General features: G+C 41.0%; 53 protein-coding genes (2 of these 53 cut by a window edge). 12 read left to right on the top strand and 41 right to left on the bottom strand.

The genetic code is table 11. The features are described from left to right. From G6W43_RS02560 to galE, 30 genes are all read right to left on the bottom strand, one after another. A protein-coding gene (locus G6W43_RS02560; RefSeq protein ID WP_194169067.1) for an FAD-dependent oxidoreductase crosses the window boundary here: on the bottom strand, window positions 1–1,302 show its 5' portion. Its footprint begins 45 nt before the window's first position; only the first 1,302 of its 1,347 coding nucleotides appear in the window; it begins with the start codon at window positions 1,300–1,302; its stop codon lies off the left edge, out of view. A 128-nt stretch (window positions 1,303–1,430) separates the two neighbouring features. After that, window positions 1,431–3,059 (bottom strand): TonB-dependent receptor domain-containing protein, encoded by a 1,629-nt coding sequence (locus tag G6W43_RS02555; RefSeq protein WP_242047604.1) that lies wholly within the window; start codon window positions 3,057–3,059, stop codon window positions 1,431–1,433. Continuing rightward, window positions 3,022–3,438 (bottom strand): TonB-dependent receptor plug domain-containing protein, encoded by a 417-nt coding sequence (locus tag G6W43_RS10580; RefSeq protein ID WP_242047603.1) that lies wholly within the window; start codon window positions 3,436–3,438, stop codon window positions 3,022–3,024. The genes G6W43_RS02555 and G6W43_RS10580 overlap by 38 nt, the downstream gene beginning before the upstream one ends. 232 nt (window positions 3,439–3,670) lie before the next feature. Beyond that, the gene (locus G6W43_RS02550) at window positions 3,671–4,693 is read right to left on the bottom strand and encodes an NADH:flavin oxidoreductase/NADH oxidase (RefSeq protein ID WP_149712115.1); all 1,023 of its coding nucleotides are present in this window, start codon (window positions 4,691–4,693) and stop codon (window positions 3,671–3,673) included. Window positions 4,694–5,314: 621 nt separating this feature from the next. After that, entirely contained in the window at window positions 5,315–6,829 is a 1,515-nt protein-coding gene (locus G6W43_RS02545; protein WP_149712114.1) for a 2-isopropylmalate synthase, read from the bottom strand. A 140-nt stretch (window positions 6,830–6,969) separates the two neighbouring features. Continuing rightward, window positions 6,970–7,701: a CDP-diacylglycerol--serine O-phosphatidyltransferase gene (pssA, locus tag G6W43_RS02540; protein WP_149712113.1), complete on the bottom strand. Its 732-nt coding sequence runs from the start codon at window positions 7,699–7,701 to the stop codon at window positions 6,970–6,972. 1 nt (window position 7,702) lies between these two features. Then, the gene (locus tag G6W43_RS02535; protein WP_149712112.1) at window positions 7,703–8,320 is read right to left on the bottom strand and encodes a phosphatidylserine decarboxylase; all 618 of its coding nucleotides are present in this window, start codon (window positions 8,318–8,320) and stop codon (window positions 7,703–7,705) included. Window positions 8,321–8,322: 2 nt separating this feature from the next. Further along, window positions 8,323–10,248, bottom strand: coding sequence for an ATP-dependent zinc metalloprotease FtsH (gene ftsH, locus G6W43_RS02530; RefSeq protein WP_021087314.1), 1,926 nt, complete (start codon window positions 10,246–10,248; stop codon window positions 8,323–8,325). Continuing rightward, window positions 10,241–11,074 carry a 50S ribosomal protein L11 methyltransferase gene (locus G6W43_RS02525; RefSeq protein ID WP_103618098.1) on the bottom strand — a complete coding sequence of 278 codons (834 nt, stop codon included), beginning with the start codon at window positions 11,072–11,074 and terminating at the stop codon, window positions 10,241–10,243. The genes ftsH and G6W43_RS02525 overlap by 8 nt, the downstream gene beginning before the upstream one ends. Then, the gene (locus tag G6W43_RS02520) at window positions 11,074–11,439 is read right to left on the bottom strand and encodes a chemotaxis response regulator CheY (protein WP_002939933.1); all 366 of its coding nucleotides are present in this window, start codon (window positions 11,437–11,439) and stop codon (window positions 11,074–11,076) included. Before G6W43_RS02520 ends, G6W43_RS02525 begins: the two co-directional genes overlap by 1 nt. Before the next feature lie 63 nt (window positions 11,440–11,502). Next, window positions 11,503–12,213, bottom strand: coding sequence for a 1-(5-phosphoribosyl)-5-[(5-phosphoribosylamino)methylideneamino]imidazole-4-carboxamide isomerase (gene hisA / locus G6W43_RS02515; protein WP_103618099.1), 711 nt, complete (start codon window positions 12,211–12,213; stop codon window positions 11,503–11,505). Further along, window positions 12,213–12,824, bottom strand: a complete 612-nt coding sequence (gene hisH, locus G6W43_RS02510; RefSeq protein ID WP_103618100.1) for an imidazole glycerol phosphate synthase subunit HisH — start codon at window positions 12,822–12,824, stop codon at window positions 12,213–12,215. The genes hisA and hisH overlap by 1 nt, the downstream gene beginning before the upstream one ends. After that, window positions 12,821–13,717 carry a PDC sensor domain-containing protein gene (locus tag G6W43_RS02505; RefSeq protein WP_009294679.1) on the bottom strand — a complete coding sequence of 299 codons (897 nt, stop codon included), beginning with the start codon at window positions 13,715–13,717 and terminating at the stop codon, window positions 12,821–12,823. Before G6W43_RS02505 ends, hisH begins: the two co-directional genes overlap by 4 nt. A 2-nt stretch (window positions 13,718–13,719) precedes the next feature. After that, a complete protein-coding gene (pglF, locus tag G6W43_RS02500) occupies window positions 13,720–15,501 on the bottom strand; it encodes a UDP-N-acetylglucosamine 4,6-dehydratase (configuration-retaining) (RefSeq protein ID WP_103608276.1) in 1,782 nt (593 codons plus the stop codon). Next, on the bottom strand, window positions 15,502–16,593 hold the full coding sequence (pglE, locus tag G6W43_RS02495) for a UDP-N-acetylbacillosamine transaminase (protein ID WP_103570226.1): 1,092 nt from the start codon (window positions 16,591–16,593) through the stop codon (window positions 15,502–15,504). It abuts the gene before it with no gap. Between the two features lie 49 nt (window positions 16,594–16,642). After that, window positions 16,643–17,233, bottom strand: coding sequence for a UDP-N-acetylbacillosamine N-acetyltransferase (gene pglD / locus G6W43_RS02490; protein WP_149712111.1), 591 nt, complete (start codon window positions 17,231–17,233; stop codon window positions 16,643–16,645). Beyond that, window positions 17,220–17,825 (bottom strand): undecaprenyl phosphate N,N'-diacetylbacillosamine 1-phosphate transferase, encoded by a 606-nt coding sequence (gene pglC / locus G6W43_RS02485; RefSeq protein ID WP_148806340.1) that lies wholly within the window; start codon window positions 17,823–17,825, stop codon window positions 17,220–17,222. The genes pglD and pglC overlap by 14 nt, the downstream gene beginning before the upstream one ends. Then, on the bottom strand, window positions 17,818–18,933 hold the full coding sequence (gene pglA / locus G6W43_RS02480) for a N,N'-diacetylbacillosaminyl-diphospho-undecaprenol alpha-1,3-N-acetylgalactosaminyltransferase (protein WP_149712110.1): 1,116 nt from the start codon (window positions 18,931–18,933) through the stop codon (window positions 17,818–17,820). Before pglA ends, pglC begins: the two co-directional genes overlap by 8 nt. 2 nt (window positions 18,934–18,935) lie before the next feature. Further along, a complete protein-coding gene (locus G6W43_RS02475) occupies window positions 18,936–21,035 on the bottom strand; it encodes an STT3 domain-containing protein (RefSeq protein ID WP_149712109.1) in 2,100 nt (699 codons plus the stop codon). Continuing rightward, window positions 21,028–22,152: an N-acetylgalactosamine-N,N'-diacetylbacillosaminyl-diphospho-undecaprenol 4-alpha-N-acetylgalactosaminyltransferase gene (gene pglJ / locus G6W43_RS02470; RefSeq protein ID WP_194169066.1), complete on the bottom strand. Its 1,125-nt coding sequence runs from the start codon at window positions 22,150–22,152 to the stop codon at window positions 21,028–21,030. Before pglJ ends, G6W43_RS02475 begins: the two co-directional genes overlap by 8 nt. Further along, complete coding sequence (locus G6W43_RS02465; RefSeq protein WP_194169065.1) at window positions 22,149–23,192, bottom strand: glycosyltransferase; 1,044 nt, start codon at window positions 23,190–23,192, stop codon at window positions 22,149–22,151. Before G6W43_RS02465 ends, pglJ begins: the two co-directional genes overlap by 4 nt. Beyond that, window positions 23,189–24,247 carry a glycosyltransferase gene (locus tag G6W43_RS02460; protein ID WP_194169064.1) on the bottom strand — a complete coding sequence of 353 codons (1,059 nt, stop codon included), beginning with the start codon at window positions 24,245–24,247 and terminating at the stop codon, window positions 23,189–23,191. Before G6W43_RS02460 ends, G6W43_RS02465 begins: the two co-directional genes overlap by 4 nt. Beyond that, entirely contained in the window at window positions 24,244–25,176 is a 933-nt protein-coding gene (locus tag G6W43_RS02455; RefSeq protein ID WP_194169063.1) for a glycosyltransferase family 2 protein, read from the bottom strand. The genes G6W43_RS02460 and G6W43_RS02455 overlap by 4 nt, the downstream gene beginning before the upstream one ends. Next, window positions 25,177–25,938, bottom strand: a complete 762-nt coding sequence (locus G6W43_RS02450; protein ID WP_194169062.1) for a glycosyltransferase family 25 protein — start codon at window positions 25,936–25,938, stop codon at window positions 25,177–25,179. After that, window positions 25,939–27,456, bottom strand: coding sequence for an MATE family efflux transporter (locus G6W43_RS02445; protein WP_194169061.1), 1,518 nt, complete (start codon window positions 27,454–27,456; stop codon window positions 25,939–25,941). It abuts the gene before it with no gap. Beyond that, window positions 27,456–29,585, bottom strand: a complete 2,130-nt coding sequence (locus G6W43_RS02440; protein WP_194169060.1) for an STT3 domain-containing protein — start codon at window positions 29,583–29,585, stop codon at window positions 27,456–27,458. The genes G6W43_RS02445 and G6W43_RS02440 overlap by 1 nt, the downstream gene beginning before the upstream one ends. Before the next feature lie 8 nt (window positions 29,586–29,593). Beyond that, window positions 29,594–30,826 (bottom strand): nucleotide sugar dehydrogenase, encoded by a 1,233-nt coding sequence (locus G6W43_RS02435; RefSeq protein ID WP_002939912.1) that lies wholly within the window; start codon window positions 30,824–30,826, stop codon window positions 29,594–29,596. Further along, window positions 30,823–31,266 (bottom strand): ecotin, encoded by a 444-nt coding sequence (locus G6W43_RS02430; protein ID WP_194169059.1) that lies wholly within the window; start codon window positions 31,264–31,266, stop codon window positions 30,823–30,825. Before G6W43_RS02430 ends, G6W43_RS02435 begins: the two co-directional genes overlap by 4 nt. After that, a complete protein-coding gene (locus G6W43_RS02425; protein ID WP_103617188.1) occupies window positions 31,263–32,585 on the bottom strand; it encodes a UDP-glucose dehydrogenase family protein in 1,323 nt (440 codons plus the stop codon). The genes G6W43_RS02430 and G6W43_RS02425 overlap by 4 nt, the downstream gene beginning before the upstream one ends. Window positions 32,586–32,593: 8 nt before the next feature. Continuing rightward, complete coding sequence (gene galE / locus G6W43_RS02420) at window positions 32,594–33,577, bottom strand: UDP-glucose 4-epimerase GalE (RefSeq protein ID WP_194169058.1); 984 nt, start codon at window positions 33,575–33,577, stop codon at window positions 32,594–32,596. 188 nt (window positions 33,578–33,765) lie between these two features. Between galE and G6W43_RS02415 the strand changes: the two genes are divergently transcribed. Next, entirely contained in the window at window positions 33,766–34,806 is a 1,041-nt protein-coding gene (locus G6W43_RS02415) for an LLM class flavin-dependent oxidoreductase (protein WP_194169057.1), read from the top strand. On the opposite strand, the gene G6W43_RS02410 is transcribed toward G6W43_RS02415, so the two are convergent. The 4 genes from G6W43_RS02410 to G6W43_RS02395 are packed head-to-tail and all read right to left on the bottom strand — an operon-like array spanning window position 34,803 to window position 38,319. Then, the gene (locus tag G6W43_RS02410; RefSeq protein ID WP_194169083.1) at window positions 34,803–35,651 is read right to left on the bottom strand and encodes a DNA ligase; all 849 of its coding nucleotides are present in this window, start codon (window positions 35,649–35,651) and stop codon (window positions 34,803–34,805) included. The genes G6W43_RS02415 and G6W43_RS02410 overlap by 4 nt on opposite strands. Then, window positions 35,651–36,229, bottom strand: coding sequence for a DNA-3-methyladenine glycosylase I (locus G6W43_RS02405; RefSeq protein WP_103617191.1), 579 nt, complete (start codon window positions 36,227–36,229; stop codon window positions 35,651–35,653). Before G6W43_RS02405 ends, G6W43_RS02410 begins: the two co-directional genes overlap by 1 nt. Continuing rightward, a complete protein-coding gene (locus G6W43_RS02400; RefSeq protein WP_194169056.1) occupies window positions 36,230–37,288 on the bottom strand; it encodes an NAD-dependent epimerase in 1,059 nt (352 codons plus the stop codon). Between the two features lie 20 nt (window positions 37,289–37,308). Continuing rightward, window positions 37,309–38,319, bottom strand: coding sequence for a 3'-5' exonuclease (locus tag G6W43_RS02395; RefSeq protein ID WP_107796985.1), 1,011 nt, complete (start codon window positions 38,317–38,319; stop codon window positions 37,309–37,311). A 63-nt stretch (window positions 38,320–38,382) separates the two neighbouring features. Here G6W43_RS02395 and waaC point away from each other — a divergent pair, with 63 nt between their 5' ends. Genes waaC through G6W43_RS02365 form a run of 6 tightly spaced genes read left to right on the top strand, consistent with a single transcriptional unit; the run spans window position 38,383 to window position 43,872 of the window. Further along, window positions 38,383–39,357, top strand: a complete 975-nt coding sequence (gene waaC, locus G6W43_RS02390) for a lipopolysaccharide heptosyltransferase I (protein WP_107970051.1) — start codon at window positions 38,383–38,385, stop codon at window positions 39,355–39,357. Continuing rightward, on the top strand, window positions 39,350–40,243 hold the full coding sequence (locus G6W43_RS02385) for a lipid A biosynthesis lauroyl acyltransferase (RefSeq protein WP_194169055.1): 894 nt from the start codon (window positions 39,350–39,352) through the stop codon (window positions 40,241–40,243). Before waaC ends, G6W43_RS02385 begins: the two co-directional genes overlap by 8 nt. Next, a complete protein-coding gene (locus tag G6W43_RS02380) occupies window positions 40,237–40,941 on the top strand; it encodes a glycosyltransferase family 2 protein (RefSeq protein WP_107936358.1) in 705 nt (234 codons plus the stop codon). The genes G6W43_RS02385 and G6W43_RS02380 overlap by 7 nt, the downstream gene beginning before the upstream one ends. Beyond that, window positions 40,938–42,008, top strand: a complete 1,071-nt coding sequence (gene rfaQ / locus G6W43_RS02375) for a putative lipopolysaccharide heptosyltransferase III (RefSeq protein ID WP_012140205.1) — start codon at window positions 40,938–40,940, stop codon at window positions 42,006–42,008. Before G6W43_RS02380 ends, rfaQ begins: the two co-directional genes overlap by 4 nt. After that, on the top strand, window positions 42,005–43,078 hold the full coding sequence (locus tag G6W43_RS02370; protein WP_194169054.1) for a glycosyltransferase family 4 protein: 1,074 nt from the start codon (window positions 42,005–42,007) through the stop codon (window positions 43,076–43,078). Before rfaQ ends, G6W43_RS02370 begins: the two co-directional genes overlap by 4 nt. Next, entirely contained in the window at window positions 43,075–43,872 is a 798-nt protein-coding gene (locus tag G6W43_RS02365) for a polysaccharide deacetylase family protein (protein ID WP_194169053.1), read from the top strand. The genes G6W43_RS02370 and G6W43_RS02365 overlap by 4 nt, the downstream gene beginning before the upstream one ends. Before the next feature lie 9 nt (window positions 43,873–43,881). On the opposite strand, the gene G6W43_RS02360 is transcribed toward G6W43_RS02365, so the two are convergent. After that, window positions 43,882–44,652 (bottom strand): polysaccharide deacetylase family protein, encoded by a 771-nt coding sequence (locus G6W43_RS02360; RefSeq protein WP_194169052.1) that lies wholly within the window; start codon window positions 44,650–44,652, stop codon window positions 43,882–43,884. After that, window positions 44,649–45,698 (bottom strand): glycosyltransferase family 4 protein, encoded by a 1,050-nt coding sequence (locus G6W43_RS02355; RefSeq protein WP_103575622.1) that lies wholly within the window; start codon window positions 45,696–45,698, stop codon window positions 44,649–44,651. Before G6W43_RS02355 ends, G6W43_RS02360 begins: the two co-directional genes overlap by 4 nt. Before the next feature lie 189 nt (window positions 45,699–45,887). On the opposite strand from G6W43_RS02355, the gene G6W43_RS02350 reads away from it, so the two are divergent. Further along, window positions 45,888–46,919 (top strand): glycosyltransferase family 4 protein, encoded by a 1,032-nt coding sequence (locus tag G6W43_RS02350; protein ID WP_194169051.1) that lies wholly within the window; start codon window positions 45,888–45,890, stop codon window positions 46,917–46,919. After that, complete coding sequence (gene waaF / locus G6W43_RS02345; RefSeq protein ID WP_194169050.1) at window positions 46,916–47,869, top strand: lipopolysaccharide heptosyltransferase II; 954 nt, start codon at window positions 46,916–46,918, stop codon at window positions 47,867–47,869. Before G6W43_RS02350 ends, waaF begins: the two co-directional genes overlap by 4 nt. A gap of 43 nt (window positions 47,870–47,912) precedes the next feature. Here the strand turns inward: waaF and G6W43_RS10740 are convergent, their stop codons facing one another. Beyond that, window positions 47,913–48,170: a SelT/SelW/SelH family (seleno)protein gene (locus tag G6W43_RS10740; protein ID WP_257639680.1), complete on the bottom strand. Its 258-nt coding sequence runs from the start codon at window positions 48,168–48,170 to the stop codon at window positions 47,913–47,915. Window positions 48,171–48,251: 81 nt separating this feature from the next. On the opposite strand from G6W43_RS10740, the gene G6W43_RS02335 reads away from it, so the two are divergent. The 3 genes from G6W43_RS02335 to G6W43_RS02325 all read left to right on the top strand — a co-directional run bounded on the left by G6W43_RS02335 (window position 48,252) and on the right by G6W43_RS02325 (window position 50,144). Further along, window positions 48,252–48,803 carry a DJ-1 family glyoxalase III gene (locus tag G6W43_RS02335; RefSeq protein ID WP_002939714.1) on the top strand — a complete coding sequence of 184 codons (552 nt, stop codon included), beginning with the start codon at window positions 48,252–48,254 and terminating at the stop codon, window positions 48,801–48,803. Window positions 48,804–49,027: 224 nt separating this feature from the next. Continuing rightward, the gene (locus G6W43_RS02330) at window positions 49,028–49,273 is read left to right on the top strand and encodes an RNA recognition motif domain-containing protein (protein ID WP_009294719.1); all 246 of its coding nucleotides are present in this window, start codon (window positions 49,028–49,030) and stop codon (window positions 49,271–49,273) included. Beyond that, window positions 49,251–50,144: a glutamate--tRNA ligase family protein gene (locus tag G6W43_RS02325; protein WP_149702955.1), complete on the top strand. Its 894-nt coding sequence runs from the start codon at window positions 49,251–49,253 to the stop codon at window positions 50,142–50,144. Before G6W43_RS02330 ends, G6W43_RS02325 begins: the two co-directional genes overlap by 23 nt. Here G6W43_RS02325 and G6W43_RS02320 read toward each other — a convergent pair. The 4 genes from G6W43_RS02320 to G6W43_RS02305 form a co-directional block, all read right to left on the bottom strand. Then, window positions 50,130–50,837: a DUF6882 domain-containing protein gene (locus G6W43_RS02320; RefSeq protein ID WP_194169049.1), complete on the bottom strand. Its 708-nt coding sequence runs from the start codon at window positions 50,835–50,837 to the stop codon at window positions 50,130–50,132. The genes G6W43_RS02325 and G6W43_RS02320 overlap by 15 nt on opposite strands. Before the next feature lie 15 nt (window positions 50,838–50,852). Next, window positions 50,853–54,464, bottom strand: coding sequence for a DNA polymerase III subunit alpha (dnaE, locus tag G6W43_RS02315; protein ID WP_194169048.1), 3,612 nt, complete (start codon window positions 54,462–54,464; stop codon window positions 50,853–50,855). A 632-nt stretch (window positions 54,465–55,096) separates the two neighbouring features. Next, window positions 55,097–55,948 carry a universal stress protein gene (locus tag G6W43_RS02310; RefSeq protein WP_149720532.1) on the bottom strand — a complete coding sequence of 284 codons (852 nt, stop codon included), beginning with the start codon at window positions 55,946–55,948 and terminating at the stop codon, window positions 55,097–55,099. Between the two features lie 18 nt (window positions 55,949–55,966). After that, on the bottom strand, window positions 55,967–57,671 hold the 3' portion of the coding sequence (locus G6W43_RS02305; RefSeq protein WP_194169047.1) for a polyribonucleotide nucleotidyltransferase. It continues 494 nt past the right edge of the window; 1,705 of the gene's 2,199 nt are visible here — the last part of the coding sequence; its start codon lies off the right edge, out of view; the stop codon is at window positions 55,967–55,969.

Raw genomic sequence — 57,671 nt, 5'->3', positions numbered from 1 at the left:
ACCCAAAAATTTGCAAATTTCCTCCATATCAGCCCTCGCCGTTTCAAAACAGCTAGTTGCCCCAGGGCTTGGCGTCATGTTAAAGCTTATGCCCTCGCCTGTGCTGATCTTGCCCTCACCAAGCTCTAGCCTTTTTTTATTGCGGTCTATCACCTGTGGCCTTACGCCACCAAAATTTACAGCGTAGCTTAGGTCGTTTTCGCTTAGGCTTGGTACGATCTTTCTGGCGTCTTTAACAAATTCTTTTTTGTTGATAAATGGCACTTCAAACAAGAAATTTCTTAGTATATATGACCTTATGTCCCCATCTTTTAGTAAATTTGTAAAGACTTCAAGGACGTTTTTGTCAAATTTTAAGCACTTTAAGAAGTCAAAAAAGCTAGAACAGCCGTGAAATCTCTCAAGCTTTGGTATGACAAGGGCAGTTGGCCCAAAGCGAGTGTTGCCATTAGCTAGGATGTCTGGATCGCCGTGAAGTGCGGCAAATGGTAGCTTGTCATTTTGCACCATATAGACTTTGCCGTTTAGTAGGCGCTTGTTAGCAAAGTAAAAGCTTCCAGCAACTGGCAGCGTGCTAAGATGCAACCCATAACCCATCTTGTGAGCTAAAAATAGCGAGTGCGCTCCAGCATCGACTACGACGTAGTTTGCTGTGATCACTTCGCCGTCATTTATCTTGATGTGAAAGGTATCGCCCACCTTTTTCATATCGGTCACTTCTGAACTTAGGCTGATCTCATAGCCATCTCCGCCCAAATTTAGCGCATTTTGAACGAGCGAATTTGCCACGCCACCAAAGTCCATCGTAGTGTACTGCCCATTTTGCGCGCCTATTGCGATGATATTTTCTGGGCGCTCATTGCCATTTGCGTCAAAAACGACGTTTGGTTCGATCTGTTTTAACTTCTCTTTGTCATAAATTTCAAGATAAGCAAACAGCTCTTTAAAGCTCTCATATCGCTCCTTGATGCGCTCTACTTCGGCATCTCCGATGGCTAGCGTCATCTTTTGATGAGCAAACATATATTTGCCCTCTAAGTTGTATTTTAGGGCATATCTTACTGGCATATTTGCCACTTGTGAGACCTTTTTTGCCTTTTCTAGCGTGTAGTTTGTCTCGATATCGCCGCAGTGGATGGTCTGTGAGTTGCCCTTGCCGCTTGAATTTAGCGTCGCTACGCCGTCATATTTTTCTAAAAGCGCGACCTTTTTTATATCGCTAAATGCAGCCAACTCGTAAAAGAGTGCCGTCCCGCTAATGCCCGCTCCAACAATTGCCACTTCAAAGTGCTTTTGTCTCATTTTTTCCCCTGAAAGTTTAGTCGCACAAATGATACTATATTAAATTTAAATCAAACAGCAAAAAGCAGGGCATGAAAAATAGGCTGTGTAAAAGTGAAATTTGGCAAGGCTCTCACCTTGCCATAAAGCTAAAATTTATAAGAGACATTTACCTTGAAATTTCTACCTGGCTCCCAGTCTACGTAGTCTGGATTGCCTGTATAATCAGCCGTTCTTTGAGACTGCGAAGCGTATGCCTTGTTAAAGAGGTTGTAAATTCCAGCATTTATCTCTAGCCCTTTAAATTTACCGCTGCTTGGCGCATATGTAGCGTAGATGTCGCTAACTGCATAGCTTGGTATCTTGACATTTTCATTATCGCCAGCTGAGATGGTGTTTTTTGATGCAAAGTAGATTAGGTTGTAGCCTATTAGCGTATCGATCCTTGAAAACGCGTACTCTGCGTTAAATGTGTATTTATCGCCTTGATCGCGGTAGCCGATAACGTTTGAGGTGTAGTAGGTGCCATTTGGTTTAGCGACCCTATCTTTATATTTTACCTTTTGGTGAGTGTAGCTAGCAGCTAGGCTTAGTGCGTCTAAATTTAGTCTTGCAAGTAGTTCAACGCCACTTATATCAGCCCCACCAGCGTTTATCCTGACTAGAGTTTGATTTACACCACCACCTGCTGCGTTGTTATCGACTATTAAATTTTTATATTTTGTCATGAAGTATTTTGCAGATAGGCTATATGAGCTAGCTTCACTTATGTCGCCATGGTATTTAAGACCGGTTTCGTAGCTATTGCCAGTTGTTGCTTTTAGATCTTTATTTGCCGCCCAGTTTAAAGCCCTGCCCCTACTACTTCCACTTGCCATCATCGACTCCATGACGTCAGGTCCTCTAAAGACCCTCGCATAGCTTGCAAATGCGTTAAGCCCTTTAATGATCTCATAATCAAGCGCAAGCGCTGGGGTAAATTCATTAAATTTATAGGTGTAGCTTTTTACATTTCCAGCTCTGCCATCATAGCTTTTTAGCTCGTGATGAGTGTATCTGATGCCAGGTGTAACGGTTAGCGAGCTAAAATTTAGCGCATCTTCTGCGTAGATAGAGTAGTTATTTACCTTTTCTGGGTAGTGATTGTCTGGTTTGTTGAAATTTTTACTTTGATAAAACTCAGCACCATATCTAAATGTCTGCGTCAAAGCGCCGCTCTCTACTACACTTTTAGCCTTTGCATTTATGCCGTTCGTCTCTACGCCCCATTTTGAATCATCAACCCTTTGGTGTCTTGTGTTGTAAGCTGTCACATCTAAATTTAAAAGATCGCTAGGCTTATACTCATATTTTAGCGTTGTTGTGTCGCGCTCATACTTGCGGTTATCGACACTATTTGAGCCGCTATACCAGCTACCAAATTCTGCTCTAAATGGATAAATGCCTTTAAATTCATTATGCTCTCTTGAGATGGAAATTCTATGCGCATCAAGGAAGCTATAACCAAGCTTTAAAAGATAGCTAAGGTCGTTGCCATCGCCACCTATTTTATTGCCATTGCCACTTTTGCCGTAGTCATAGCCTTTGTGATTAATAGCTGCTATAAAGTCAAGCCCTTCAATTGGGGCAGTAAAAAGCATAAGGCCTTGAGAAAATTCGCTGTTATTTGAGGCGTATCCAGTCTTTATCTTTGCGCCGATCTTCTCGCCGCTTTCTAGCAAGTCTTTTGCATCGACCGTTTTAAAGGCGACTGAGCCCACCAAGCGCGCCAGAGCCATTTACGACCGATCTTGAGCCAACCTCGACGTCTATTGCCTTTATGAGATCAGGATCGATCAGCAAGTCGGCGTTATGGTGAAAAGTATTTCCATTTTGTTTCGCGCCATCTATCGTGATATTTAGACCGCGGTCACTTACGCCTCTCATATAAATTTTTTGATTCATGCCGTTTGTGCCGCCCACATAGACGCCAGGGATGTCCCTCATCACGTCTTTTGCTAGGCCAGCGTTTCTAGTTGAAATTTTGATATCATCAACTCCGTATCCACCGCTGCTACTTGTCACCTCAACACCGCTTAGCACGCTCTCGTCTGCTGCGTTTGCACAAACTGCCACGCTTGCTGCAAGAGAGAGCTTAAATAAGCCCTTAAACTTCATCTCTCCTCCTAGTTTGATTATTAAAATTACTATTTTAGTTTATAATCTTATTTTGAGATTGAATATTATAATTTTAAATATAAATTTTAGGTAAAAATTTAAAATATATGCGATTTTATAGCTATAAATATAGAAATTTTGATTTGTTGTGTAGAAAAAATAGCAAGTAAATTTTGGATATTTTGTTTAAGAAAAGCGAGATTTGGCAAGGCTCTCACCTTGCCATGAAAATTTAGTAAGCCCTTTTGTAGGCGTTTTCTATTTTGTCATTTTCGCCAAATTCTTTCATGGCACCAAAAGCAAAATAAGGATTTCTAAGCAGCTCTCTGCCAAGCGCCACGCCGTCACAAACATCGCCAAGGAGCAATGCTTCGCACTCGCTTGCCTTTGTGATGAGACCGACCGCAAAGACTGGGATATTAACTGCATTTTTCACAGCTTTTGCGTAGCCAGCCTGATAAAGAGGCGTAAATTTAGGCGCGCTATCAACTTTTGCATAGACTCCGCCAGCTGAGACGTGGATGAAGTCAGCTCCATTTTTCTCTAGCTCACGCGCTAGCTTTACGCTCTCCTCTACATCCCAGTCGCCCTTAAGCCAGCTACTGGCACTAATTCTTACACCAACAGCGATATTAGCGCGAGTCTTGATATCTATTAAAATCTCAAGCAACAGCCTTATGCGGTTTTCAAAAGTGCCGCCGTATGCGTCACCTCGCTTGTTCGTGCCAGCGCATAAAAATTGATTTATCAAATATCCATGCGCCGCGTGTATCTCCACAGCCTCGTATCCTGCGCTCTTTGCCCTAATGGCCGCCTCCACAAAGCTTTGCTTGATGCTTGCGATATCCTCTGCGCTCATCTCTTTTGGCGTGGCGTAGTCATCGCTAAATTTGATGGCACTTGGCGCGATGATGCCCTCACACGTGCCTTTTCTGCCAGCGTGAGCAAGCTGGACGGCCATTTTGGCGCCGTATTTACTGCAGCCTTTTACCAGCTCCGCGTGAGCCTCGATCTGCTCGTCACTCCAAAGCCCAAGGTCTTTTTTGGTGATCCTGCCGCACGCCTCCACAGCTGTCGCCTCAACGATGATCATGCCAACACCGCCGATCGCCCTTGTAGCATAGTGGAGCTTGTGAAAGCACCTTGGACGGCCATCCTCTTTTTTGACCTCATACATACACATCGGAGCCATGATGATACGGTTTTTGATCTCGATGCCACCTATCTTAAGCGGCGTAAAAAGCTTATTTTGCATGAAATTTCCTTTAAATTTTTTGATTATTTTAGGATATTTGTTTAAATTCTTGGATATGTGGGAATTTACTTCTTGCGACTACAAAAGTGTTTAGTAAATTTTAAAATTAGAGCTGGCATATCATGGCTCTAAAATTTGAGCTAAGCTATAAGCGAAGCCTAATTTTAGTAGTCAACTCTTGCGAGTGAGTGGAATTTTAAAATTTGCAAAAATAGTAAATTTCTATTTTTGAAATGCAGATTTTAAATTTATAAACTCTTTTATTTAAAAGGGAGACAAGGATACTTGAACTTTGCTTCGCAGGCTCGCAACTACAGGGCAGACACGAAGTCGCCCCCCCCTATCCCACTTCTTTTTTAATACTCATTTGCTTGCAGTTACAAGACGAAGCCTGAACAAAATCCCCTCGCACATTCAAGGTGGCATGCTTCAGTGCTTTGCACTGCATGCGTTTAAAAACTAGGACAAATTTTAAGATTAGAGCTGGCATATCACGGCTCTAAATTTAGTAGTCTGCTAAGGCGAGTGCATGGAATTTTAAAAATTTAAAAAACGCAGTAAATTTAAAGAGTAGCTAAATTTAAAGTAGCCAGCTGCAAATTTAGCAGCCAGCTATAAATTTTAGTTTTTATGAATGCGAAGGTAGCTATTTAGTGCGCCGACATAGGCTTTTGCGCTTGCCATCATCGTATCGATATCAAGTCCGTGGCCCATAACAGCGGCATTGCCCTCAAACTCGACTTTTACATCGACCTTTGCAAGAGCATCTTTGCCCTGAGAAACAGCTGTGACCTTGTAGTCTTTGAGCGTACCATTAATGCCACTAATGCGATCAACTACCTTAAATATCGCATCTGCTGTGCCATTGCCAAGGGCTGAGTCGCTAACGATCTCGTCGTTGTGCCTGATGCTCATAGAGGCACTTGCTAAGCTGCCACCGCTACTTTGAAGCAAGTCTGTGATCTCGTAAGCCTGCGGGATCTTGGTGATCTCCTCTGCAACAAGCGCCCTGATATCATCGTCAAATATCTCTTTTTTCTTATCCGCCAAGTCTTTAAATTTCTCAAACGCCTTATTAAGCGCATCACTATCAAGGTCAAATCCAAGGCTAGCAAGCTTATCTTTAAACGCATGTCGGCCACTGTGCTTGCCAAGAACGAGAGAATTTTTCTCCAAGCCGATGCTCTCAGCACTGATGATCTCGTAGGTCTCTTTGTGTTTTAGCACGCCGTCTTGGTGGATGCCACTCTCGTGCGCAAAGGCGTTTTTACCAACGATCGCTTTGTTTGGCTGTGGCTCGATGCCTGTGATGCTAGCGATCAGTCTTGAAGTCGGATAAATTTCTTTTGAAATGATGCCTGTGTAAAGCGGCGCAAAGACATCCTGACGAGTTTTTATAGCCATCACGATCTCTTCAAGTGCAGCGTTTCCAGCGCGCTCGCCGATGCCATTTATCGTGCCTTCAACCTGCCTTGCTCCAGCTTTTATAGCAGCTAGTGAATTTGCCGTAGCCATGCCTAGATCGTTGTGGTTATGCACCGAAACTACCGCTCTATCGCCTATAAATTTTACTATTTCGCTAATGCGAGCTGTGATCTCCTCTGGATACAAGTAGCCAACCGTATCAGGGATGTTTATAGTTTTTGCCCCTGCGTTTATCGCTGCGTCGCAAATTTCTTTTAAAAAGCTCATCTCGCTTCTGCAAGCATCCTCGCAGCTAAACTCCATGTCATCGCAAAATGTTTTTGAGTATTGCACTGACTCAACTGCACGCCTGATCACCTCGTCTGGACTCATTTTTAGCTTGTACTGCATGTGGATCGGACTTGTTGCTATGAAGATGTGAATTCTCTTGTTTTTTGCCGGAGCTAGTGCCTCGCCAGCTGCCTTGATATCACGCTCAACCGCACGTGCAAGCGAGCAGACAGTGATGTTTGAAGCTTGCTTTGCGATCTGATTTACCGCGTCAAAATCCCCTGGGCTTGCAGCTGCAAATCCAGCCTCCATCACATCCACGCCAAGCCTTTCAAGCTGAAGTGCGATCTGTAGCTTTTCAGCTGTGTTCATAGAAGCTCCTGGGCTTTGCTCGCCATCTCTTAAAGTCGTATCAAAGATTATAATTTTATTTTTATCCATTTTTTGTCCTTTTATGATTTTTTATATTTAAATTTAATGAGTTAAGTAAAGAAGAATTTGCTACCTAAGTAGCAGCAGTAGAGAGTTTTTGATTTCGATTTTTGGTAAAAATTTACGCGATTTTATTATGCCATTTTCGCTCATTCGCTCTCCTTTTTTTTGTGATTTTTGCTAAACATTATAGCCGCTCTAATAATACCATAAAGCACGTAAATACTCATCACTAAAGTTGCACTCTCGAATGGATATAGATAAAGCATAGAAAAAACAACTACAAGTGCTACTAAAATTCGTATAACATGAGTTTGTTTTAAATTCATCTTTTTAAAGCTTGGGTAGCGGATGTTGCTAACCATCAAGATAGCTAAAACTGCTTCAAGCAATATCAAGCACCATTCAAAACCCTCTAAGAACGTGTAGTCTACATAAATGCCGATCCAAAGCACACTGACAATCGCTGCTGATGGTATAGGAAGTCCGATGAAAACATTTGGTTCGTATGTGCCTGTAGTAACGTTAAAACGAGCTAGTCTAATAGCTCCAAAGACTACAAACATAGCTGCTATTAGCGCACCAAATCTGCCAAATTTTGTACCAACTGTTAGATAAAATAAAATCGCTGGAGCCACGCCAAATGCTACAAGGTCTGCAAGGCTATCAAACTCCACACCAAATTTACTTGTAGTCTTTGTAAGCCTTGCCACGCGTCCATCAAGTCCGTCTAAAATCAGTGAAAGAATGATGTAAATAATAGCTTTAAAATAGTTCCCCTGAATAGATGAAATAATGCTTATAACGCCCAAAAAAGCGCTTGCTGCGGTAAATAAATTTGGCAAGATATACATTAACTGCATTTTTTGTATGCTATTCATTTTATTTTTCCTCTTCAAAGTATCCTAAAAGTGAAGCAGCTTTAACGCTCTCGCCAACGCTTACGCAAATTTTAGTATCTCTTGGCAAGTATAAAATCACTTCTCCGCTTCCTAAAAAGCCAAATTTTCTAGAGGCTTTTAGACTGGTAATGTTATAAATTTCTAAACTTCTACTAAAAACTCCGGCTATGATCTTCATAACAAATTTGATATTTCCTTTTTCAAAACGAATTATCGCTCTTTCATTTAGCATCTCTGAAATTTTCATAGCCTGGCATAAAAAGAGCCCATGCCTTTTTTTAACTTCAGTGACGTTAGCATCGCTTATAGCTCTTAGCGTGCCTACACCAAAAAATGGCTTTGAGATAACTATCTTAGCCACCTCTTTATCATCAAAATTTGAAACGCTGATCTCTTTTATCTTGCCATCTATAGGCGAAAGTAAAGCTAGTTTATCGTCAGTAAAAGGCTCTCTTTCAGGGTCTCTAAAAAAATAAAGAGTCAAAAGAAGCAGTGCTAGAAAAAATAGTGGCGCAATACCAAACAATGCAGATATAGCAAATAAAATCAAAAAGAATAATATAAATTTATACCCTGCTTTTGCGATGTAACCACTCATTTTTATTCCTCTTTTTTGCCTTTTTCCTCTTCTTCAAGCTCTACAAGCCTGCTTTCAAGACCATTTTCTTCTTCGTAGTTTTTTATGATCTCTCTAACTCGTTTTCCCTCTATAGTCTCTTCTTCATAAAGTGCTGAGACCATGTTTTCAATGGCACCTTTATAAATTTCAAGAAGACCAAGCACAGCTGTATATCTCTCATGAAGAAGTGCTTTTACGAACTCATCAACCTTTTCAGCCATCTTGTCGCTATAGTCTTTTATACTTTGTCCGCCATTTAAAAATGTTGCGCGTTGCTTTTCAAGTACCATAAGACCAGCAACATCACTCATACCATACATGCTAACCATAGCTTTTATGATATCAGTTGCACGCTCTAGGTCGTTGCTAGCTCCAGTTGATATCTCTTTTATAAAGACCTCTTCAGCAGCCCTACCAGCCAAAAGTACATCCACTTCTGCAAGCAACTCATGCTTTTGCATCATAAATTTATTCTCTTCAGGTGTATTTAGCGTATAGCCAAGCGCTGCAAGACCGCGCGGCACGACTGAGACCTTTGTCACTCTTTTTGCACCTTTTGTTAGCTCAGCTACCAAGGCATGGCCGCTTTCATGGTAAGTGACTATCTTCTTCTCTTTTGGATTTACGCGGCGTGATTTTTTCTCTAAACCAGCTATCGATCTCTCGACAGCCTCCACTAGATCAGCCTGCTCGACAAAAGTCTTTGACTTACGTCCTGCAAGAAGAGCTGCCTCATTTATGATATTTTCAAGATCAGCACCCGCAAGACCAGTCGTAAGCCTTGCTATATCTTCGATATTAACGTCTTTGCCGATCTTTACATCTTTCATATGAACTTTTAAAATGTCGCAACGTCCCTTAAAATCAGGCTTATCAACAAGCACTTGCCTATCAAATCTACCAGGTCTTAAAAGCGCAGCATCCAAAACCTCAGGTCTGTTTGTAGCTGCTATAACAATAACTGGCGACTTGTCCGCATCAAAGCCGTCCATCTCAGAAAGAAGCTGATTTAGCGTCTGCTCTCTCTCATCATTGCCACCCATCGGACCAGAATTTCTGCTCTTACCGATCGCATCGATCTCATCTATAAAAACGATCGCTGGAGCCTCTTTTTTTGCATTTTCAAAAAGATCTCTAACTCTACTTGCACCAACGCCAACAAACATCTCAATGAAGCTTGATGCCGACATAGAGAAAAATGGCACGCTAGCCTCGCCCGCAACTGCTCTTGCAAGAAGCGTTTTACCAGTGCCTGGAGGGCCAACTAGCAAAATACCTTTTGGAATTTTAGCTCCAAGTCTTAGGTATTTATCTGGGCTCTTTAGATAATCAACTATCTCTTGAACCTCTTCTTTTGCCTCTTCAACGCCTGCGACGTCGTCAAATTTAACTTTTGGCTTTTCAGAATTTATAAGCTTTTTCGCACTTCCTATGCCAAGTATGCCACCGCCGATATTCTTTTGCATACGACTAGCGATAAACATCCAAATAGCAAAAAATATAAATACCGGTATGATCCATGAAAATATAAGATCTCCAAACCAGTTATTTTCGCTATAAACGCTGTAAGTTATGCCGTTTTGCTCAAGTATGCCAATGAGCGTTGGATCATTTATGCGCTTTGCGAGGTAGATGGTTTTGTCATTACCAACGCCTTTTATCGTGGTTTCAGATATCGCAACTTCATTTAATTGCTTATTCTTTAGCATATCCTTAAATTCAGAATAAGCTATCATTTTGCTTTGAGCGTTGCTGCCAAGCCCAAAAGTACCGCCTAGTCCGTCACCACTAAAGCTTCTAAAAGCTAGAACTATAACTATCGCAAAAATAGCAAAGATAAAGATGGGGTTTTTGTTGAAAAACCCGTTATTATCGCCGTTGTTTTGGTTATTATTTTGATTATTCATCCATTTCCTTATAAACAAAGCTAACCCAATCATTAGCCTGTTTTATCTCAATTAGCTCCAAATCCTTAAACGTATCTTTAATCCTATCTTCGTATTTGTTCAAAATTCCAGACAATACTAAATAGCCGCCTTTTTTAAGCGATTTTTTCAAGTCATTTGAGAGCATAAAAATGACATCAGCAATGATATTTGCTACGACGATATCATATTTTTGCTCTAAATTTGCAATAGAACCTGTCCAAATTTTATTAAATTTAACCTCATTTAGCTGGGCATTACTTAGCGAACTTTGCGTGGCCTGCTCGTCTGTATCGCAGGCATCGACCTTGCAGCCAAGCTTTGCTAAAGCGATGCTTAATATCCCGCTTCCACATCCCACATCTAAAGCGGTATCACCACTTTTTGCATATTTTTGTAAAAGTTGCAAACAAGAATTTGTGCTTTCATGGTGCCCTGAACCAAAGGCTAGAGCTGGGTCGATTATGATATTTGTTACGCCATTAAGTGGCTCTTCCCAGCTAGGTCTAATATAAATTTTATCAACCAAAATAGGCTTAACTGCCTTTTTATATTCGCCTAGCCAGTCTTTATTTTCTTTTAAATTAAGAGAAATTTTTAAATCATTTGGAATTTTACGAACACTAGAGAGCCCTTTTGCATACTCTTCGACACCCCAAGCTATATCTTTTAGATCATACTCTTCCCTGATGATGATCTCATGATCTAGCTCTTCTACACAGGTGACCCCAAAAGAGAAAACTAACTCTAAAATTTCATCATAAAAATTTGATGTTTTGATGCTTAATTCGTAAAATTTATCTTTCATTAACCAAGAACGTCTTCAAGCTTCTCTTTTAAAACTTGTGGCGTAAAAGGTTTAACGATGTAGTTATTAACACCTGCTTTTAAAGCTGTTATAACCTCGGCTTTTCCGCCCTCTGTTGTTACCATTATGATAGGCATATCAACATATTTTTGCTCAGCTCTTACTTTTTTAACAAGCTCAAGACCATTCATCTCAGGCATGTTCCAGTCAGTAATAAGAACCTCAATACCCTCGTTTTGTGTCAAGATATTCCAAGCTTCAAGCCCGTGCTCAGCCTCGAGAATTTCTTGATGTCCTAACCTTTGCAAAGTATTTTTTATGATCCTTCTCATTGTTGAGCTGTCATCTACAACCAAAATCTTCACATAATATCCTTTTAGTAAAAATTGCCCTATTCTAGCTAATTAAAATTTATAAAAGCTTTAACGCTAGCCAACTTGTTTGAAAGCATCTTTTAAATCAAGTCGTCCCTCATAGTAAGCTTTACCAACGATCACGCCAGAGATCTCATTTGTCTCTTTAAGCGCCAAAATGTCGTTTATATCGCTCACACCGCCACTTGCTATGGTCTCAAGTTTGCTGCTTCTAGCTATTTGCAAGCTAAAATCAACATTAACTCCGCCAAGCATTCCATCTTTGTTAATATCGGTGCAAATCACAGCTTCTACACCCACTTCTGCAAATTTTTTTGCAAGATCGACCGCTTTTATGTTTGAAACCTCGCCCCAGCCTTGCACTGCCACATAGCCATCTTTGGCATCTATACCAACTACGACCCTGTAAATTCCAGCCATTTTTGCTGTAAATTCTGGATCACGAAGCGCAACTGAGCCAAGGATCACCCTGCTAACTCCAAGGTCCAAATAGCGCTTTATACGCTCTTCATCTCTTATGCCACCGCCCACTTGCACCTTTAAATTTGTAGCTTTTACTATCTTTTCGATCGTCTTAAAATTTATAGCTTCCCCTGCAAATGCTCCGTCAAGATCAACCACATGTAGCCATTTTGCGCCGTAATCTTCAAATCTCTTAGCAAGCTCACTTGGCTCGTTGCTATAAATTTTAGCGCTTTGCATAAGCCCTTTACTAAGCCTAACTGCTTGCCCCTCTTTTAGATCTATCGCTGGGAAAATTTCCATCACAACCTCGCAAAATTTTCTAAAATTTTAAGCCCAACCTCGTGACTTTTTTCTGGATGAGGTTGAAAACCAAAGAGATTTTCATGCTGCACCGCACTTGTAAATTCATATCCATAAGTTGTCTTTGCAAGTGCAAATTTATCATCACAAACCACGTGGTAGCTATGCACAAAGTATAAATATTCAAGCTCTTTAAGCCCTAAATTTAAAGGACCATTTTGTTTAAAGCTAAGCGTGTTCCAGCCAACGTGTGGGATCTTTAGTGGCTTATCAAATTTAGCTTCATCAAATTTAACGACCTTGCCTTGCAAAAGAGAAAGCCCCTCATGCTCACCAAATTCGAAGCTTTTTTCAAACAAAAGCTGCATGCCAAGGCAAATTCCTATGAACGCTTTGCCATTTTTCACAGCCTCTTTTATCGCCTCGTCCATGCCTTTAAATTTGAGCTTTTTCATCGCCTCGCCAAATGCTCCAACGCCTGGCAAAACGATATGAGAGTGCTCTTTTAAACTCTTGGGCTCACTTACTAAAACGCACTCATGCCCAAGAAATTTAAAAGCATTTATCACGCTTTTGATGTTGCCAGCACCGTAGTCAATAATAGCAATCATCTGTTCTCTTGTCTTTTTACGCTAAAGAGATAAAAGCTAAGTGCCGCCATTAGCATCGCCACGCCACCTATTAGATAGATAGCGTTTATGATATTTTCAGGTGCAGTGATAGCGAATTTAAACACAAGCATAAGCGCTTCGATGGCAAGTGCGATGATGATAGAGCCGATAAATCTAACCATAGTCTTATAAATAACGCTATTTTCCTCGTGATTTTTGCCTAACACCTCTTCTTCAAATATCGTCTTAACAAGGTCAAAAATGGCAAGAGCTAGCGTTAAAATAATGGTTGATTCAAAAATTTCTTCGACATTTATATGCTCGATACTCTTTGAGATAAAGCTCTTTACGCCATGCCAAAATAAAAATGCGCAGATCATAAAAAGCGATGCACAAAAGAGTGCATAAACTGTCTTTAAAAATCTACCAAAATGCTCCTCGACAAAGCCGCTATCGACCATATTTAGGATATTTTCTAGGCTTATGTCGATGCAGGCGATAAATTTAAGCTCATTTTTTTCATTATAGATAGGCACGCTTGCTGTAACGCATAAACCTCCATTTAGACTTGATGGATATGGATCACTTAAAACGCACCTTTTCTCGCGCACAGCGGTGTAGTAGTATGCCTTGTTTGCACGGTTTTCGCCTTTTGGAATTTTATACTTTTCATTTAGGCTGATCGAGTCTTCGATCTGTATGCCATTTTCGTCCAAAATGTATAGTGCGTCAAAATTTTCTATCTCGTGGCTAATCTTATCAAAGCCAGCTTTTATGTTTTCTAAGCACACTCCAGGCAGTCTGTTTGGCAAATTTCTACTAAATAAATAGCAGATATACGCCCTTGCCTTATATCTCGTGTCACTAAATCTCTTAATATCTTTTATAACCAAAACTAGCCTTTTAAATTTAATGCATGATTAAACTCTGGCACGATCACCTTAAGAGCAGGCGCCACCTCGTCATCTTCAAGCTGCAAAAGCCCATTTATCTGTGAATTTAAAAGGGTTAGATCATAAGGCTGTGAGTGTGTCACGAAGATCGACTCATACTTAGTTTGAACGTCATCTTTGTTGATCAGTAGCTCCTCATAAAGCTTCTCGCCAGGTCTAAGCCCCACAAATTCAATGCCTAGATGCTCTTTATTTGAAAGCAGAAGCATCTTTTTAGCAAGATCGACGATCTTAACTGGCTCGCCCATGTCAAGCACGAAAAGCTCTCCGCCTTTTGCGATAGAGGCTGCTTGAAGGACTAGCTGACACGCTTCAGATGTAAGCATAAAGTATCTTGTGATCTCTGGGTGCGTGACGCTTAAAGGCTTGTTTGCAGCGATCTGCGCCTTAAATTTAGGTATGACTGAGCCACTTGAGCCAAGGACGTTACCAAAGCGCACACAAACTATCTCGCAGACACCTGCTTCGTTTGAATTTAGCGCATAAAGCTCGCAAACACGCTTAGTTGTGCCCATGATATTTGTTGGGCGCACAGCCTTGTCTGAAGAGATCATGACAAATTTCTTAGCACCATATTTTTTAGAAAGATCGACTGCATTTTTTGTACCAAGGATGTTGTTTTCAACTGCTGAGCGAGGATTTAGCTCGCAAAGTGGCACGTGTTTGTAGGCTGCAGCGTGGATGACGATCTCTGGTCTAAATTCCTCAAAAACCTCTTCAAAGTCTTTTAAATTTGTGATATTTACAAGCTTGCTAACAGTTCTTTTATCTCTTGTATCTTCGCCTATTTTATAAAGGTTAAACTCACTGTGCTCGACCATTATGAGCTCGCTTACGCCATATTTCAAGCACTGCTTACAAATTTCGCTTCCTATACTACCGCCAGCTCCAGTGACAAGCACTTTTTTGTCTTTTAAGAAATTTGAAATGGCTTCTGGATTAAGGTCTTTTGGCTTTCTAGCGAGCAAATCTTCGATCGAGATATCTTTGATCGGCTCATTTTCGATAAGCGAAAAGAGCTTCATATCTCTTATGCCATATCCAGTCAGCTCATCAACTAAAGCTTGAAGCTCGTCTTGATCAAGCGCTAGTGCGATGATAGCAGTCTTTGCGTCGTAGTCTTTTATAAGGCTTGGTATATCTTTTTTATCTTGAACTAAAAATCCATCGCAATATGTGCCAACAAGATCGCTTCTACCATCTACCACGCCAACTGCGTAGTAGTCAAGATAGCCCTGCTTTAAGCCACGTAAGACGTGAAGCGCCTTTGAGGTCGCGCCTATAACGATACAAGGCTCGCCCTTGTGAGGTCTGTTTGAAAAGTCAAGCACCATACGCTTTGAAATTCTCAAAAGCCCGATAAGTAGGCATGAGATGAGAAGGTCGATAAAAATGACGCTTCTTGGGTAAGGATTTAAAAAATCTTGTATGATGAAAAATACGATCGTAAATAAGATCGCCGCACAAACGTGAGCTAGGAAAATTTTACGAGCTTCATTTAAGCCAAAAAATCTCCATGGCACCTTGTAAATTTTAAACATCCACATAAAAAAGAGCTTAAATACGATCAAAAATCCAGCCGTTACAAAAAGCCCTTGCACGTAGATATCTGGGATGTCGGCGTTAAATCTTAAAAGATATGCCACATATATCGAAAAAACAAATATAAAAACATCGCCAAGAAGGAAAAATACGAGCCTTTTTAACTTCGTTGCATGAAACATTTACGCATTATCCTTGACTATTTTTATCACTCTTTCTTGTGTCTGCTCGCTCATATCGCTGCCGCTTGGCAAGCAAATTCCTCTTGAAAATAGGTCTTCACTATATCCATCAACAAAGCTTAACGCACCTTTAAAGACAGGCTGCAAGTGCATAGGCTTCCAAAGCGGACGGCTCTCGATGTTTGCATCAGCTAGCGCTTTTATAACCTTTAAATGTGCATCTTTTTTAGCAAAAACGCCAGTTGTGAGCCATCTGTTTCCACGAGAATTTGGTAGCTCTGGCATAAATTCTAAAATATCGCCAAGCTCTTTTTCATAGATATCAAAGACCTTTCTCTTTTGCTCGACTCTTTTTTCTAAAACTTCCATCTGAGCCACGCCAATAGCGCCTAGAACGTTGCTTAAGCGGTAGTTGTAGCCATAGTCTTTATGCTCATAGTGAAGCAAAGGCTCTCTTGCTTGCGTGCTGTAAAATCTAGCTTTTTCTACAAATTCGCTATCTCCAACTAGCATGCCACCACCTGAAGTAGTGATGATCTTGTTGCCATTAAAGCTATATCCGCCCATCACGCCAAATGTGCCAAGTGCCTTGCCGCCGTAAAATCCACCAAGTGCTTCAGCTGCGTCCTCGACCAAAGCGATGCCCTCGTTTTGGCAAATTTCACAAATTTCTTTCATCTTTGAAGCTTGTCCATAAAGATGAGTGACGACTAATGCTTTTGGCTTTTTAGGTAAATTTGAGATCGCTTTTTTAAGTAGCTCTGGGCTTAAATTCCAGCTCTCGTCGCTATCTATAAAGACTGGAGTTGCCTTTTCATAAAGTATCGGCGAGACTGAAGCCATGAAAGTAAAGCTAGAAGCTAGCACAAGATCGCCCTCTTTTACGCCAAGGACGCGAAGTGCTAGGTGAAGTGCCGCAGTTCCAGCGCATAGTGCAAGCGCATCTTTGGCGCCAGTATAAGCCTTTATGCTATCTTCAAATTTATTGACATATTCGCCAAGTGGCGCTATGTAGTTGCTTTCAAAAACTTTTTTTATATATTCTTGCTCTTTTCCACTCATATTTGGTGGAGATAAAAAAACCCTATCCATTTTCATACCTTTCGTGATTTTTTGGCGATTTTAGCACTTATTTTTAAATTTATATCTTAGCACGCTCGCATGCAGGCACGCCATACGCCTTTATGCCATCTTTTATATCTCTAATGACCACGCTTCCAGCGCCGATAATGCAGTTTTTACCGATGCTTATGCCTTGAATGACGCTTGAGCCAATGCCAACGTGCGTAAATTCGCCCACGCTCACATTTCCAGCAAGGGCTGCATTTGGGCTGATGTGAGCAAATTTACCTATCACGCACTCATGCTCTATCACTGCGCCAGAGTTTATGATAGTGCCCTCTTTTATGCGAGCTTTTGCGTTTATCACGGCATTTGGCATGACCACTACGCCTTTTTCTATCACAGCACTCTCGCTCACGACCGCACTTTTATGGATCAAATTTACTATCACAAAGCCAGCAGCCTCTACTTTTTGGCTGATCTTTTGCCTTGTTTTATTATCACCTATGGCTATTATGATGTCAGCTTTTTCAAGCTCCGGGCTAAATTTACGCTCGCTAGCATCGTCTAAAAAAGCTATCTCATCATAGCCATTATCTCTAGCGATGTCAGCGATCACAAGCCCATGCCCACTCGCTCCGTAGATGTAAATTTTCTTAGTTTTTGCCATTAAATTTCTCCGTCGTCGCCTGCCCCTCTTTGCTGACACCACTTCGTTTTAGCACCTTTTCGATGGTCTGCAAAGCGATCTTTACATCAAGCATAAAGCTTAAATTTTTAGCGTAATAGACGTCGTATTCAAATTTTTTCTCCCAGCTTATGGCGTTTCTGCCATTTACCTGCGCTAGACCCGTGATACCTGGGCGCACGTCGTGGCGATGCTTTTGCGTTTCGTTATAGATGGGTAGGTACTCGACCAAAAGCGGCCTTGGTCCGATAAAACTCATATCACCTTTTAGCACGTTAAATAGCTGTGGCAGCTCATCGAGACTAAGTGAGCGGATCAGCTTACCAAATTTACCAAGACGCTGCTCATCTGGCAAAAGCTCGCCATTTGCGTCACGCTCGTCGCTCATCGTCTTAAATTTATAAATTTTAAAAATTTTCTCATTTAGTCCTGGTCTTGCCTGCGTAAAAATGACATCACGGCTTACCTTAAAATAGATAAAAATCGCCGTTGCTATGATGATGGGCGATGTTAAAATGAGCAAAAACAAAGCCCCCAAAATATCAATCACTCTTTTAAAAAAATTTCTATACATCTATAAATTTCCTATAAATTTCTATATATCTTTTTGCGATTTGCTTCTCGTCAAACTCACTAACTGCCCAGTCCCTGCCATTTTGCCCAAGCTTAGCGCAAAGCTCCTCATCATCAAGTAAAATTTTTATCTTACTAGCTAGATCACTTGCGTCTTTTACCTTACATAAAAGCCCGTTGTAGCCATCTTTTATAGCTTCATTACAGCCTGTCACGTCACTTGCAACGACTGCTTTAGCCATGCTCATCGCCTCTAAAACCGTTCTTGGAAAGCCCTCTTTGTAGCTTGGCAAAGCCAACAAGTAAGAAGCCTTTAAAAGCTGTGGTATGTCGTTTCTAGCGCCAAGATATCGCACCTTGCCACCTTTTAAAAAGCTCTCATCTGCAGTTGATTTATTACCAGCAAAGCCCTCGCCCACAAAGACAAATTCGCAGTTTTTATAGCCATTTAAAATTTCTGCTGCCTCGTAAAATTCACGAACACCCTTGTGCCACATGGCTCTGGCGATCATGAGAACCACCTCTTTTTCACCCAAGTCCGCCGCCTGCGTGATAGCTGGGTCAAATTTAGCAGTATCGACGCCGACACTTTTTATGCGATACACTTTGCTTTTATCTATCAAATTTCTAGAGATCAGATAGTCTGGATCCGCGTCATTTACGAAGATGCAAGCATCAGCTTTTGCAAAAGAGAGCTTATAAAGGCTCTCCATGACAAAACGCACGGCCTTTGTCTTCATATCATCATCAATATAAAAGCTACCAAGGCCTTCGACCAAATTTATCACGTGCTTTATGCCAGCATTTTTAGCAGCAAACGTGCCAAAGACATTTGACTTGTGAGCGCCAGTTTGCAGCAGGTCTAAATTTAGCTCTCCTAAAATTTGAGATAATTTTTTTGAGTTATTTATCACGGTTAGCGGATTTATGCTCGCCTTATCAAGCTCGTAGGTGACACTATGAAAGCTTTTAGCAAGCTCATTAGTGAAATTTCCTTTTGGAGCGATAGCAAAAACCTCATGCCCCATATCTTTTAAAGCCTGCATGATAGGGCGTCTAAAAAAGTGTATGCTCATATCAGCGTGGCTTAAAAATCCTATCCTTGCCATCTCTACCTCTTTAGCCTATAAACTTTTGCCGCCCCGTCAAGTATGACTGGCTCAAAGACCTTAGGATCGTATCTTTCAAGCACGAAAAGCTGGATGTAGGCGCTATTTAAAATGCTCTCATCAAGGATGATAAATCTACCATAATCCCTCATAAAAATGACAGAAATATTTGAGCTTTCATTATTTTTATACTCTTTTACATTTAGCTTGCCAGCCTCGTTGTAGTCAGTCTCTATGAAAGATCTTAGTGGTAAGACATTGCCATCATAGATCAAATTTGTGACATCACTTGTTAGAGTAAATCCACCACTTAGCCTAATGCCCTTTTCGCTTTGCGAGATCGCTCTAGTGGTGATAAAAAGTCCGTTGTTTAAATTTTTACCACTTTTTAGATCAATCTTGCTAAACTGCAAAATGGTCGGGAAGATGCTAAGCATCCTATCTGGCAGGTAATAATATATCTCTCTGCTCTTTGCTGGCAGGCTAAAATTTGCCTCTTTTATCTCACTAAAAAACTGATCAACGCTTAAATTTCTATCTTTTAAAATTTGAGCCAAGTTGCCATTAAAGTGCTCTTTGAAATTTCGCTCAGTGTATTCTACATCGAGCCTTGCCATATTTGCCGAGCTCATCTCGTCGCTTCCAAGCGCAAAGCTCACGGCAAAATTTTCACGTCCAAGGTGCTTTCCGCCGTCAATTAGCGTCTTAACATCGCTGTAATATCTAATCGGATATCCATAGTCCCACCACGCAAGCACGTAGTCTTCGCGTCCTGCGATGCTTTTTAGCTTATTTAAAATTTCAACCTCTTTATTTACAAAGACTGGCTCAGCCTTGTAGCCATAGATGTGAATGAGTGCTGGAGCAAGCACAAGAGCTGCTATGAACGCTCTTATGAGATTTAAAACAGCCCCTTTTAGCTTTAAATTTGCAAGCACAAACTCCACTAAGTAGCCAAAGCCAAGCGCCATGATAGGCACAGCATAAATGGTAAATCTAAGGCCGCTTTTAAAAGCTAAAAAGCCAAGTGCGAGCATGCCAAGCGAGACGGCAAATGAGCGGTGTTTGTAGCAAAAAAGAGCAACACCAACAAGCGAGATCAAAAATGTGATGACATTTGCGCTGATCCTCTCGCAAAATAGCGTAAAATCAACGACGCTTGACTCTTGGATAGTTTGATTGACATTAAAAAAGTGAAAGCTCATGCCACCAACTTCAGGCGCATCTCTAAAGACGTAAAATTTAAGTTGAAAGATTATCGGATTTAGCCCGCCACGGATGACAAAAGCGACAAAGATAATTGCCAAAATGCCAAGAGCAATTTTTAAATTTATCACCTCTTTTTTAAATAGACAAAGTGCATAAATAGCGATGACAGCGATAAATTTAAGAGTTAGATCAAGGTTTGAGATGGCAAGTAAAAGCAGAGAAATTTCAAGGTAAAAAAGTGGATTTTTCCTATCAAAAATGAGCGTGTAAAGTAAAAATAGCCCAGTTAAAATGCTAATAAGCGAAAAGGCGCTCATATACCACCACATATAGATAAGCACGCTTAAAGGTGCTATTATCAGGCTCTTTGCGTCCTTTTTCTCAAGCACTCTAACAAGCCCCCAAACGACAAAAACGCTAAGTGGGATGATGAGCATGTCAGTGTCGTAATATCCTGCCATTGTGCGGTTGTAGTAGCTATTTGCGATCACTGCAAGAAGTGCAGCGATGAAGCCAGCCATTTTTGCTTTGTATTCATTTGCGATCAAGATAACAGGCACAGCCACAAGCGATGAGAAAAATACGCTCATATAAATCATCGCCGTCTCGAGCCTCACACCTAGAAATTTCACGATCCAGTAAGTAAGTGTCGAGAGCGGATAGCCGTAGTAGCTAAGGTCGTTTTCTTGGTGAAAGCCAGCCAGCATATCCCTTGCGCCCTCGGCAAATGCATAGCCGTCGTTTGTGCTGATCATCAGCTCGTTGTTCCAGAAAAATACCGGATACTCGCTCGCCCAAAAGACCCAATAAAGCCTACAAACCATGCCAAAGATGACTGCGACAAATATCATAAGGTATAAAGAGTAATTTTTAAAAAACAAATTTCTATTCATTAGGATTTTCCAAAAAATTTATAAGCTCGCTCGCTATGTTTTCACTATCAAAAAATTTAGCCCGATTATACGCAACATTTTCAAAATTTTGCCTTATTTCTGGCTCGTTAAGCACTTTTATCATCGCCTCTTTCATCGCATTTTCGTCATCAACAGGCACTAAGATGCCAAACTCACTCTCGCCCAAAAGCTCCTTTGCACCGCTTTTGTGTTCGGTTGAGATGATGGTTTTTTCGCATGCTAGCGCTTCAAGCAGGACATTTGAAAAGCCCTCAAAACGCGAAGCACAAAGCAAGCAAGAGGCGTTTTTTATATGCCTAAAAGGATTTTTATCAGTGTCAAGAAGCTTTACTCGATCACCCACGCCAAATTTGTCTATCAAATTTTGCAGCTCATCCTTTAAAGGCCCTTTGCCAAGGATGCCAAGCGTGGCGCGAGGGTCGTTAATTGAAGCTATTATTTTTATTAGCATGGCTTGATTTTTACCGCTATCAAGGCGGCCTATGTTTATGAAAAATGGCTTAAAGCCATCCTCAAGCGGCTCATCTTTTAGCAAATTTATAGTTTTTAGATCAAGGGCGTTATAAAGCACCTTTGTTTTTGCTTCGCTCATGCCAAAATTTCGCACCAGATCCTCTTTGTTGCCAGCTGCATTTGCGAGGATTAGATCAGCCTTTTTATAAAGATGAGTGAGTAAAAATTTATTAACCCTGCCGCTTAGATCGTCTTTATATAGGATCGACGGACAACTTCGCTCGCTGATAACCAGCCTAGCCTTTAGCCCTAAAATCCTAGCAACCCCAGCGATGTAGCATGGGCGGTTCATCAGCACAAACTGCGTGTCGATGCCCAAATTTTGACAAAGCTTTTTATATTTAAAGGCAAGTATTGGCATCGCTAAAAAGAGCCTTGCAAGCTTCTTTAGTCCGCTCTCGTAAGGATCGCTATTTTCTATAAAGTGGATCTGCACCTCGTTTGGGATCTCGTAAGCGATAACATTACTCATTAAGATGAGATGAACTTTATAATGTTTAACTAAAAAAGGGAGCAAATTTGCCACATTTCGCTCAGCCCCACCAGGTCCCATAGAGTATAAAAAAACGGCTAATTTTTTCACTTGCTAACAACCTTTTTTATAAATTCTCGCCACTGTTTGATGATATTTTCTTTGCTAAATAAATTTGCACTTTCGCTGGCGTTTTTTGCTAGTTTTTGCCTTAAATTTTCATCTTTTAAAAGCATCTCAAGCTTCTCTTTTAGATCATTTGCATCTCCATTTTTAAAGATAAGCCCGTCTATGCCCTCTCTAATAAGCTCTCTTGCGCCCACAGTGTCGCTACTTAGCCTAGTGCAACCAAAAGCGCCTGATTCTATTAGCACATTTGAAAGCCCCTCGCTTCTTGAGCAAAGAGTAAAAATTTTTGCCTCACTATAAAGCTTGCTAACATCGCTCATATGACCTAAAAAATTGACATTAAGCCCTAAATTTGACGCCATTTGCTTTAGCTCGGCCTCCTGCCTGCCACTGCCTGCGATCTTTATCTCCCAGCCATCAAGCAAGCTCTTATCCACCTTGCTAAGCGCCTCAAAATAGATATCATAGCCCTTTACCGCCTCCAGCCTTGCCACGCTTAAGATGACGTTTTGCTTCTCGCAAATTTCAGGCACGTCGATAAAAAGTGGATTATGTATGACCTCGCGATTTTTGGCAAATTTATAGTAGTCGTAGTCGCTTTTACTTAGCACGCTTAAACCATCTACAAATTTATACGAAAAGTCACGCATAGCGCTTGCGACTTTACTTTTTAAGTAGCTATGCTCGTGGTGCTCGGTTGCTATTAGTTTGCTCTTTAGCCCCAAATTTGCCAGCACGCAAGCGACGTTTGTCCAGTCGATAAAACTAATTATCAGATCAGCCCTTTGCTCCTTAAAAAGCGCTCTAAGAGCGAGGATTTTTTTAAATTTTAAAGCCAGCCCAGAACCATTCACATTAAGGTTTATGATCTTTATCTTTTCACTAATTTTATAAAGTCCAAGATCCTCTTCAAGCAGGGCGATAGTGATCTCATTGTCTTTGCTAAGCTCATTCGCAAGCACGTTTAACACGCGCTCAGCCCCACCATTTCTAAGCGCAGCGATGACAAAAAGAATTTTCACTTCACACCTCCAAGTCTTAAAAGCTCCAGCCATTTTTTATAAATTTGCTCCACGCTAAACTCATCAAGTCTAGTCCTTGCATTTTTAGCAAATTCGCCCATTTTTGCCTCATCTTGCACCAAATTTGCAAGCTTTTTACTCATATCATCAACGTCATTTATCTCACAAAGCAAGCCATCAAAACCATCTTTTATAAGCTCTTTTGCCCCACTAGTCCTTGTCGCAACCCGCACGCAGTCATAGTTTATCGCCTCTATCAATGTGTTTCCAAGACCCTCGAAATTTGAGCAAGATAACAGCACCTTTGCCCTTTTATAAAGTGAGGCGATGTCGCTAACGTTGCCTAAAAACTCCACCTCTGCGCCCAAGCTTTTGGCTAAATTTTCTAAATTTACCCTCTCGCCGCCATCTCCAGCCACGGCAAATTTATAGCCGCTTTGCTTTAAGCTTGCGGCCACTCTTACAAACATTTCGCAGTTTTTTATCTTATTTAGCCTGCCAACAAATATGATCAAATTTTCTTTATCAAAGCTCTCACTGCGCACTTCTTCAAAGAGTGGGTTGTAAATTTTCATCACATTTTTACAAAATTTAGAGTAATAGCCAAGATCCTCGTCGCTTAAGACGCTAAGTGCGTTTGCAAATGGATAGCTTATGCGTCTTAGCACCTTAAAGATCGCCCTTTTTGGCGCAAGGTAGTTTGTGTGCTCGCTTATTATTATAGGCGTTTTTAGCCCAGCTGAGCTAAAGAGAACCAAGGTATTTACGGCGTCTAAAAATGATATCACGGCGTCAAATTTGCCCTCTTTGATGAGCGCTCTTAAGGCAAACACCTTTGAAACTCTCTTTTTTAAATTTCCAACCAAGCCAAGCTCATCAGCCCCAACGCCTAAATTTATGAGCTTTACGCCACTTGCTAGCTCGTAAAATGGCTCGCCCTTGTCAAATTTAACAAGGCTTACCTCGTGATCCATGCTAAATCTTGATGCGATCACCGCGCAAACTCGCTCCGCACCGCCACTTCTAAGCGTTGATGTGACAAATAATATCCTCATACGCCAAACCTTTGTTTTATCTTCACTCTAAGCCTTGAAAGTGCCGGTAAAATGCCACTTGGAAGTGGGCTAAGTAGCAAAAAAATAAACGCTTCTTTACTAAATTTAATGCTAAGGCTTTTAAAGATACACCTTAGCATCAACCCATATTCGCCTGCTATTTTGGCGTAGTAAGCGGCGTTTTTATACTGCAAGGCTAGAAATTTTGGCTCGTTTTTTATAGCGATGTCGTAGTGCAAATTTGCCGTTTTTATATAGGCGTTTGCGACGTTTAGAGCGTGCTTGCTGGCATTTAGCGTCGCACTATCGCTTCTTGCGATGCGGTAGATGTAAAGTGGCTTTTTAAGATAGAAGACATTTTTTTCAAAAAAGCGGATATAAAGCTCATTTTCGCCGCCAAAACTGCTCTCATCAAATCTAAAGCCCTCTATAAATTCACGCGAAAAAAGCTTAAAATACTCGCCATTTATCCGCCCGCAGTGATAATCAACCTTGCTCATCGCCCCGCTTTGCTTATATGGGCTTCTACCAGCTATCATCTCGGTCATCACGCCATCTTTTTCGCAGATAGCGTCTGCAAAAACGCACGAATACTCGCCACTTTTTAAAATTTCATAACACAAAGCAATCGCCTCAGGCAAAAGCTCATCGTCATCGTCAAGCAAGCAGACAAACTCGCCTGTTGCGTTGTCAAAGCCGTTATTTTTGTTGCCATTTGGGCTCTTTTTGTGAGCGCTATTTTTTACAAATTTGATCCTTGCGTCGTTAAAACTCTTGCAAATTTCACTCGCACTCTCGTCATCGCCGTCGTCGGTTACAACTATTTCTAAATTTTTATAGCTTTGAGCTAGAGCGCTTTTTATGGCCTTTTTTAAAAGCTCTGGACGCTTATAGGTCGCAGTTACTATGCTGATTAATGGCTCGCTCATCTAGCCCCTTTTAAAAATTCTCTCATAGCCTTGAAGCTTTTCAAGCCTTGAGAAAAGTATAAATTTAAATGTTTTTATGTATGCCTTTAAATTTGCGCTGTATCCTCTCTCAAGGCGCTCGCCCTCGATGTTTGAGCCGCTAAGATCTGTTGGGTGTGCAAAAAGATCGCAAAAATACATCTGCATGCCATTAACTCCAAGCAAATAGTCCCAAACATCGGTCGTGCAAAGCGCACGTTTATGAATTTCAAGCAAATTTCTAGCGCTTTTTTTGGTTAGCACATAAGCCCCTGCTCTATAAATGCTTGAAAATGAGTGCTTTGAAACCTGCCAAAGTGGCTTACTTAGGCTAGCATCCACCTTTTTGCCAAAGGCGCTAAACCTGCCCTCTAGCCCATCTTGCATGCCACATATCAGCACGCTCTCTTCTGGCATCTTGCTAGCTGCCAAAAAGGCCTCTTTTATGGCATTATCATCTCCTATAACGTCATCTTCAAAGATAAGAGCAAATTTGGCTTCACTTGCCAAAAATGCCTCGTAAGCTTTTACGTGCGAGAGCGAACAGCCGACCTCTGCTGGGCTTAAAACCTTGCCATAAGCTTTAAATGATGGCGAAATGATCTTATAGTACTCCCTCGCGTTTAGCTCCCTGCCATCAACTGCGTCTATTAGATTAAAGCTACTATAAGAGCTAAATTTTTGCTGCAAAAGCTCTCGCCTTTTGGTATCTTTTGCCAAAGAGATCAGATAAATTTCATTCATTTAAGACCTTTTAAATTTTTTTAAAATTTTACGCCAGACTATGCCTCGCTCGAAGGCATTAAAAAACAAAAAATATCCCAAAATATAAGCTGCGCTGGCGTATATCGCAGCAAAGATAGCAAATTTTAGCCAGTTATCTAAGCTCACAAAGTCCTTGCAGGCAAACATCGCAAGCACGCAGAGCGCAAAAACGGCTAAATTTTTAAAATAAACCCCATAAAACGTGGTGAGCTTCACCTCTAAATTTAAAGCAGCATTTATAAGGTCAAAGCCAAGAATTCTTATACTATAAAAAACGGCTGCGACAATGACGATGCCATAAACGCCGTAGCCACTAAATTTAAGCAGTGCAATTTGCACTATGATCGTGCTAACGCCAAGGATAGTGTTGGCAATGGCTGGGCGGCGAAGCTTGTTTGTCGCGCTATCAAGGTTAAAAAGCGAAAAAACAAAGCTTATAAAGACAATGGGCACTAGCGTGATCATCGAGACGTTGTAGATAAATTTAACCTCATCTGCGCTTTTAAAAGGTAGCCAAAGCGTGTAAAAATCCAGCCCAAAAACGACGAAAAATGCGGCTGGAGCGCTCATCACAAAGGCGATCACCTTCATAGAAAATTTAGCCTCGTTTATGAGGTCCGTGATCAAATTTTTAGAGTAAAGCTCGACAAATTTTGGCGCAAAGATACCGCTAAGCTGTGCTACAAAGCTCTCAAGTATGATAGGGGCGGCCTTGGCGACTGAAAGAAGACCCGTGGCGTTTGCATTTACGAAAATGTTGCAAATAAATAGGTCCATACCTGTTAAAAGTATGCGGTTTAGCGCATTAAAGCTGTTCCAAATGCCAGAGCTTAAAAGCTCTTTGATCTTAGAAAAGTCAAATTTACTAAGGCTAAATTTTAACTCCGGCGTGATGCGAGCTGACATAAAAATGGTGCTAAAAAAGACAAAAAGGCTCGCCACAAGTGCTGAAATCGCGATATATGAGATAAATGGCTTAAAAAAGAAAAAGAGCGCCACGATGAGGGCTGCTAGGATCGCGCTTGAGATGGCGTTTCTGATGGAGAGTAGATAGAGCTTGTTTGTCACAAAAGCGCAAACCGTCAAAACACCGTTAAATAGCCCAACGCAGAAATTTATAAAGTAAAAAACAAGGGTCATTCTCACGTCAAATAGCAAATTTTCAGGGACGTTTAAAAAGCTTTGCAAATTTAGTATGAAAACAGAGCTAAGCACCACGACAACGGCGCAAAAGAAGATATTTACAACAAGCACTGATGAGTAGTAGGTGTTTGCAAGGTTTAGATCTTTTTTGTGCCACGCATGAGCGACAAAGCGCCCACTAACCGAGTTTATGGCTACACTTACGACCGCTGCATAGCTAACGATGGCGTTGCTAAGGCCTACAAAGCCAAATGCCTCGTTGCCAAGGCTTTTTAAGATAAATGGCGTAAGAAAGAAATTTATGCCCATTGATACGACAAAAACGACGATCGAGCTTATTAGATTGATTAGCATTAGACTTTTAACCTGTAAATTTTTACGCCACTTGAGATGACAAATGGCTCAAAGTATCGCTCGTCTGCTCGCTCAAATATAAAAAGCTGCACAAGGGCTGAATTTAAGGCATTTTCATCAACTAAAACCACGCGCGCATAGTCCTCCAAAAACAAAACAGAGATTTTCGCCTTGTCGTCGATAGTTTTCTCGTCTATTTGCAGCTCTTTGCCAGAGCCTTTTATCTTATAAAAGGACTTTACCGCCACTTTTTCGCCGTTATGTGTGATAAATTTTGGCTCTTTTAGCGGCAAGATATAGCCATTTCCAAGATCTATGCCAGCCTCACTAATGCTATTTATAGGGCTAATGTAGTAAAAAAACTCCTCTTTTGGCCGCTCGCCACTCATAACATCGATGTAGCTATACCTAAAGATGTTTGGAGCGATATCTATCATATCTGGCACAAGATAGTAAAAAACCTCTTTTTTTGCCGCTGGCAGAGTAAAATTTGCGCTTTCAAGCTGGCTTAAAAAGAGGTTTAGGTCGCTTGTGTTGTGATCTTTTAAAATTTCTTCTAGCGCTCTACTCTTTTTCTCTAACGAGATATCGCTATACTCGCTCACTACTCTAGCTAGCTTAGCTGAGATTGTCTCATCTTTTCTTAAAGCAAGACTAACAAAATAGCCGTTCTCGCCGCCTTGCCTGCCAGGATCATTTAGCGTCTTAACATCGGCAAAATACCTTATAGCATATCCATAATCCCACCACGAAAGCACGTAGTCATCGCGCTTAGCAGCCTTTTTTAACTGATCAAGTGCCATTGCCTCATCGTGCGTGATCAAAGTATGCGGTCTATAAGAGTAGGCGATCTCTAAATTTGGAGCAAGCGCAGCAGCTGCGAAGATAAAAAAGGATAAATTTTTAAGAGAATTTCTAAGGTCAAATAAATTTAAAAAAAAGTGTAAGAAATACCCAAAACCAAGTGCCACAAGTGGCGTTATATACATAGCAAATCTAACTCCGCCAAATAGCGATAAAGCGCCAAGTCCAAGCAGTGGTAAGCTAAGTAAAAATGGGCGAAATTTAAAGCAAAGCACCAGATATCCAACCGCTGCAGCTAGCAAAATAAGGATGTTTCCAGCCATGAAATAGACAAAATATAAAGGGCTAGCGCTTTTTACCTCGTCAATTAGCGTGTATTCGCTTATAAAGTGAAATTTACTTGCAAAATCCAAGCTGCTTTTTAAAACGTAACTGCCAATCTTTGAGATAATAAAATCAAAACCGCCAAAATAGATAAAAATAGCTAGCATAATAGCTAGAAAAATGCTTAAATTTCTAGGTGAAAGTAGTTTTTTATATTTGCAAAAAATGGTATAAAATGAAGCAATGACCGCTAAATTTAAAATCAAAATTTTATTTGAGATGAGTGGATCTTTTGAAAAAATATTAAAACTAACAATGCTTATAAACATAAAAAATATCGCTTGGTAGTTTTCTATCCTGCTTCGCATAAAAGCAAGCGTGTAGATAAAAAAGATAAAAATGATGCTTAAAATAAGAGCATAAGAGCTTTGATACCACCAAAGATAAAGCGATACAAAAAGACCTGGCAAAACGATAAATTTTTGTTCATTTGCATTTAAAAGTCTGATCAAAATATAGATGATAAAAAGCGCAAACGTGACATTTAGCATATCGCTATCAAAATAACCAAGCGACGTTCTTACAAGATAGCCTGGCAAGATAACGCTCATAAATGCCGCCACAGCTCCAGCTTTTAGAACTTTAAATTCATTTGATATCAAGATAACTGGAAGTGCGATAAGGGGTGCTAAAAGCGCGCTCATATAAAACATCACGCTTTCGATCTTGAAAGGTGAAATTTTGCAAATATAAAAAACTATTGTTGAGATTGGGTGATTAAAGGGGCTAGAGTCATTTTGCTGATGAAAACCAGCAAGCATATCTCTAGCACCCTCTGCGTAATAGTATGCGTCATTTGTCGTAAGCATAAATTCGCCATTAAAGTAAAACTCTGGCATATCCTTTGCCCACAATACCCAAAGCATCCTAGCTGCAAATCCAAACAGATAAGCAGCCAGAAAGATAAGTAAAATTTTACAATTTACGCTTACTTTGTGCACTAAATTCCTTACAGCCTAGCGTCAGCCTCTGGGTAGATATTTTTTATATCATAAACCAAGTGGCCTTTTAGGTTGAGCTTTTTAAATTCATTGTGAGCTACGGCGATCACGATGCAGTCGTAGTCGTCTAGGTTATACTCTTTTACTAGATCAAAGCCGTACTCATGTTTTACTTCAGCGCTATCAGCCCAAGGATCAGTCACATCGACCTTGCAGCCAAAGTCTTTTAGCTCATCAACCACGTCTATAACGCGAGAATTTCTTATATCTGGGCAGTTTTCTTTAAATGTCATGCCAAGAACAAGCACGCGCGCTTTGTTGATAAGCACGCCTTTTCTTATCATTAGCTTTATCACCTGATCGGCTGCATATCTGCCCATATCATCGTTGATACGGCGACCTGCTAGGATCATTTCAGGGTTGTAGCCAACCTCTTGAGCTTTGTGAGTTAGATAGTATGGATCTACGCCGATGCAGTGACCGCCAACTAGACCTGGACGGAAATTTAAGAAATTCCACTTCGTACCAGCAGCCTCAAGCACGTCGATAGTGTTGATGTGAAGCTTTTCAAAGAGCATCGCAAGCTCGTTTATAAAGGCGATGTTGATGTCGCGCTGAGTGTTTTCGATAACCTTTGCAGCCTCTGCTACTTTGATGCTTGAAGCTTTGTGAGTGCCAGCTGTGATGATAGAGCGGTAAATTTCATCGACCTTGTCAGCGATCTCTGGAGTTGAGCCACTTGTGATCTTTTTGATCTTTGTAACAGTGTGCTCTTTATCGCCTGGGTTTATGCGCTCTGGAGAGTAGCCGCAGAAGAAGTCTTTGTTAAATTTAAGCCCGCTTTTTTCAAGAAGTGGCACGCAAATTTCTTCTGTAACGCCTGGATAAACGGTGCTTTCATAGACAACGATGTCGCCTTTTTTAAGCACTTTTGCTACGCTCTCAGTCGCTTTTACCACCGGGGTTAGATCAGGGCGTTTGTTCTTATCTATCGGAGTTGGGACGGTTACGATGAAGAAGTTGCAACTTCTGATGTCATCTAAATTTAGGCTAAATTTCATGCCATTATCGATCGCTTTTTTCATCTGCTCGTTGCTAAGCTCAAGCGTTCTATCATAGCCACTTTTAAGTTCTTCTATACGTTTTGCATTTACGTCAAAGCCGACTACTTCGTACTTTTCACTAAAAGCTGCTGCTAGTGGAAGTCCCACATATCCAAGTCCTACTACTGCTATTTTCATTTCTCTTTCCTTTTTAAAATTTTTGGTTTTATTGTTTCTACACGTTCATAAATTCTTATCTCTGCGCCCACGCCTTGCGGAGTTACGATCTTAATGGGGCTAATACCAGGCAAAATTTGAGTAAATTCATAATAAATTTGCCTCTTTTTATTTTTGCCATTGCAAGGCTTAAGCAGCTCATCATCTGCGCTAAATTCATAATAAACCCCGCTTTTATCCTCTTTTTTATCTAAATGTCCGCCCTCTAGCATAGCAAATTCACAATCCATTTGCACCTCTTTAAAAAATGCAACTTCATATTTAAAATAATCATTCGGCATCTTTGAGACGGGCAGCTCAAAAACCTGCTCTTGCATCTTTGCTTCGCTTTTGCCTGCCTCATAGCTAGCAAAAAGCGCAAAAGGCAATAAACAAGCTATGAGAGATAAAATTTGCTTCATGCTTTGACGCCTATCTGAAAATACTTAAAGCCATGCTCAGCTAAAGCTTTAGCGTTATACTGGTTGCGTCCATCAAATATGACAGCATTTTTTAACCTCTCTTTGATCTCCATAAAATCAGGCGATCTAAACTCACTCCACTCTGTCACAAGCACCATTGCATCGGCGTTATTAAGAGCGTCATATTTATTTTTAGCATATTTCACATCTAAATTTGGCATATATTTTTTAGCTTCTTCGCTCGCTTTTGGATCGTAAGCGACCACTTTTGCACCAGCCTCGTCTAAAAGCTTTATCAAAGTTAGCGAGCTAGCCTCTCTCATATCATCGGTATTTGGCTTAAACGCAAGCCCCCAAAGTGCGATCGTCTTGCCCTTTAGATCGCCGCCAAAAAAGTTATAAATTTTATCAAATAGCACTCTTTTTTGAGCCTTATTTCTTGACTCGACCGCGTTTAAAAGCTCTGGCTCAAAGCCATTTTGTCTAGCTGTATAGATGAGCGCCTCGACGTCTTTTGGAAAGCAACTACCGCCATATCCGCAGCCTGGATAGATGAAGCTATATCCGATCCTTGAGTCGCTGCCGATGCCCTTTCTTACCAAATTTACATCAGCGCCCACGCGTTCGCAGATATTTGCTATCTCGTTTATAAAGCTTATTTTGGTTGCTAACATCGAATTTGCAGCGTATTTTGTCATCTCGGCTGATTTTACGTCCATACAAATGAGCCTGTCGTGATTTTTCATAAATGGCTCATAAAGCTCCCTCATCACGCTAAAGCCCCACTCGCTGCTAGCTCCGATAACAACGCGGTCTGGCTTTAAAAAGTCCTCAACCGCCGCGCCCTCTTTTAAAAACTCTGGGTTTGAGACGACTTCAAATTTAACATCTAAATTTCTCTTTTTAAGCTCAGCTTCGATCACCTCATGCACCTTAGCTCCAGTGCCCACTGGAACGGTTGATTTATCGACTACGATTAGCGGTTTGCTTAAATTTTCTCCGATCGATTTGGCAACTGAAAGCACATATTTTAAATCCGCCTGCCCGTCAGCGCCCATAGGCGTGCCAACTGCGATAAATAGCACATCTGCATGCTCTAGCGCCTCGGTTATCTGCGTGCTAAATTTAAGCGAGCCATTTTTGTAGCACTCACTCACGATATCAGCAAGCCCAGGCTCATATATAGGCACGACGCCGTTTTTTAGTGCCTCGATCTTTTTGCTATCGACATCGACGCAGATGACGCTATTGCCCATTTTGGCAAAACACGCACCACTTACTAGTCCAACATATCCGGTTCCAATTACTGCTATTTTCATGTTTTCCCCTAAATTCTCTTTTCCCACTCAAGGGCAGTTTTTATGATGAGCGCTAGATCGTCTCTTTTTGGCTTCCAGCTTGTTAGCGAGCGCAGTTTGCTTGCGTTTGAGATGAGGATAGCTGGGTCGCCGTCCCTTCTTGGCGCATTTTGCACCTTGAAATTTACTCCGCTTACCTTTTTTGCGCTCTCGATCACCTCTTTTACGCTAAATCCCCTGCCGTATCCCACGTTAAAGGTTTCGCTGCCGTTTTCTCCGATATACTCCAGCGCGCTTATATGAGCATCTGCTAGGTCGCTAACGTGGATGTAGTCTCTAACACAAGTGCCATCTTTCGTCGCGTAGTCATCGCCAAAGATACCCATGCTATCGCGCTTGCCAAGTGCTGTTTGCACGGCTACTTTGATAAGGTGCGTGGCGTTTGGATAGTTTTGACCGATAAGCCCCTCCTCGTCCGCACCTGCTACGTTAAAGTAGCGCAAAATCGCAAATTTGAAATTTTCATTTGATGCGGCGTAGTCTTTGATGATCTGCTCGCTCATGAGCTTGCTTCTGCCGTATGGATTTATCGGATTTGTAGGTGTTGTTTCGCTAACCTCCGCCACGTCTGGCTCGCCATAAACTGCGGCAGTTGAGCTAAATATAAATTTATTTACGTTGTAAGTTTTTGCGTATCTTAGCACTCTTGCGACGTTTGCGGTGTTGTTTAGATAGTATTTTAGCGGCTCGCTCATACTCTCAAAAACCTCGATAAATGCTGCAAAATGGATGATTGCATCAAATTTGCCATTTGCGAAAATTTCGCTTAGATCATCCTCTAAATTTGCATTTATAAATTTAAAATTTCCTATATTTTTGAGTGCCTCAAGTGCTTTTTGTGAGCCCTTGCAGAGATTGTCGATGATGGTTATCTCATCTTTGCCTTGCTTTAAAAGTGCTTTTACTACGTGGCTGCCGATGTATCCAGCTCCACCTGTTACTAAAATTTTCAAGTTTAAGCCTTTCATTAAAAGTGTGTAATTTTATCAAAAATAGAGTAAAGCAAAAGTAAAGCAAGGTTAGTTTTTAAAATTTGCCTAAAAGCTGCAAAATAGATCTTTGCCTTTATAAATTTAAAATAGACTTACAATCTATTTTAAATTTAATCTTTATAATCCTTCATCTACAAAAAAGGATAAAAATGGAAGTCTCGATATTAAATTTACTACCGATAAAGCAAGGCGGTGACGCAAAAGCTGCCATAGATGCAGCCGTTAGACTAGCTATTTTTGCCGAAGATATCGGCATAAAGCGCTACTGGATCGCTGAGCATCACAATATGAGAAATTTAGCTAGCTCAGCCACACAGCTCATCATCGCGCACATCTTAGAGCACACAAAGAGCCTGCGCGTGGGCTCTGGCGGCGTGATGTTACCAAACCACAGCCCCTACTCTATCGCAGAGCAGTACGCCACCATTGAGACGATATTTCCTAACCGCGTCGATCTTGGGCTAGGCAGAGCTCCAGGGACTGACCAAGATACAGCTGCAGTGCTTAGACGAGGCGCAAGAGAGATAGAGTTTGACCTGCAGATAAACGAGCTAATGGACTATTTTAACGCCAAAAGAGCCGTGAAAGCCTATCCAAAAATTGAAAAATTTCCGCCCATCTACATACTTGGCTCAAGCATATATAGCGCATACGTGGCGGCTGAGTTTGGCCTGCCTTACGCCTTTGCGTCGCACTTTGCACCACGTGCGCTAGAAAAAGCGGTAGAAATTTATCGTCAGAATTTCAAGCCATCCCACTTTCTTGCCACACCTTATGTCATCGCAGGAGCAAATGTGATAATAGCCCAAACTGACGAGCTAGCAAAGAGTTTAGCAACTACGCAAACGCAGTTTTTCTTAAACGTGGTCACTGGCGAAAAAGAGTATTTGCAACCACCAAAAAAAGATAACGACGAGGTCTTTGCTGCCTCTTACAAAACAGGCATCAAAGCTCCACATTTTGGGCCGATCGACTTTAGGCAAATAGAGCTAAAAAACAGAGAGAGAATCGTCACAGAAGAGATGATGGCGTGCTCTTTCATAGGCTCAAAACAAAGCGTTAAAGAACAAATTTTAGACTTTCAAAATAGGCTTGAAGTCGATGAGATCATGGCTCAAAGTTTCATTTTTGATGAGGAGGCGCAGCTTAGCTCTTTTAGGGTGTTAAAAGAGACCATAGATGAAATTTAATCCTCTCTAACCCTTAAAAATATAGGAAATCTTGGCTTGCCATTAGAGGTTAAATTTTGAAATTTATATGTGATGATAGAGCCTATCTTTGGGGGATTTGTGCGCTGCTCGTCGCTTAGTCCTGAGCCTATTTTAAAGATAGTGCCCTCTTTTGGCTCGCCAGCTTTTTCTTCTTTATCTTTGCCGCCAAGCGCCCTGCAAGTGAGCGAGCCAGCAAGATTAGCGTATTTGCCGCTGCCTTTATTTATAGAAACAACCTCGCACTCAGCGTCTTTAAATTTCTTAAATTTAAGTGCATTTTTGCTTCGTTTTCGCTCGTAGGGCGCATTTGGCTCACGCACGACTGCTCCCTCGCCGCCTTTTGCGACAATGTCCTTTGTAAATTTTAAAAATTGAGCGTTATCGCGCATTTTTATCTGTTTTATGATGATTAAATTGTCATTTGGCTCATTTTTTAGAAATTTAGCCAAAACTTCAAGCCTATCAAGCAAGCCGCCACTTGCCTCTGGTACGTCAAAAACGTGAAATTTAAGCCTGCCCCACGCCTTTTCATCTGGCAGCTTATCCATCACGGTCGCTTGAATCTCTTCAAATTTAAGCTCTTTTGCGTAAAGCTCGCCATCAAGTGCAAATTTGGGGAAATTTTTAGTAAAACTTGACGGTGCATTTAGCTTTTTGCCATGCCTTGAGAGCAAATTCTCTCCGTCCCAGTAGGCACGCACGCCATCAAGCTTCTCACTAGCTAGCCAGCCACTGACGTTTTGATCTTTATACTCGCTAAGGCGTAATAGTTCAAGAGAAAATGCAAAATTTAAAAGCACCAAAAGTGCAAAAACTATCCTAATCAGCCTTTTGCCTTGCAAAAACAATAGTCCATATGATCATCCACCACGCCCACGCTTTGCAAAAAGGCATAGGTGCTAACAGAGCCTAGAAACTTAAACCCTCGCTTTTTTAACTCCTTTGCCACAAAATGAGACATAGGCGTAGTTGCCGGCACTTGCTTGATATTTTGGTAGTGATTGATGATCTGCTTGCCGTCAAATTTGGGGTCAAATTTTCTTAGTAAATGTCCCCAAAGATAGTAATAAAAGCTGCCAAATTCTTTCGTTACTGATAAAAATGCAAGGGCGTTTGTGGCAAGCGATTTTAGTTTTAGTCTATTGCGTATCAGTCCTTCGTTTTGCATAAATTTAGCCATCTCAGCCTCGCCATAAAGCTTGATCTTTTCAGGGTCAAAGCCGTCAAACGCCGCTCTCATAGCCTCTCTTTTTAGAAGTACTCCATGCCACGAAAGTCCTGCTTGAAAGCCCTCTAAAACTATCATTTCAAAAAATTTTCTATCATCTTTTATGACCTTGCCCCACTCATTGTCGTGGTAGGCTATATCAAGCTCGCCCTTGGCCCACTCGCAACGTCTCATTTAAATTTTGATCCCGTAAAACTCGCTATACCACTCGACAAATTTAGCCACGCCGTCGTTTACTTTTGTATTTGGCTTGTAGTCAAAGTCAGCCACCAAGTCGCTCACGTCTGCAAATGTCGCTGGCACGTCGCCTGCTTGAAGTGGGAGAAAATTTTTCTTGATCTCGCGGCCGATCTTTATCTCAACTGCCTTGATGTAGTCCATGAGCTCGACTGGGCTGTTGTTGCCGATATTATAGACCTTAAACGGCGCTTTTGAAGTGGCAGGGTCTGGGTGCTTTGCGTCCCAGTTTGGATTTGGTTTAGCTGGGTTGTCGATGCACTTGATGATGCCCTTTACGATGTCATCCACGTAGGTAAAGTCGCGCTTCATCTTGCCGTAGTTAAAGACGTCGATGGTTTTATCTTTAAGCGCGGCATCAACAAACAAAAATAGCGCCATATCAGGGCGTCCCCATGGTCCATAAACCGTAAAAAAGCGAAGTCCGGTCGTTGGCACGTTAAATAGGTGGCTATAAGTGTGCGCCATCATCTCGTTGCTCTTTTTGGTCGCTGCGTAGAGGCTTATAGGGTGATTGACCCCCTCGTGTGTAGAAAATGGCATGTTTTCATTTAGTCCATAAACCGAGCTAGAGCTTGCATAGACTAAATTTTTGATCTCATTGTGGCGGCAGCACTCGAGGATGTTCATAAAGCCCGTGATGTTGCTGTCGATGTAGGCTTTTGGATTTATGAGCGAGTAGCGAACGCCAGCTTGTGCGGCTAAATTTACCACTACGTCAAATTTCTCCTTAGTAAAAAGCTCTTTCATCGTCTTTTCATCAGCAAGGTCTGCTTTTATAAATTTTAAATTTGGATGCGTTTTTGAGGTGATAAGCTTACCATACTCTATCTCGCTCACGTCAAAACCTGCCGTTTTTAGGCGTGCAAGCTTTAAATTTACGTCGTAATAGTCGTTTATCACGTCATATCCAACGACCTCATCCCCACGCGCCACAAGGGCATTTGCAAGGTGAAATCCTATAAATCCAGCTGTTCCAGTTACTAAAATTTTCATATTTTTCCTTTCATTCTGACTTATTCGTCGTCTAAATTTATCTCAGGCACTTTCTCTTCAAAAAGTGTCTTGCTCTTTGGCTCTTTTGGCTTTAGATCGCTTGCTTTTTTAAGCAAACCGCCCAGCATATCGCGGTTTAGCTCCTCTTTGCTAATGGGCCTTACATCATCAAATTCGCTAAATTCCAAAGCCTCTTTATCTACCTTGATCTCGTAGTCTAGCTGTCCGTTAAGCCTTGCTAGCTCGTCGCTTATCGCAGAGCAAAAGACCTCAGTGTATCCCCTGTGAGCGCAGTTTTTAGCTAGAAATTCGCTCATCACGTTTAGGTGATTTATATAGTCATCTTGCAAGATATTTGCCTGCAAAAGCTCAAATTTCAAAAATAGCCAGTAGGTGTTAAGCACGTCGCTTTCGCAGTATTCGTTTATCTTATCAAGCTCGCCTGCGTAGTATAGCTCAAGCACCTGATCGCCATGAACGTCGTATTTGCCAGGTAAATTTAAGCTAGCACAAAGCGTATCAAGCTTTAGCCCTCTAACACTTCCAAAATCGCTTATAAAATCAAGCAAATCAAGGTGAAATTTAGGCGAATACCTTGCCCTATAATTTTCCCATTTGTTTTTGTTTAGCTCTTTGTTTTCGCTCTCATAATATGCCGCTGCGTTTAGGTTGTAGCGCATCGCACGCACCATTAGCATAGGCAGGTCAAAGCCACGGCCGTTAAAGCTAACAAGCCTTGGGTTATAATCATTTATAAATTTTAAAAATTTAGCGATGATCTCGCGCTCGTCCTTGCCCTCCATCGTGCTGACTTTTAAAAATTTGCCGTACTCATCGGCCATCACCGCAGAGATCGCCACAACTCTATGAAACATCACAGGCAAAAACTCACTCCCACTGGCCTCTTTTTGCAAGGCCATAGCCTGCACGCTCACATCTTCGTCGCTTCCGTCGATGCTGTAAACTTTTCTTATCAAATTTGCATCAGGTATCGTCTCGCAGTCAAAGACGCAGATGTAACTTTTCGCCATTTTAGCCCTTTTTTAAGCATTTTTTTTTAAAATCATACCAAAAATTTATATTTAAAGTAGCCAATGCAAGATAAAAATCAACTAAAAATAGCCATCGTAAAGCTTTCGGCACTTGGGGACATCGTCCATGCAGCCATCGTGCTTCAGTTTATCAAAAAGCACTGCCCAAATGCTCACATCACATGGCTGGTTGATGCCCGTTTTGCAAGCCTTTTAAAAGACCATCCACTTATCGACGAGCTAGTCATTTTGCCGCTTAAAGAGAGCTTTAAAAAGAGTTACAAGATCATAAAAACGCTTGGTAAATTTGACAAGATCATCGACCTGCAGGGACTTTTCAAATCAGCCGTCGTCGCAAAACTACTTGGCAAAGAAATTTATGGCTTTAGCAGAGAAAGCGTCAAAGAAAAGATCGCAGCCAGGCTTTATAGGCATAAATTTAAGATCGACTACAACGAAAATATCATAGTTAGAAACCTAAGCCTCGTTGGATACGCCTTAAATTTTAGCTTTGACAGAGATGAAATTTTAAAAAAATCGCCCTGCTTTGAAATTTGCAAAAAGTTTAAAAACGAAAGTGGTAAAAAACGCGTTTTAATCGCTGCTTTTGCAAGCGAAGAGAGCAAAATTTATGACAAATTTAAAGATGTGATTAGACTACTTGATGGTTGCGAAATTTACCTTTGCTACGGGAGTGAGAGCGAAAAAGCAAGGGCTGAGGCGATCATTTCAGGCACCAAAGCAAAACTGCTTGAAAAACTAAGCATAAAAGATATGATAGATTTTATCGCGAGCTGCGATCTAGTAATCGGCAATGATAGCGGTCTAACGCACCTTGCATGGGCTGTAAATAGGCCTTCTATCACGCTTTTTGGCAACCGACCAAGCCACCGCAATGCCTACGTCACGGACAAAAACTTAGTTGTTGATATGGGTAAGCAAATAGATGCTAGAAGTATCGATAAAAACGACTTTTGCATAAGAGAAATTTACCCTGAAACGGTTGCAAATTTCGCAAAAAGGCTGCTAAATGGATAGGCTATATCTAGCTGGCTTTTATACCTTGAAATTTCTTATATTTATATTGCCAAGCTCCCTTCAAAACATGCTTGCTAAATTTTTAGCATTTGCATTTATGAAGCTTAAAAAAAAGCGTTTTCACGTCGTGATGACAAATTTAGACCTTGCATTTGGCGAGACAAAAACTAAAGGAGAGAAGCTAGAGATCGCCAAAAAATGCTACTACAACTTTGCAAAATACCTTGGCATAAATTTTATCCTCAATCAAAACACGACAAAGCAAAAGATACTTGAGCAAGTTGTTTTTAAAAATGAGCACTTTTTGCTTGATGCGATGAAGTCTGGTCGGCCTATCATCGTCACAACGGCGCACTTTGGGCAGTGGGAGATATTTCCTCTAGCTGTCGCAGCTCATTTTGGGCCATCTTCGGTGCTTGGCAGAAGGCTTGATAGCAGCGTCATGGATAAAATTTTAAGAGCAAACAGAGTGCAGTTTGATGTGGAGCTAATCGACAAAGATGGCGGCGCAAAAGATATCTTAAAAGCGCTAAAAGCTAGGCGAATAGTAGGAATTTTAGTCGATCAAAATACCGCGCCAAAAGATGGCATAAAGGTGCAGTTTTTTGGCAAAGATGTGCTTCACACGCCAGCGGCAAGCGTGCTAGCTCAAAAGACAAATGCCCTTATCATAAACGCATTTATCTACCAAAAAGGTGAAAATTTAAATGAAATTTGCTTTGAAGAGCCAATAGATATAAGCACGTTTGATAAAGAAGATGCCGTGCAAAAAGCGACGCAGATGCAGTGCAGTGCGTGCGAAGAGATGGTTAGAGCAAGGCCAGAAGAGTACTTTTGGTTTCACCAAAGGTTTAAGAGATTTTACGAAAATGAGTATAAATGCTAAGCGTTGTCATTTTGACTTTTAATAGCGAAAAGTACCTAAAAGAGGTGCTAGATAGCGCTAAATTTGCTGATGAGATCATCGTGGTTGATAGCGGTTCAAAAGATAGCACAAGGCAAATTTGTGATGGCTTTAGCAATGTGAAATTTCACGAGCAAGCTTGGCTTGGATTTGGCGCGCAAAAGCAAAAGGGCGTGGATCTAGCCAAAAACGAGTGGGTATTTGTGCTTGATAGCGACGAGGTGATAACAGACGAGCTTAAAAATGAGATCATTAGCACATTAAAAGAGCCTAAATTTATGGCTTATAACGTTGCCAGGCTAAATTTTTTCTTTGGTAAAGCGATAAAAAACATGGGGCTATATCCGGACTACACGGTGAGACTTTTTAATAAAAATTTTGCCAAATTTGATGGCAGAGCTGTGCATGAAAAGGTTGTTTTAAATGACGGCTCACAAAGGCTTGGAGCGCTTAAAAACCACTTCTTGCACTACGCGTATGAGAGCATCGAACAGTTTATCGCCAAGCAAAATCGCTACTCAAGCATGGGCGCAAAAAGAAATTTGCTAAAGGCGCTTACAAGCCCTGCTTGGACATTTTTTAAGCTTTATGTGCTAAAAGGTGGCTTCAAAGAGGGCTTTGCTGGCTACGTTATCGCTAGGCTTTACGCCCAGTACACATTTTGGAAATATATAAAATGAAAATACTTGTGATTAAATTTAGAAACATCGGCGATGTGCTTTTGACAACGCCACTCATTGAAAACCTGCACCACTACTACCCAGATGCGACCATCGACTTCGCCCTAAATAAAGGCACAGAAGCGATGATAGAAGGCAATCCTTATATAAATAAAATCCACATTTACGATAGGCAAAGTGCAAATTCTGGCTTTTTTAAAAAGCTAATTACCGAGCTAAAATTTATAAGAGCGATCAAAAAAGAGAAGTACGATATGGCGGTGCAAACGACCACTGGAGACCGCGGAGTCATCATCTCAAAATACGCCAAGATCAAAAAGATAGTTGGCTTTTTAGGCAAGCACAATGCGATAAACAAACTTTTAAGCGTAAAGGCAAAATACTACGAAAATTTCTCTCATACGGTTGATCTAAATTTAAACGCGCTAAGGGCTTTGGGCTTTGAGCCAGTGAGTAAAAAAGTGAGCGTTTTTTCAGACGAGAGCATGGAGCATCTAAATTTACCAAAACGCTTTGTACACGTGCATCTAACAAGCCGCTGGATGTTTAAATGCGCAAACGACGAGAGTATGGCAGAGCTCATCGACTACTGCGAAAACGAGCTAAATGTAAAGGTCGTGCTAACAAGCGACAACAAAGAAAATGAGCTAAATAAGCTTGCAAATGTGCTAAAAATTTGCAAAAGCGAGCCTATAAATTTAGGTGGCAAGCTAAGCCTAAAACAAACGATCGCCCTCTCAAAGCGCTCAAGTCTCTTTATCGGCGTCGATACTGCGATCATGCATATAGCCGCTGCAAATGACGTGCCAGTGATCGCCTTTTTTGGCCCAAGTAATGCTTACGAGTGGGGACCATGGGATAATAACTTAATGCGAAATGGCTACACAGCGCAAAATGGCATCCAAAGCATGGGTAAGCACATCGTCTATCAAAAGAACTGGGACTTTGTGCCATGTGATAAAGAGGGTATAAAAGAGAACGGCATCGAAAAGACTTTAATGGACTTTAGCGATGAAATGGGACAGATAAAGGCGAAAATAAGATCAAATTTGGAGCTAGCGCAATGAACATCCTCCACACGCAGACGCTTTTTAACTGGGGTGGCGAGCAAAACAAGACACTAAATGAGATGCGTTTCATGCGTGAAATGGGTCATGAAGTGATGCTCTTTTGCAACCCAAATTCGCAGATCGAAAGCATCGCAAAAGAAGATGGATTTAAGGTCATAACGCACGAGATGAATAAGAAAAATTTTCATAAAAGCGTGCCAGCGTTTTGCGAAGCGATAAGCTCAAATAATATAGATGTCGTGATCACACATGGCTCAACTGATAGCTGGGTCGGCGCCATAGCTGGGCTTTTTTACCGCAAAAGAGGCGTTAAATTTTATAAAGAAAGACACAATCTTTTCCCTATAAATGGGTTTGTTTCTAAATTTATGCATAAAAAGCTTTTTGACAAAATTTTATACATCTCAGGTAGCGTCAAAGAGTATCTCCTAAACATCGGCGTTAGCGAAGATAGGCTCTTTTTTATGCCAAGCACGGTTGATGCTGAAAAGATTGATAGCACAAAAAGCACTTTTAGAGATGAGTTTCATATCGCCAAAGATGAGCTAGTCATCGGCACTTTTACCTCACTTTACCGCAAAAAAGGGGTCTTTGACTTCGCAAGTGCTGCAAAAGAAATTTTAAAGACAAAGGATGCGACTATTGTATTTTCTGGCAACATTAGTGACGGCACAAAAGAGCAGATCACCTCTATGTTTGATGAAAAAGATAAGATCATCTTCACTGGCTTTAGAAATGACGCGGCAAATATTATAAAAAGCTTTGATATCTACGTATTTGCCTCGCACTCTGAGGGGCTTGGCACAGTACTACTTGAGGCGATGAGCTCAAAGGTGCCAGTCGTGGTCTATGATAACGCGCCGATGAACGTGCTAGTTAAAGATAAAGAGCGTGGGATTTGTGCTAGAAATTTAGATGAAATTTCACTAAAAGAGTGCATTTTAGAGCTGATAAATGAGCCTGAAAAAGCCAAAATTTACTCTCAAAACGCCTTTAAATTTGTGGATGAAAACTTTAGCCACAAGGTGCTAAAAGAGGCTATAAGAAATTTACTGGAGCAAAAATGAACTACCCAGTTTGTGTGCTAACGATGCACCACTGCAATAACAATGAAAACGACTTTGCCATTAAGCCAGAGCTATTTAAAAAAGCGCTTCTTATGGCGCTTGATGAGGGCTATAAATTTATAAATTATGGCCAGTTTAAAGATATCGTGGCTGGCAGAGCAAAGGCTCGCAAAAAGAGCATTTTGCTAACTTTTGATGATGGATATTTTGACAATTATAAATTTGCATTTCCTATCTTAAAAGAGCTAAATATCCCAGCCGTTTGTTTTTTGATAACAGATAAGATCAAGGATTTTAAAAGGCAGGATTATGATTTTTCGTTTAAAAAACACAAAGAGATCGACTACGACAAAGACGCGGAGTATTTTTTAAATTTAGATGAGATCAGGCAGATGCAAGAGAGCAGGCTTTTTGAATTTGATAGCCACACAGCGAGCCACTTTTCTTGCAGAAGTGACGATGAGGCAAAGCTAAGAGAGGAGTTTTCTAGCTCGCTTGCCAAGATAAAAGAGCTATTTCCAGAAAAAAAAGAATTTGGCTTTTGCTTTCCAAAAGGGCATTTTAACGAGCTTTCGCAAAGGATAGTTAAAGAGTATTACGGCTTTGCTTTTAGCGTGATAGATGGTGGATTTTGCACGGGAGATGATAAATTTAAGATAAGGCGTATCGATATCTCAAACAACGCAAAGAGCGAGAGCGACTACATTTTTAGGATCAAAAAGAAGCTTTTTATTTATTCGACTCCATTTATTGGCAAATTTTACTCAGACCTTAGAAATAGAAGCTTTAAATAGCGCTTAGCTCTAACTCCTAAGAAAAGCATAAATAGATCCCAAAAAGTCATTTTGATAGATAAACATAGTCTTTTTAAGCCACTTTTCGTCGCGCTTTGTCACTATGCGTTTTATCTCCTCTAAGTTACCATCGGCCTTGTTTATGCCGCGTTTTGTCGTGAAAAATGCCTTGTAGCCATGCTTTTTAGCAGCACTTAGATACTCGTCATTATATTTGCCTCTTGGCCAGCAAAGCGACTCATCTTCAAAGCCAAAATTTTTCTTCATAAACTCACGGCAAAGACCAAATTCCTCATCCAAGCTAAGCCGTCCAAAATATCCATCAAAATGCCCGTGCGTATGCGAATGAAAACAAAAGCAGTCCTTCATCTTCTCGATCTGCTCTAAATTTAAGATCACATCTTGCGGCCTACTTGGAGCAAGCCTCTTGCACTCGTTGTGATCGACGTTTAAAAAACTAGCAGGCCTCATCTCATGGGCCTTTTGTGCTGCCTCTATCCAGCCAGTTATTATAAATATATTTGCTTTTAGTCCAAATTCTTTCACGATAGGATAGGCATAGATGTAGTTATCCATCCAGCCATCGTCAAATGTTATGCAAACGCTCTTTTTAGGCACCTCAAGCTCACCCTTTTTGTATGCGATAAATTCATTTATGCTTAGCGTTTTATAACCATTTTCGGCTAGAAATTTCATGTGCGATCTAAACTCATCCACGCTACTAGCGATAAATCCACTCTTTTCAAGCACATGGTGATACATCAAAACTGGTACGCTCATTTTACAAGCTCCATATATAAATTTTGTGTGTTTTCTATCATTTTTTCAATGCTAAATGTCTCTTTGACGTACTCTCTGCCAAATTCACCCATCTGCTTTCTTAAATTTTCATCCAAAATGAGCCTTTCAAGCACCTTTTTTAGCTCCTCTTTGTTGCCATTTTCAAATAAAAATCCGCTTTTGCCATTACTCACTGCCTCACCAAGGCCGCCCACATCGCTTCCGATGGTAGCTAGCTTACACGAAGATGCCTCAAGTAGCGCCCCACCGATAGCCTCCATGTCTGAAGGTAACACGCAAATATCAAGTGAGCCTAAAAAGTCGCTCACGTCGGTTCTGTTGCCAAGCATGAAGATATTTTTCTTATCTTTTATATACTCGTGTAAATTTTTATTTTGAGGACCGTCGCCAACGATAAAAAGGGCTGATTTTTCTAAATTTAGCTCGCTAAATGCATCGATTAAAAGCTTATGATTTTTAGCAGCTCTTAGCACTGCAACGATGCAAATGCCCACCACATCGTCACTTAGCCCAAATTCTTTTTTCATATTTATCTTAAATTCTGACGTGTATTTTTGCGTGTCGATGCCTGTATAAATTTTTAGCACCTTCTCTTTTTTCACACCTCTTTTGATAAGATCAGCGCAAACTGAGTTGCAAACGCCAACTACTTTGGTGCTTAGGTTGTAAGGTATGGGAGAGCTTATAGGCAGCTGCAAATGCCTAGTACGAACCACGCTAACGCCACAAATTTTGCCCACGATAGCGCCTATGGTGCCATCTTTACCCGAGTGAGTTGAGATGATTTTTATATTATTTTGCTTTACAAATTTGCAAATTTTTAAAATTTCAAAGATATTAAAAGACTTTTTGAGGTTAAACTCGACAAATTCGCACTCTATCTGCTTTTCAAGGCTTTTTGAACCAGGATTTAACCCATAAAAAACCTTAAATTTGCTCTTATCTAGTCCGTTTATCACGCGCTGCGTGCGGTGCTCTTGCCCACCAAATCCCAAAGAGCTTTCAAGCTCAAGTATGTTTATCATTATTTTTCCTAGCTTCAATATCGCTTAAATTAGCGATTTTTAGGGCATTATAGCTAAAATTTTTTTAATTTTATTTTTAAGCATTTTACTATTTGTTTTTGATAAAATAAATCCCTTAAAATAAAAATCAAATGCCTTATTAATAATTATTAATGCTACTTATCTGGGCACTGGCTTTAGGAGTTATAGATGAAAAAAATAGTATTTTTAAGAACTAATCCAAACGCAGTTGGAGGTGCTGAAAGATACTTAAGAAGGCTTGTTAAGGCTATAAATGAGCTTGGTATCCAAACAGAAATTCGCTCATATCTTGGAGATGCTGGCATATCTTCTTGGAAAAAAGCTCTAAATTTTAACCGCCAAGTAAAACGCCAAAAAAAAGAGGACGAGTTTTATTTTAGCCTAGAGCGAGTAAGCTGCGCCGATATCTACAGGGCTGGAGACGGAGTGCATAAGGTTTATAGGGCGACAAAGAGCTTTTGGTGGCTAAACCCCCTAAATTTCGTCTATCCATACTTAGAGAAAAAGTGCTTTAAAAACTCCCAAAAGATCATCACAAACTCAAATTTCATCAAAGAGCAGATCATCGCGACTTACGGCATAGAGCCTGAAAAGATCACGACTATTTATAACGGCGTAAATTTACCCCAAAGGGTGCAAAAAGCTGAGGCAAAGCTCACGCTTTGTGAGGAATTTGGACTTAAATTTGAGCTTGCGACCCTGCTTTTCGTGGGAAATGGCTTTAAAAGAAAGGGGCTAAAAGAGTTTTTACTCCTTGCTTCAAAGCTAAAAACGCCCGTAAATACGCTCATTGTCGGCAAAGACAAAAACATCTCAAGCTACAAACGCCTCGCCAAAAAACTTGGGCTAAACGCCTACTTTGTCGGCGAGCAAAAGAGCACGGCGAAATTTTATGAGGCGAGCGATATTTTTATCTTTCCAACGCACTATGAGCCATTTTCAAATGTCGTGCTAGAGGCGCTTAGCTTTAAAAACGTGGTCTTTACGACGGCTCAAAATGGCGCTAGCGAGATTTTAGAAGATAAATTTGTGCTTCAAAGCCCAAATGATGAGAGCGCGCTGGAGTTTATAGATGAAATTCTCACAAACCATAAGCTTTTAGCGAGCCTACAAGAGAAGGCTTACGAGCTTTCTTTAAATTTTAGCATCGAAAAAAATGCCGCTCTTACGCTTGATGTTATAAAAGATGCCTTAAAATGAGAGTTTTTATAGAGCTTCCAACCTGGCTAGGCGATAGCGTTATGGCAAGCGCTGCGATTGAAAATTTAGTGCAAAATGAAAAGAATTTGCAAATCGTTTTTTTTGGCTCATTTGTAGCTTGCGAGCTTTACAAAAGCCATCCAAACTGCGAAAAAGTGGTCGTTGATGAGAGCAAAAAGGCTAAATTTAGATTTTTATCTCTTGCTAAAAGTGCTAAAAGTCTTGGTAAATTTGATATAGCGCTTAGCTTTAGAAGCTCGTTTGCTAGTAAATTTTTGCTATTTTTTATAAACGCTAAGAAAAAAGCCATCTTTAAAAAGAGCAAAACCGTCCTTCATCAGGTGCTAAAATATGCAAATTTTGTAAAAAATGCCCTAGGCCTAAGCGAAATTTCTACTCAGCTAAAGCTACATTTTACACCTCAAATTTCAGCTAAAAAAACACTAGCACTAAATCCAGGTGCGAGCTACGGAAGTGCGAAAAGATGGTACCCAGAGTATTTTGCTCAGGTGGCTTTAAATTTTAAAGATGAGTTTGAGATTGTCATCTTTGGCGGCAAAGGCGAGCAAGAAATTTGTGAAAAAATAGAGCAAATTTTAAAAGAAAATGGCGTAGCTTGCCAAAATTTAGCTGGCAAAACAAGCGTCAAAGAGCTTTGTGAGCGCATAGCTGGGCTTAGTAAAAATGGCGTTTTCGTCACAAACGATAGCGGCCCTATGCACGTAGCTGCAGCCTTTCATGTGCCAACGATCGCTCTTTTTGGACCGACAAAATTTAGCGAAACCTCGCCCTGGGACAATAAATTTGCAAAGATAGTGCATCTAAATTTAGCTTGCATGCCCTGTATGAAGCGAGTTTGCCCACTAAAAACGCACGCTTGTATGAAAGATCTAAAGCCACAAATGGTAATAGATGAGATAAATTTACTAAGAAAAGAGAGTGGGATTTAGGCAAAAAATAGAACGAGGCAGTTGCCTGCCCCGCTAGTTAGCATTAAGCCGACTTTTCTTTGAGATATTTGTTTATAAGCGTTGTGATCTCTTCGCCGTGTGGGAACCTTGACTCATCGTTTCCGATGCGATCTTTTTTAGAAAAGATAACGTTTCCATCAACCTCGACGATGAAATTTCCACCATCACCTACAACCAACTCGACTCTTGCATCACTAAAGTTCGCTTTTATTTCATCTTCTACACGAGAAGCTACCGGACGATAGTTTCAAGAGTTGCAGTAAATAATTTTTACTTGCATGCTCTGTCCTTTCTTGTGAAATAAGTTTTGATTATATAAAATTTATCCTAACAAACAGATAACACGAGAAAGGACGATTTTATGAAAAAGGTAGCCGTAATCTTAGCTGATGGTTTTGAGGAGATCGAGGCGCTAACCTCCGTCGATGTTTTACGCAGAGCAGGCGCGATAGCATCTATCGCTAGCTTGAAGGACGCGCAGATCAGAGGTGCTCACAATATAAATGTAAAAGCTGATGTCACACTTCGTGAAGTGGAGGAGCTAGACTATGATGCGATCGTGCTTCCAGGAGGCCTGCCTGGCGCAGAAAATCTCGCAAATGACGCCAAACTAAGAGAAATTTTGCAAGAATTTGATAAAAAAGGTAAGCTAATTTGTGCCATTTGTGCCGCTCCTATGGTGCTTGAGCGAGCTCGTGTGCTAAAAGAGCATTTTGTCTGCTATCCTGGCTTTGAAGAAAATGTAAGAAGCGACAAAAGAGGCTACGTGAGCGATAAAAACGTGCTAAAAGATCAAAACATCATCACTGGCAAGGGACCTGCTTTTTCTATGGAATTTGCACTTTTTATAGTGAAAAATTTGCTTGGCGAAGAGGCTTATCTTAAAGTAAAAAATGATTTACTTTATAAATAGTTTATAAAAAAATTGTAATTTTTTATTTAATTATTCTACTTAAACTTAAGGATAAATTTTGTTTAATGATAGATATTATAATGCCGTATTGTTGCAATTTGTTGCATTTAAGGATATTTTTTAAAAATTTGTAATATTTTTTTTGATTTTTACATCTTTTTGACGGAAATAAGCTATTATTTCTCTAATCGATCAGATCGATAATTTTTTTAAGGAATAATCCTGTGAACATTTATGTAGGAAATTTGTCGTATAGAACGACAGAGGCAGAGTTGAAGGAAGCTTTTGCACAATTTGGTGAAGTAAGGCGCGCAAAAATCGTAAAAGATAGAGAGACAGACCGCTCAAAGGGCTTTGGCTTTGTTGAGATGGACGACGCGAACGAGGGCCAAAAGGCGATCGACGCACTAAATGAAAAAGAACTTGGCGGACGCACTTTAAGAGTAAATGAGGCTAGACCAAGGGATTAATGACTATTTGCCACCATCTGGTGGCATAGTCTCTCGCATAGCTCCGACGCCAAGCGGCTACCTGCACGCTGGCAACGCCTACAACTTTATCCTGACTTATCTTCTGACGCGCTCACTGGGTGGCGTTTTGCACCTAAGGATTGATGATTATGACCTTGGCAGGTACCGGCGCGAATTTGTTCAAAATATCTTTGACGTGTTAGAATTTCTGGGGCTAGATTACGACAAAGGTGCCACAGGCGTTAGTGACTTTGAGCGTAATTTTAGCTTTAAAACAAGAGCTAAAAGATATGAAAACGCACTTGAAAAGCTAGATGAAATTTACATTTGTGAGTGCACAAGAGCCACGAAAGATGCCTATGAAAACGGCATTTACACTAAAATTTGCAAAGATAAAAAGTTAAAATTTATAAAAGATAAAACCGCTATCAGACTAAGTGTTGATGAAAATGACGAGCTTGGCAGGCAAGTGGCAGCGCAGATGGGCGATTTTGTCATTTATAAAAAGGATTTTACTCCAGCTTATAACTTTGCAAGCGTCATTGACGATGAAGATATGGGAGTAAATTTAGTGGTTAGAGGCGAGGACTTGCTGCCTTGCACGCTAGCTCAAAGATACCTTGCAAAAAGGCTAAATTTTAGCTTTTTAAATGCTAAATTTATCCACCACAAGTTACTTTTAAACGGAGCCAAAAAGCTTTCTAAAAGCTCCAAGTCGCCGCCTATTGATCTAAACCAAAATCCTCAAATTTATTACAAAATGTTAGCAAACGATCTTGGACTAAATTTAAACTCAGCAGATAAAATTTCAAACTTGCTTTATGAATTTAGGCTTAAAAATATAGCTGAATTATTGCTAAATCGCACCTGAAATATTTACGAGCCTATTAAGATCATCAAATTTAAAGCTAAGTTCATCTTTAAACTTAGCTACTATCTCATCCTTATTTTCGCTAAATTTTATCTCGCTGCCCAGCAAAAGTCCTTTTGTAAAAAGCCTGTGATCAAGCTCATAGGCGCTTATGCACTCATTTACTACGCTTACTACTTCGCTTGCAAAAACTGGCTCTTTAAAGATAGTCTCCGCCCTAAATGCAACGTACGCAGCGCCTCCGTCGTAATCAATCTTATAATAGCTTAGCTCCTCGCCAAGCGCCACGCAAGCAACCATACTGAGCGTATGACCATTTATATTTTCGTCCAGCTCAAACTGCGCCGTGCTAAACGCTTCAAGCCCAAATTTCTCGCCAAACTCACGCGCTCTATTTGCAAGGCTAAGCAAGCGCTCATCAAAGCCATTGATATTTTCATAGCCCCAAAGCCAAGTGTTAGACGAAAAGCTCTCAGAGCCGATAAACTGCATATCAAACTCCTGCTTGTCAAAGCAAATTTTGCCACTTTCAAAGTCGGCTTGCCACTTGCTAGCCTCAACCACTTGCTTAAAAAGCCGTTTTTGAAGGAGCATCGCTCTGCCAAGGCAAGCGCTAAAAAGCTCACTCCAGTTACTTTTATCTATGCCAAGCTCATCTAAAAAATAGCTCTTTTTTCTAAAAATATCAAACATTTCTTGTCCTTAAATTTACGCTGAAGCGGCGAGCTTTTCTATCTCTTCGCCTACATCGTCGCTTATGATAAACTCGGTCTTATAGATGAAAATTTCGCCAGTTGCTTCATTTTTTATCTTCAAAATTAGCCGTTTTTGATTATTTGGCGCATTTTTGCTAAAAACTAGCGAATAAATTTGCTCCAGCTTTTGCCTGCTAAGCTCGCTAAGGCTTAAAAGCACCTCTAGTTCGGCATACTCTCTTATCTTTTGAGGGGCGCTCGCCTCTTCGTTTTTGCTAAATTTAGAGTTTTGCTTTAGTTTTCTTGTCTTAAAGTCTAAATTTTGTGCATCTTCTAGGCTATAAACCTCGTTTAAATTTGTCCTTACAAACTGATCGTCGCGCGAGATATTTATCCTAAATGCATAAGGCAGATCGCGCTTTGCCTCGTCTTTTACGATATCTTCGATGTTGCCAAGCTCTCTTTCAAAGACGGCGATCTCGATGTTGCCGTGAAAGTCCAGCACATTTATAGTGCCCATTTTTTTGCCACTTTTTGTGATCCTCGTGCTAAAGTCCTCGATCTTGCCAACTACCAAAATTTCAGCACTTTGTGGCAAGGTTTCAAACTCGGAGCTTAGCGTGTATTTGATCTTATTTATCTCGTCCTTATAATCATCAAGCGGGTGACCTGAGAGGTAGATGCCAACACTCTCTTGCTCAAATTTCAAGATCTGTTTGATGTCAAATTCATCATCTATAGTGACGAAATTTATCTTCACATCATTCATGCTATCATCTTCGACAAATAGGCTCTCAGCCGCATTTTTACGTATCTGGGCTGCATTTTTGCAAGCTTCTACGATATTTTCTACATTTTGTAAAAGCATCTTGCGACTAAAGCCAAACTCATCGAAGCAGCCAGCTTTTATGAGGCTTTCAAAGACCTTTTTATTGACCTTAAATGGATCGATCCTTGAGACAAAGTCATCCATGCTCTTAAACTCGCCCTTTGCGTCACGCTCAGCGATGATGTTCTCAATTGCTGCTCCACCAACGCCCTTAATCGCTCCAAGACCAAATATAATGCCATCGTGACCCTCATTTTTAACGACGCTAAATTCTTTGGTTGATTTGTTGATAGATGGCGGCAAAGTATCGATGTTTATGCGTTTTATCTCATCGATGTAGCGAACGATCTTATCGACGTTGCTCTCCTCGCTTGTTAGAAGTGCCGCCATAAATTCAGCCGGATAGTAAGCCTTCAGATAAGCCGTCTGAAATGTGACATAAGCGTAGGCTGCGGAGTGAGACTTGTTAAAGCCATATCCTGCAAATTTAACGATTAGCTCGAAAAGATCGTCCGCTTTTTGACCATTTAGCCCTTTTGCCTCAGCACCTTTTACAAACTCGCCCTTTAGCCTATCCATCTCTTCTTTGATCTTTTTACCCATCGCACGGCGCACAAGGTCCGCACCGCCTAAGCTAAAGCCACCTATGGCTTGCACGATCTGCATGACTTGCTCTTGATAGACGATGACGCCGTATGTTGGCGCAAGGATCGGCTCAAGCTCCTTGAACGCGTATGTTATCTCCGCCTCGCCATGTTTTCTCTTGACGAAGTCATCAAGCATGCCACTCTCCATCGGTCCTGGGCGGTAGAGTGCTAGCATCGCGACGATATCCTCAAAGCAGTCTGGGCGCAGGCTAGTTCCTAGCTTTCTCATGCCCTCGCCCTCTATCTGGAAGATGCCGATGGCTTGGCCACTTTGTATCATTTTATAAACGCCAGAATCGTTTTTATCGACCTGCTCCCAGATGATGTCCCTACCAGTGCGCTGTTTAACGAGCTTGATCGCATTGTCGATAACCGTTAGCGTCTTAAGGCCAAGAAAGTCAAATTTTATTAAATCAACGTCTTCTAGGTATTTTAGACTATACTGCGTCACAAAGCGATCTTCTGGGCTGTTTGGCTGGCGAAATAGCGGGGTTTTGTTCCAAAGCTCTTCGTTTGAGATGACAACGCCTGCTGCGTGCTGACCGGCGTTTCTATTTAGTCCCTCAAGATCAAGGGCAAATTTCCAAATTTTAGCCGCCTTTGGGTTTTGACTTATTAGCTCAGCTATCTTTGGCTCTTTCTCGTAGGCATCTTTTAGCGTGATGTTAAGCTCATCAGGGATAAGCTTTGCCATCGCATCAGCCTCCGCATAAGGCATGTCGCAGACTCTAGCGACATCTCTAATGACACCTTTTGCAAGCAATTTACCAAATGTAATAACGCCTGCAACGTTAAATTTGCCGTATTTTTGCGTGACGTAGTCGATGATCTCGCCACGTCTGCTTTGGCAAAAATCCACGTCGATATCTGGCATGCTAACGCGCTCTGGGTTTAGAAATCTCTCAAAAAGCAGGTTGTATGGGATAGGATCAAGGTCGGTGATCTTTAGCGAGTAAGCGACCAAGCTACCAGCTGCGGAGCCACGTCCTGGACCAACTGGCACGCCTCTGCGCTTGGCTTCATTTATGAAGTCCCAAACGATCATCATATATCCTGGGAAATTCATCTTATTGATGATGCCGATCTCTATCTCAAGGCGCTTTCTATACTCTTCGTGTAAATTTTCAGGGACAAATTTCAGCCTCTCTTCAAGACCCTTTCTACACTCATGCTCGAAAAAAACAGCGTCATTTTTGAAGCTATATCTGTTTTCTGGCTCTGGGAGGGTCAAATTTCTCTCCTTAGCGCACTCAAGAGTAAATTTAAAATTTGGCGGAGTTGGGTTGCCAAGCTTGATCTCAAGGTTGCACTTATCCACGATCTCTTGGGTGTTTTCTATCACTTCAGGGATGTCTAAAAATAGCTCGTTCATCTGCTCTTTGCTTTTGACAAAAAACTCATGGACGCTGTGACGAAGTCGGTTTGGATCATCTAAGGTTTTGTTCATCGCGATGCACATGAAAACCTCGTGCGCAGCGGCTCTTTCTTTAAAAGTGTAGTGGGTGTCGTTTGTGGCGATGACCTTGATGCCAGTCTCTTTTGCGATACGCAAAATGTCATCGTCTATGCGCCTTTGATCGCCGATGCCGTGGCGCATGATCTCAAGGTAAAAGTCATCTCCAAAAATTTCTTTATACTCAAGCGCGACCTCTTTTGCCCTCTCGTAGCCTTTAGCGCCAAATTTAACGTTACGCTCGCTTAAATTTAGATGCCAGCTCACCTCGCCCTGCAAGCAAGCAGAGCTGCAAACTAGGCCCTCGCTATGCTCTTTTAAGATTTTTTTATTGATACGAGGATAGTAGTAAAAGCCCTCGATGTAGCTCATGGAGCTAAGATACATCAAATTTTTGTAGCCAGTCTCGTTTTTGGCGATTAGGATGAGGTGAAAGCGCTGTTTGGTGCTCTTGTCGTCGAGCTGCTCGCCGTTATGCACGTAAGCCTCGATGCCAATTAGCGGTTTTATCCCATTCTTTTTCATCTTTTTGTAAAAATCAATCGCGCCAAACATGTTGCCGTGATCCGTGATCGCTGCTGCCGTGTCGCCTCTGTCATGGAGCATGTGAGCTAGCTCTTCTATCTTGTTTGCTCCGTCTAGTAGGGAGTATTCGGTGTGTAAATGTAGGTGTGTAAAGCCAGAATTTTCACTCATTTTTTATCCTTTTTAATGAGCGGATTTTACAAAATTTTGGCTAATAAGGCGCTTGATGAAAGCTTAATGATAGCTTTAAAATTTAGAGATTTTTAAGTCTGTGACAAGAACAAAGCGCATGGTTAAGCTGTCATACTGCGTTCGTTTTATAACAAAGAGGCTCGAGCAAATTTTAAAATTTCATGAGCGAGTAATTTCGGCTCTAAAATTTGAGCTAAGCGGTAAGCAAAGCCAAATTTTAGTAGTCAATTCTTAGGAGTGAATGGAATTTTAAAATTTGCTCTGCGATATAAATTTATCAAAAGGGAGACAAGGGGACTCGAGTTACGGTCTGCTCGCAGTTACGAGACGAAGTCGAAGTAAATCCGTCCCCTTATCTCCCTTTATATCCCACAATCCCCTCGCACGTTAGAGGGGCATGCTTTAGTGCTACGCACTGCATGCGTTTTATTCAAAAAAGCCTCCATCAAATTTTAAAATTTATGAGTGAGTATATCACGCTTCTAAATTTAGTGGTGAGTTTTACGAAACCTAAATTTAGTAGTCTGCTAAGGCGAGTGAGTAAGATTTTAAAATTTGCAAAACGAAAAGATGAATTTATTAAATTAGATCGCGGACCAAGCCGCAATCCATTATAGATAAACTGGAATATTTGTATGTTCTAAGAAAAATCTTGATGTTCCGCCAAGGACCATCTCCATTAGCCCGTTTTCGCCGTATCTGCTGGCTACGATAAGATCTGCATTTCTATCATTTGCAGCTTTTAAAAGTGCCTCGCCAGGTATCGTTGTAGTTGCTATGATCTCAAAAGACGCGCTGATACCATGAATTTTAAAATACTCTTCAAGCTTTTTAAGATTTAGCTCGGCGTTATCACCAAGGCTTGCTTTTGAAGTGATGCACTGAACCTTTTTAGCGCTCTTTAAAAGATCGATCGCTCCAGTTAGGGCTCTTGAGCTTTGAGTTGTTCCTGTCCAGCTTACAAGGATATTATCAGCCTTAAAATCACGCATCTTTCTAGGGATAACGATCGCATTTTTGCCGCTTTTTAAAACAGCTGACTCAAATGTGCCAGTGATCTTGCCATCAAGTGGCACTGCAGCTACGACTAGATCGCAAAATTTACTCTCTTGCTCGACTATGGCACTTCTTTTTCCATTATGGATCGTGAAATTTGCAGTGCAGACATCTTCGATGATCTCATCGCTCACCTTTATGCCTAGATCGGCGCAAATTTTATTAAAAAGCTTTTCGTTCTCTTCGTGCTCAACTGCAAGCTCAGACTTGGCTGATTTTAAAAATTCCTCAAAAAGCACTCCGCCACGAAGCGTCATTTTCATATTATAAACCACGCTTGGATCTAGTTGGCAAGTGAGGATCTCCATGTGAGCTTTAAACCATTGTGCAACCTTTAAAGCACCGTAAATTCTTGGCTCGATATCGTCCCCTGCTCCTATTGGAAAAAGCAACTTTTTGTATTTCATCATCTATCCTTTAAAAATTTATTCAACCAAAGAGAGCGAAATTTTGTTTCCTTTTTGCTCGCTCACACACACTTTTACCTGATCGCCTACGTTTAATGGGCTCTTTATCTTTGAGATGTGAAGCAGACCATCAACACCGTCTTTTAGCTCGATAAATACTCCAAAATCAACCACGCTTTTTACGCTTCCAACAAACTCATCTCCGATATTAAATGTCGGTTTTACACGGTCTTTGTCGTGTTTAAACGGCTTTTTGCCAAATGAGCGAGAGTTCTCTTTTGAAGTGATAGAGATGATGTAGTCTTTTGCCGCATCGACGTTTTTCTTAGCGCCGCCTGCGATTTTAACCTCGCCTTTTTCTCTATCAAGGTCGATCGAAACTTCAAATTTCTCGATGATCTCTTTTATAGTCTTGCCAGCTTGACCGATGATATCTACGATCTTGCTTGGATCAACGTTAAATAGCTCAAGTTTTGGAAGCACGTCTTCGTTTATCTCTATATTTTTATCAGCCTGTGTCATTAGAGCAAGGATGTGCTCTCTGCCACGTTTTGCTTGATAAAGCGCCTCTTTTAGCACTTCTAGGCTGATGCCTCCAAGCTTGATGTCCATCTGAAGCGCTGTGATGCCATCACTTGTGCCAGCAACTTTAAAGTCCATATCGCCGTCGTGGTCTTCAAGACCCATGATATCAGTTAAAACAGCGTGTTTTTCACCTTCAAATATAAGACCCATCGCAACACCAGCGACAAGTTTTTGGGTATTGACCCCAGCTGCTCTAAGCGCGAGCGAACCACCGCAAACACTAGCCATCGAGCTTGAACCGTTACTCTCTAAAATTTCTGAAACGACCCTTATCGTATATGGAGAAGCTAGATCGATACTTGGTGCAAGGGCACGTTTGGCTAAATTTCCATGTCCAAGCTCACGTCTGCCTGGAGCTTTAAGCGGGCTTGCTTCGCCGACGCTAAAGCCTGGGAAGTTGTAGTTAAACATAAATTTCTCAACTAAAGGAGCTTTTTCAGTTAGGATGTCATACATCTGAGCATCGCTATCTGTGCCAAGAGTGGCGACAACTAGCGCCTGAGTTTGACCCCTTGTAAAGAGGCATGAGCCGTGAGCATTTGGAAGGATATTTGTCTCGATGCTAATAGGTCTAACCTCTTCAAGTCCGCGTCCGTCGGCTCTAACGCCCTCGTTTATGATCTGCTCTCTTACTATTTTCTTTTTATATTTACCAAGGACATTTGAGATGACAGCCTCGTCCCAGCCCTCTTTTTGAGCGACCTCATCGCTTGAAATTTGCTTAGCGATCTTGCCAAGCTCGCTTGCACGCTCACTCTTTGCCATTTGATTGATCGCGTTTTTAACCTCTGCTTTATAAAATTTATCGATGTAAATAGCGATATTTTCGTTTTCTATCTCTGGTTTTAGCTCAAGCGCAGCGTCTTCTTTTTTATGCTCTTTAAACGCCTCTTCATAAGCGCTGCTAGCTCTTAGTATAGCTTTACCAGCAAAGTCGATCGCCTCAACCATCTTATCTTCACTAAATTCATTCATCACTTGCTTTTGCGCCATGCTATCGCTTAGGCTAGGATCTATCATCGGCTCGATCGCTACCATCGGTATGAGCTGCGTAGTTTGCTGAGGCAAGCTTCTCATCTCGATCATCAAAAGCTCATCTTTTGTGCCAGCAACATAAAGATCGATCGCGCTTTGTTTT

This window comes from Campylobacter concisus (assembly GCF_015229965.1).
In the GTDB taxonomy this organism is placed as follows: Bacteria; Campylobacterota; Campylobacteria; order Campylobacterales; family Campylobacteraceae; genus Campylobacter_A; species Campylobacter_A concisus_BD.
The sequence above is the reverse complement of the archived record's forward strand: the minus strand, read 5'-3'. Positions and strand labels throughout refer to the sequence as shown.

Bases quoted from the DNA above. Each gene is read 5' to 3' on its own strand.
- G6W43_RS02555 (WP_242047604.1), bottom strand. From the start codon at position 3,059: ATGGCTCTGGCGCGCTTGGTGGGCTCAGTCGCCTTTAAAACGGTCGAT.
- G6W43_RS10580 (WP_242047603.1), bottom strand. From the start codon at position 3,438: ATGAAGTTTAAGGGCTTATTTAAGCTCTCTCTTGCAGCAAGCGTGGCA.
- G6W43_RS02550 (WP_149712115.1), bottom strand. From the start codon at position 4,693: ATGCAAAATAAGCTTTTTACGCCGCTTAAGATAGGTGGCATCGAGATC.
- G6W43_RS02545 (WP_149712114.1), bottom strand. From the start codon at position 6,829: ATGGATAAAAATAAAATTATAATCTTTGATACGACTTTAAGAGATGGC.
- pssA (WP_149712113.1), bottom strand. From the start codon at position 7,701: ATGAATAGCATACAAAAAATGCAGTTAATGTATATCTTGCCAAATTTA.
- G6W43_RS02535 (WP_149712112.1), bottom strand. From the start codon at position 8,320: ATGAGTGGTTACATCGCAAAAGCAGGGTATAAATTTATATTATTCTTT.
- ftsH (WP_021087314.1), bottom strand. From the start codon at position 10,248: ATGAATAATCAAAATAATAACCAAAACAACGGCGATAATAACGGGTTT.
- G6W43_RS02525 (WP_103618098.1), bottom strand. From the start codon at position 11,074: ATGAAAGATAAATTTTACGAATTAAGCATCAAAACATCAAATTTTTAT.
- hisA (WP_103618099.1), bottom strand. From the start codon at position 12,213: ATGGAAATTTTCCCAGCGATAGATCTAAAAGAGGGGCAAGCAGTTAGG.
- hisH (WP_103618100.1), bottom strand. From the start codon at position 12,824: ATGATTGCTATTATTGACTACGGTGCTGGCAACATCAAAAGCGTGATA.
- pglF (WP_103608276.1), bottom strand. From the start codon at position 15,501: ATGTTTCATGCAACGAAGTTAAAAAGGCTCGTATTTTTCCTTCTTGGC.
- pglE (WP_103570226.1), bottom strand. From the start codon at position 16,593: ATGGATAGGGTTTTTTTATCTCCACCAAATATGAGTGGAAAAGAGCAA.
- pglD (WP_149712111.1), bottom strand. From the start codon at position 17,233: ATGGCAAAAACTAAGAAAATTTACATCTACGGAGCGAGTGGGCATGGG.
- pglC (WP_148806340.1), bottom strand. From the start codon at position 17,825: ATGTATAGAAATTTTTTTAAAAGAGTGATTGATATTTTGGGGGCTTTG.
- pglA (WP_149712110.1), bottom strand. From the start codon at position 18,933: ATGGCAAGGATAGGATTTTTAAGCCACGCTGATATGAGCATACACTTT.
- G6W43_RS02475 (WP_149712109.1), bottom strand. From the start codon at position 21,035: ATGAATAGAAATTTGTTTTTTAAAAATTACTCTTTATACCTTATGATA.
- G6W43_RS02460 (WP_194169064.1), bottom strand. From the start codon at position 24,247: ATGAGGATATTATTTGTCACATCAACGCTTAGAAGTGGCGGTGCGGAG.
- G6W43_RS02455 (WP_194169063.1), bottom strand. From the start codon at position 25,176: ATGAGCGAGCCATTAATCAGCATAGTAACTGCGACCTATAAGCGTCCA.
- G6W43_RS02450 (WP_194169062.1), bottom strand. From the start codon at position 25,938: ATGAATGAAATTTATCTGATCTCTTTGGCAAAAGATACCAAAAGGCGA.
- G6W43_RS02445 (WP_194169061.1), bottom strand. From the start codon at position 27,456: ATGCTAATCAATCTAATAAGCTCGATCGTCGTTTTTGTCGTATCAATG.
- G6W43_RS02435 (WP_002939912.1), bottom strand. From the start codon at position 30,826: ATGAAAATAGCAGTAGTAGGACTTGGATATGTGGGACTTCCACTAGCA.
- G6W43_RS02430 (WP_194169059.1), bottom strand. From the start codon at position 31,266: ATGAAGCAAATTTTATCTCTCATAGCTTGTTTATTGCCTTTTGCGCTT.
- G6W43_RS02425 (WP_103617188.1), bottom strand. From the start codon at position 32,585: ATGAAAATAGCAGTAATTGGAACCGGATATGTTGGACTAGTAAGTGGT.
- G6W43_RS02415 (WP_194169057.1), top strand. From the start codon at position 33,766: ATGGAAGTCTCGATATTAAATTTACTACCGATAAAGCAAGGCGGTGAC.
- G6W43_RS02405 (WP_103617191.1), bottom strand. From the start codon at position 36,229: ATGAGACGTTGCGAGTGGGCCAAGGGCGAGCTTGATATAGCCTACCAC.
- G6W43_RS02400 (WP_194169056.1), bottom strand. From the start codon at position 37,288: ATGAAAATTTTAGTAACTGGAACAGCTGGATTTATAGGATTTCACCTT.
- G6W43_RS02395 (WP_107796985.1), bottom strand. From the start codon at position 38,319: ATGGCGAAAAGTTACATCTGCGTCTTTGACTGCGAGACGATACCTGAT.
- waaC (WP_107970051.1), top strand. From the start codon at position 38,383: ATGCAAGATAAAAATCAACTAAAAATAGCCATCGTAAAGCTTTCGGCA.
- G6W43_RS02385 (WP_194169055.1), top strand. From the start codon at position 39,350: ATGGATAGGCTATATCTAGCTGGCTTTTATACCTTGAAATTTCTTATA.
- G6W43_RS02380 (WP_107936358.1), top strand. From the start codon at position 40,237: ATGCTAAGCGTTGTCATTTTGACTTTTAATAGCGAAAAGTACCTAAAA.
- rfaQ (WP_012140205.1), top strand. From the start codon at position 40,938: ATGAAAATACTTGTGATTAAATTTAGAAACATCGGCGATGTGCTTTTG.
- G6W43_RS02370 (WP_194169054.1), top strand. From the start codon at position 42,005: ATGAACATCCTCCACACGCAGACGCTTTTTAACTGGGGTGGCGAGCAA.
- G6W43_RS02365 (WP_194169053.1), top strand. From the start codon at position 43,075: ATGAACTACCCAGTTTGTGTGCTAACGATGCACCACTGCAATAACAAT.
- G6W43_RS02360 (WP_194169052.1), bottom strand. From the start codon at position 44,652: ATGAGCGTACCAGTTTTGATGTATCACCATGTGCTTGAAAAGAGTGGA.
- G6W43_RS02355 (WP_103575622.1), bottom strand. From the start codon at position 45,698: ATGATAAACATACTTGAGCTTGAAAGCTCTTTGGGATTTGGTGGGCAA.
- G6W43_RS02350 (WP_194169051.1), top strand. From the start codon at position 45,888: ATGAAAAAAATAGTATTTTTAAGAACTAATCCAAACGCAGTTGGAGGT.
- waaF (WP_194169050.1), top strand. From the start codon at position 46,916: ATGAGAGTTTTTATAGAGCTTCCAACCTGGCTAGGCGATAGCGTTATG.
- G6W43_RS02335 (WP_002939714.1), top strand. From the start codon at position 48,252: ATGAAAAAGGTAGCCGTAATCTTAGCTGATGGTTTTGAGGAGATCGAG.
- G6W43_RS02325 (WP_149702955.1), top strand. From the start codon at position 49,251: ATGAGGCTAGACCAAGGGATTAATGACTATTTGCCACCATCTGGTGGC.
- G6W43_RS02320 (WP_194169049.1), bottom strand. From the start codon at position 50,837: ATGTTTGATATTTTTAGAAAAAAGAGCTATTTTTTAGATGAGCTTGGC.
- dnaE (WP_194169048.1), bottom strand. From the start codon at position 54,464: ATGAGTGAAAATTCTGGCTTTACACACCTACATTTACACACCGAATAC.
- G6W43_RS02310 (WP_149720532.1), bottom strand. From the start codon at position 55,948: ATGAAATACAAAAAGTTGCTTTTTCCAATAGGAGCAGGGGACGATATC.